Origin of the sequence: Rhodococcoides fascians NBRC 12155 = LMG 3623 (assembly GCF_001894785.1) — a bacterium.
Taxonomy (GTDB): Bacteria; Actinomycetota; Actinomycetes; order Mycobacteriales; family Mycobacteriaceae; genus Rhodococcoides; species Rhodococcoides fascians.
Genome location: NZ_BCWW01000007.1, coordinates 1 through 56,641 on the forward strand (window position 1 = coordinate 1; position 56,641 = coordinate 56,641).

Below are 56,641 nucleotides of genomic sequence, written 5' to 3' on the forward strand. Positions count from 1 at the left end.
GTCATCAAGACCGTCACCGGGGAGAACGTGACGATGGAAGAGCTCGGTGGCGCGCACACCCACATGGAGAAGTCCGGGGTCGCGCACTACGTCGCGTCCGGGGAGCAGGACGCCCTCGACTACGTCCGCGACCTCCTGTCCTACCTCCCGAGCAACAATCGGGCCGATGCCCCGCGGACGGCCGCGTCGGATCCGATCGTCGGATCCATCGAGGACAGTCTGACGGCGGAGGATCTCGAACTCGACACGTTGATTCCGGATTCGCCGAACACTCCGTACGACATGCACGAGGTGATCCGCCGGATCCTCGACGACGACGAATTCCTGGAAGTTCAGGAGGGGCGGGCCCGCAACATCATCGTCGGGTTCGGGCGGATCGACGGCCGGTCGGTGGGCATCGTGGCCAATCAGCCCACCCAGTTCGCGGGCACGTTGGATATCGATGCCTCGGAGAAAGCAGCCCGGTTCGTCCGCACGTGCGACTGTTTCAACGTTCCGATCATCACGTTGGTCGATGTGCCGGGGTTCCTGCCCGGGACGGGGCAGGAATACAACGGCATCATCCGGCGGGGGGCGAAGTTGTTGTACGCCTACGGGGAGGCGACGGTCGGGAAGATCACCGTCATCACCCGTAAAGCCTATGGCGGGGCGTACGACGTGATGGGGTCCAAGCACATGGGTGCCGACGTCAATTTGGCGTGGCCGACGGCGCAGATCGCGGTGATGGGGGCCTCGGGTGCGGTCGGGTTCGTCTACCGCAAGCAGTTGCTCGAGGCCGCGAAGAACGGTGAGGACGTCGATGCGTTGCGGCTGACGTTGCAGCAGCAGTACGAGGACACGTTGGTCAACCCGTACGTCGCTGCCGAGCGCGGGTATCTCGATGCGGTCATCCCGCCAAGTCACACCCGCGGACAGATCGTGACCGCGTTGCGACTGCTCGAACGCAAACAAGTGACCCTGCCCCCGAAGAAACACGGAAACATCCCACTATGAGCGAAGCGAATCATGACTCAGTGAGCGCAGCGAATCATGACGCAGTGAGCGAAGCGAGTCCTGACGCAGTGAGCGAAGCGAAATCTGCTGCTGCGTCGGATAGTTGGTCGTTTCGCGGAAGTCCGACGGACTCCGAGATCGCTGCTGTCGTTGCGGTTCTGACTGCCGCGCAGTCGTCGGTGGCCGAGGACGTGCCGGCCCCGATCGATCTGTGGGGTCGACCGGAAGATGTGCATCGTTACGGACTCGCCAGTGCCCCAGCTCTTTTCGTCAATGCCCGATTCGGCCAGTGAAGGACTTCGCACAGATGACCACCTCTACCTCCCATAAGAAGATTTCCAAGGTTCTTGTTGCCAATCGTGGTGAGATCGCGGTTCGGGTGATCCGGGCGGCCGCTGATGCCGGGCTGGCCAGTGTCGCTGTGTACGCCGAACCCGACGCCGATGCACCGTTCGTCCGCCTGGCCGACGAAGCATTCGCACTCGGCGGACAAACCTCCGCGGAGTCGTACCTGGTCATCGACAAAATCTTGGACGCCGCCGCCAAATCCGGAGCCGACTCCATCCACCCCGGCTACGGATTCCTCTCCGAGAACGCCGACTTCGCCCAAGCCGTCATCGATGCAGGCCTGATCTGGATCGGACCGTCCCCACAGTCCATCCGCGACCTCGGCGACAAGGTCACCGCCCGCCACATCGCCGCCCGCGCCAAAGCCCCCTCGGTCCCCGGCACCTCCGAACCGGTCGAAGATGCCGACGAGATTTTGGCGTTCGTCGACGAACACGGCCTCCCCATCGCCATCAAGGCCGCGTTCGGTGGCGGCGGCCGCGGCATGAAAGTGGCCCGCACCCGCGAGGAAATCCCCGAACTGTTCGACTCCGCCACCCGCGAAGCCGTCGCCGCATTCGGGCGCGGGGAATGCTTCGTCGAACGCTACCTCGACAAACCACGCCACGTCGAAGCCCAGGTCATCGCCGACCAACACGGCAACGTCATCGTCGCCGGCACCCGCGACTGCTCCCTGCAACGCCGCTTCCAGAAACTCGTCGAAGAAGCACCCGCCCCGTTCCTCACCGACGCCCAACGCAAAGAAATCCACTCCAGCGCCAAAGCCATCTGCCTCGAAGCCGGCTACTACGGTGCCGGGACCGTCGAGTACCTCGTCGGCCAAGACGGATTGGTCTCGTTCCTGGAGGTCAACACCCGGCTGCAGGTCGAGCACCCCGTCACCGAGGAAACCTCCGGCATCGACCTGGTGCTGCAGCAGTTCCGCATCGCCAACGGCGAAGAACTGACGATCACCGAAGACCCCGAACCGCGGGGGCATTCGTTCGAGTTCCGGATCAACGGTGAAGACGCCGGGCGTGGGTTCCTGCCCGCCCCCGGACCGGTCACCACCTTCACCGCCCCCTCCGGTCCGGGAGTCCGCGTCGATTCCGGTGTCGAATCCGGCAGTGTGATCGGCGGCCAGTTCGATTCGATGCTCGCCAAACTCATCGTCACCGGAGCCACCCGCGAAGAAGCCCTCGCCCGCTCCCGTCGGGCGTTGGCCGAATTCACCGTCGACGGGTTGGCGACGGTGATCCCGTTCCACGCGGCGGTGGTCTCCGATCCCGCGTTCATCGGCGACGGCGACTCCTTCTCCGTCCACACCCGGTGGATCGAAACCGAATGGGACAACCAGGTTCCCCCGTTCACCGCCGGGCAACCGATCGACGACGACGAGGCCCTGCCGCGGCAGTCCGTCATCGTCGAGGTCGGGGGCCGACGCGTCGAGGTCTCCCTCCCGGGCGAGCTCACCCTCGGCGGTGGCAGCGGCGGGAACGCCGGTGCGGTGCGGCGTAAGCCCAAGGCCCGCACCCGTGGCGGTGCCGGAGCCGGCGCAGCCTCCGGTGACTCGGTGACCGCACCGATGCAGGGCACCGTGGTCAAAGTCGCCGTCGACGAAGGCCAGGAAGTCGCCGCCGGGGACCTCGTCGCTGTCCTGGAAGCGATGAAAATGGAAAACCCCGTCACCGCCCACAAAGCAGGCACCATCACCGGCCTGAGCGTCACCGCAGGCGACGCCATCACACAAGGCACCGTCCTCGCAGAAATCAAGTAGGGGAGTACCTTTCGATGACTGCCCTCGCTGAATCGTTCGACGGCGACACCTCTCCGGCGCATTCCACCGAGTTCGAGATCGTGTCCACGGTATTGCGGATGGCCTCGGCCGCCCGGGTGCGGTTGGCGGAGGCGCTCGATGCCCAGGGACTGAGCTGGGCACGGTACGAGGTACTCGAATTGGTTTGTCGGAGAGGGCCGTTGTCGTACAGCGCGCTCTCACGTGAATTGGTGCGACACCGAACCAGCATCACTGCGACAACTGCCAGTCTCGTCGACGCGGGCCTGTTGGTGCGCAGTGTCAATCCGCGAAATCGACAGCAGTACTTGGTCGACGCCACCGACTCGGGGTATCGCGCGGTGACACGTGCCGAACGTGCGCTCGAACGGGCTCGGTCGCGGATGGCGGTCGATGCAGATTCCGAACAGACACTCGAAGTGCTGCGCGGCATCGAGAAGCAGTGGAACAGGCGGCGCTGACCGACACGTCCTGGTTGTGATCCGCCGACGTGATGCAAGTACCCCTGGGGTGATACCCCCAGGGGTACTTGCATACCCCCTTGGGTATGTGCAATGGTGGGCACGTTCGATGGCTCGGGGTTTCGTCCGCCTCGATCGATACCCCCACCCGTATAGGAGAACCATGTCGCTGCGCGATGCCGAAATTCTTCGCCCACCTGACGACCTGCCCGCGAGAGGGCCAGGACTACTCGGCCGTGCGGGTGCGTCGATGGTGACCCACCGTCGTTGGGTGTTCGGCGTATGGCTCATCGCGCTGATCGGCCTCGGTTCGTTCGCGCCCTCGGTCTTCACCGATCTGGCGGGAGCCGGGTGGCAGGCGAACGGATCCGAATCCGTACAGGTTCGAGAACTGGCGCAGCAGCACTTCGGTGGCAATTCGTCCGCAGCGGTGCAGGTGGTCGTTCACTCCGACGCAGCATCCATCACGGACCCCGCTGTTCGGGCAGTGATCGACGACGTGACCGAGGTGTTCTCCGGTGACTCCCGATTCGGAGACGTCGTTGCGCCGCAACCGAATATGACGATCAGCCCGGACGGCCGCACCGGCATCGTCATCGCCGGGGCGAACGGCACGACCGACGAGATGGTGAAGGCCGTCGACGATGTGAAGGAGCGGTTGACTGCGCTCTCGACCGACGGAATCGAGGTGTACCCCACCGGTTCGTCGGCCCTGTGGTCGGACTTCAACAAGGCGAACCACGACGCCATGATCCAAGCCGAACTGTTCTCGTGGCCGGTCACCTTGGCGATCATGGTGCTTGCCTTCGGTTCCCTCGTCGCGGCCGGTTTGCCGCTGCTGCTCACCGTCGCGGGGCTCGTTGCCTCCGCTGGTGGTCTCGTTCTGCTCAACGGTGTCACGCCGATCTCGGTGTGGGCCATGAACTTTGCAATGATGTTCGCCCTCGCGCTGGGAATCGACTACGCCCTGTTCATCGTCGCTCGATTCCGCGACGCGCTGCGGAACACCGACCCTCGGGCTGCCGTCGCCGCCACCATGGACACCGCAGGTAAGGCCGTCGTGTTGTCCGGGCTGACGGTGCTGGTGAGTCTGTCCGCAGTGCTGCTGGTCCCCGCGCCGGCGGTGCGCACGATGGCCGTCGGGATCATGCTGGCTGTCGCCTTCGTGTTGCTGGCAACGATGACTCTGCTGCCTGCGGCATTGGGTGCACTCGGACCCAATGTCAACGCCGCTTCGTTGCCGTACGCCAAGCGTCAAGTGCATCGATCCCCAAGGTTCGCGGCATGGGGGGAGTTGCTGCACAAGCACCCGTGGCCGTTCGCGGTCGTGTCGGTGGGGATTCTGATTGCGCTCGCCCTGCCGGTGCTCGGGCTGAAGGTGGCAATGCCGTCGATAGCAGTGGTGCCCGAGGATGCCCCCGTGCGGCAGGGTTACGAGCTCGTTCAGGACCGGTTCGGACCGGGCGCACCGGGTTCGCTGCAGATCGTGGTTCCCGAAGTGGATGCTGCCGAGACCGCAACCGTCGCTGCGCGGGTCGACGGGATCTCGATGGTGACGCCGCAGCAGAGTGCGGCTGACGATTCGGGATATGCACTGCTGCAGGCAATTCCGTCGGTGGATCCGTCCGACGAAGCGATGGGCTCCATTCTCGCCGAGCTGCGATCGACATTGCCCGATTCGGCACTCGTCGGCGGAGCACCGGCAGAGAACCTGGACCTGCAGCAGGCTTTGAACGACTACCTGCCGATAGTCGTCGGGATCATCCTGGTTCTCGGATTCGTGCTGCTGCTGGTGGCGCTTCAGGCTCCGCTCATCGCGTTGCTCGGTACCGCGGTGAGCCTGCTGTCCACCGCGGCGGCGTTCGGCGTCGCCAAGCTGATCTTCCAGGACGGACACGGATCCTCGCTGCTGGGCTTCACGCCGCAGGGATTTCTCGACGGTTGGGGTCCGGTGTTCTTCTTCGCGATGATCTTCGCGATCGCCATGGACTACACGGTGTTCCTCCTGGCTACCGCCAAGGAGCATTACGAGCGCTCCGGTGATTCCAAGGTTGCCCAGGTGGACGGGTTGGCCCACTCGGGACGAGTCATCTTTGCCGCATCAGCGGTGATGGTGGCAGTGTTCTTCGCATTCGCACTGTCGGATCCGTTGCCCCCGAAAGAGATGGGCATCATCCTGGGTGTTGCGGTACTGCTCGACGCGTTCCTCGTTCGACTCGTCCTGCTTCCGGTCCTGCTACGGCTGACCGGACACGGCGCGTGGTGGTCGCCGGCATGGCTACGTGCCGTCCTGCCCTCCATCCGCTTTTCACACTGAATCGACTGCTCTCACTGACACAACAATTTTCGAGGAGACATCATGAACATCGCACTGTCCACCACACTGACCGACACCGATTTCGCCGACGCGATCGAGAGCACGAGAAAGGCGTTGTCGGAGCAGGGATTCGGAGTTCTCACCGAAATCGACATGCAGGCCACGTTGAAGGCCAAGCTCGACGAGGACATGGAGCGCTACGTGATCCTGGGCGCGTGCAACCCGGGACTGGCTCACCGCGCAGTGGGGGTGATGAAGCAGATCGGACTGCTGTTGCCGTGCAATGTGGTCGTGCGTGAGAACCCGGCGGCGGCGCGGTCCGTCGTCGTCGAGGCCATGAACCCGGCCATCATGGTCGAGGTCACCGGTGAGCCGCGGTTGGGTGCGGTCGCCGCCGAGGCCACGGCGAAACTGCAGGCGGCAATCGCGGCCCTCGGCGGTACCGGTACCGCGCCGCAATGATGCCCCCGGGGGTACCCTCGAGTTCACTGCTACCACCATCGAAGGAATCGACATGATCGGCGACGAAGACAGCATTGCACTGGTACTCAACCGGCTCAAGCGTGCGCACGGCCAACTTGCGGGTGTCATCGGGATGATCGAGAACGGTCGTGATTGCAAGGATGTCGTCACCCAGCTCGCCGCCGTGTCGCGGGCGCTCGACCGTGCCGGGTTCAAGATCGTGGCAACCGGCCTACGGGAGTGCATGACGGGGGATGCTGCTGACGGTAGGGAACCGATGACCGAGGCCGAGCTCGAAAAGCTGTTTCTGGCTCTGGCCTGAGCCGCCGGCCGAACTCCGGACGAACGGCATGTGTCGGGTTGCCGTCGATACCGAGTTGCAGTCGACAAGCAGCGGATTCGACTGCATACTTGACTTGGTCCAGAAAACCGGAGGATACTGACGCTGTGATGCCGATCTCACCCTATGCGGAGCAATTACGCACCGCCGATTTGCGCGTGACCCGTCCGCGGGTCACCGTGCTCGAGGTCGTCGAAACCAATCCGCATGCGGACACCGACACGATTCTCGGACTCGTTCGATCGGTGCTCCCCGAGGTATCACGCCAGACGGTGTACGACGTTCTCAATGCCCTGACCGCTGCGCGCCTGGTGCGTCGCATCGAGCCCGCGGGATCTCCCGCTCGATACGAATCTCGGGTCGGGGACAACCATCACCACGCTGTGTGCCGCAACTGCGGCGTGATCGCAGACGTGGATTGCGCGGTGGGCGAGACGCCGTGTCTCACCGCATCGGACTCCGTCGGTTTCACGATCGACGAGGCAGAGGTCATCTACTGGGGCTTCTGCGCACAGTGTTCGGCTGCTCGCGAGCAGCCGGCAGTTCCCGTTCAGTTCCCTCCCCGGTCTCGAACACAGCAGAGTTCGTGACCACCGATCACAGCCCGATCGTCACACCTTGGAAGGAAGCACGTGTCTGAAGATCACGTAACACGCGAAAAAGAGATGAACGAGGATCAGCCGCAGGAGAGCGGTGGCAAGTGTCCGGTCATGCACGACGCGATGCCCACGCCTGTCGAAGGCGGCGGCAACCGCGAGTGGTGGCCCAAGGCGCTCAATCTCAAGATCCTCAAGAAGAACCCGGCCGTGGGCGATCCGATGGGTGCGGATTACGACTACGCCGCCGAGTTCAATTCTCTCGATCTCGCCGAGGTCAAGCGTGACATCGAAGCCGTGATGACGAACTCGCAGCCGTGGTGGCCCGCGGACTTCGGGCACTACGGTCCGTTCTTCATCCGCATGGCGTGGCACGCGGCCGGAACCTACCGCAAGCAGGACGGTCGCGGCGGTGCTGGAGCCGGCATGCAGCGATTCGCTCCCCTCAACAGCTGGCCCGACAACGCGAGCCTGGACAAGGCCCGCCGTCTCATCTGGCCGGTCAAGCAGAAGTACGGCCGCAAACTGTCCTGGGCCGACCTCATCGTGCTCACCGGCAACGTCGCTATCGAGTCCATGGGCCTGCCGACCTACGGCTACGCCGGCGGACGCGTCGACGCCTGGGAGCCGGACGAGGACGTCTACTGGGGCCCCGAGCAGACCTGGTTGGGCGACGAGCGCTACCACGGTGACCGCACGAGCCTCGAGAACCCGCTGGCCGCAGTGCAGATGGGCTTGATCTACGTCAATCCCGAAGGCCCCAACGGCAATCCGGATCCCGTGCAGTCCGCACTGGACATCCGCGAGACCTTCGGCCGCATGGCCATGAACGACATCGAGACTGCGGCACTCGCGGTCGGTGGACACACTTTCGGCAAGACCCACGGCGCAGCCGACCCCGATGCCCACATCGGACCGGAGCCCGAGGGCGCGCCCATCGAGCAGATGGGCCTGGGCTGGAAGAACAGCTTCGGCACCGGCTCGGGCGCCGACGCGATCACCAGCGGACTCGAGGTCATCTGGACTCCGACGCCGACCCAGTGGGACAACTCGTTCCTCGAGACCCTCTACGGCTTCGAGTGGGAGCTCTACAAGAGCCCGGGCGGCGCACACCAGTGGCGTCCGAAGAACGGAGAAGGCGCGGATCTCGTTCCCGACCCGGCGGATCCGTCCAAGCGTCGCCACCCATCGATGCTGACCTCCGACATCGCGATGCGCGTCGATCCGATCTACGAGCAGATCACCCGTCGTTGGCTCGATCATCCCGAGGAGCTCGCAGAAGAGTTCCAGAAGGCGTGGTTCAAGCTCACCCACCGCGACATGGGACCGGTCTCGCGTTACCTCGGCCCCGAGGTTCCGGCGGAGCCCCTGCTCTGGCAGGACCCGATTCCGGCCGTCGATCACGAGCTGATCGGTGACGCGCAGATCGCCGAGCTCAAGCAGACCATCCTCGGTTCCGAACTGAGCCAGGATCAGCTGATCTCGGCTGCGTGGGCGGCGGCATCGTCGTTCCGCGTCAGCGACAAGCGCGGCGGTGCCAACGGTGGCCGTCTGCGCCTGCAGCCGCAGGCCGGCTGGGAGGTCAACGAGCCCGACGAGATCGCACAGGTCATCCGCGTTCTCGAAGGCATTCAGCAGTCGTTCTCCGGAACGGTGTCGTTCGCGGACCTCGTCGTCCTCGGCGGTGTCGCAGCCGTCGAGCAGGCCGCCAAGAATGCAGGCGTCGACATCACGGTTCCGTTCACTCCGGGCCGCATGGATGCGACGCAGGAGAAGACGGACGTCGACTCGTTCTCCGATCTCGAGCCCAAGGTGGACGGCTTCCGCAACTTCCTGGGCAAGGGCCAGAAGCTGCCCGCCGAGTTCAACCTGGTCGATCGGGCCAACCTGCTCTCGCTCAGTGCACCGGAGATGACCGTGCTGGTCGGCGGTCTGCGTGTACTCGGCGCGAACTACAAGGGGTCGACGCACGGCGTCCTCACCGACAAGGTCGGCACGCTCACCAACGACTTCTTCGTCAACCTCCTCGACATGGGCACCGAATGGGTTCCCACCGCGGAGGACGGCATCTACGAGGCCAAGGACGCCGCTACCGGCGAGAAGAAGTGGACCGGAACACGTAACGATCTGGTCTTCGGCTCGAACTCCGAATTGCGCGCTCTCGCAGAGGTTTACGCTTGCGATGACGCCAAGGAGAAGTTCGTCCGGGACTTCGTCGCAGCCTGGGACAAGGTCATGATGCTCGATCGCTTCGAGCTCGCCTAGTACTCACCGGCGCTGATGCGCCACCCGAACTCGAAGTTGTGGATGGAAAACGAGCTGGATCCATCCACAGCTTCGAGTTCGTCGTTACCGGGCTGTTATCTTTCGATGCCGATTCGTGACTTTGCACCTGGATTTGTCGCAATGTCCGATTGTCATGCTGGTTGCATGACACAACAGGACGTATCCGCAGGCTCTGCGGACAACAACAGAGACGAAACACGTCAGGGTGCATCCGGTTTCGGGTCGTTCCTCGAGATGTTCCAGGACGCGTCGACCGACAAGTCGGACACCGAGCGCGGAATCCGATAGGACTCAGCGAGCACCGATGGTGTTGGTGACGGAGCCGATTCGTTCGATATCGAGTTCGACGCGGTCGCCCGGAGCGATCCACCGGTCGAGTTCGAGCCCGCAACCGCGAGGCAGCGTGCCCGACGTCAGGAGCTCGCCGGGGTGGATGCTCTCACCGCGACTCGCATATGCCAGAGATTCACCCATGGAATAGCGCATCCCGGCAGTGCTGGTGGTCGACCAGAGCTCGCCGTTGACCCGGACGGTCGCGGCCAGCGAATCTACATGCGCCGCAACCTCATCGGGGGTGACGATGTCGGCGCCCATCGAACTGGCGAACGTCTTGGTCTTGACGACCGGACCGAACGGCGTCCGGCGCTGCTCCTCCCACTGGGTGTCCCGCGCGCTGATGTCGTCGAAGACGACGTAACCGCCTATCGAAGCCTCGGCCTCCCGCTCGGACGCATCTCGGATCGGTCGGGTGACGAGGGCACCGAATTCGAGCTCGAAATCGAGAACTCGGCTGTACGACGGCCAGTCGACATCGGCCCCGTCGGCTACGACGGTCAGGTGGTTACCGGTGTAGTAGATCGGATGGTCGTCGAACCCCGGACCGGGACGCAGGGCCGGGAAAGTCCGACGCGTCAGCATCTCGAATCCACGGATGAACGGGACGGCACGCGGTAGATTTCGCCGAACGAGGTTGTGTGCGGCCAGGTCCCAGTGCTCGTCCCAACCCAGGAAGCAGCGCAGGGACGCCGGAACGACCGGAAGGGTCGGTGCCGGTCGGTCCATCGTCGCGATGCCCTCGTCGGCCGCCCGCCGCACCACCGTCGTTGCGGCTTCACGTGCAGGTTCACCTGCATCGAGGAACCGAACCATGGACCCGGTGAGCGGGTGCAGGATCTCGGGGGCACCCAGAGTCGAGACCGCAGCCTCGAGATCGATCCACGTGGTCGTGTCGGGCACGTGGACGGCGAGGCGGTCGGCGGAATCGGTGGAGGTCAAGCGTCGCAATCGCACGGGCGCGTCCGATCTGTGCGGAGCGATGCTCCACAACGGTTGAGGAACCCGGAGTGTAAACGGTGCCACGGTCGGCGTGTCAAGACCCGACGGTTAGCGTGGGGTGATGAGATCACCGGTGCCCGAGTATCTTCAGTCCGTCCTGACGGAGTGCCGACACCTCGACGATGGGGAAATGTCGAGCGGCAACCCGGAATTGGCGGCGGCCGATCCCGACACGTTCGCGGTTGCGCTCGCCACCGTCGGCGGGTCGCACTACGGGGCGGGCGATACCGACACCGAATTCTCCATCCAGTCGATCGCCAAAGCGGTGGCCTATGCGCTGGCCATCGAGGACAACGGGCTCGCAGCGGTGCTCGAGGCCGTCGACGTCGAACCGTCGGGTGATTCGTTCAACGAGATCTCGTTGGAAGCGCGGACGGGTCGACCTCGCAACCCTCTGATCAATGCCGGTGCGCTGGCGGTACATTCGATGATCGCGGGCCGTGACGGCGAAGAACGAGCGGGGCGGCTCATCGAGCTACTCGGAGCCATGGCCGGCCGTGAACTCCACATCGATCGGGCGGTGTACGAGGCCGAACTGGAATCCGACGATCGAAACACCGCGATCGCGCACCTGCTGAAGTCGGTCGGCCACCTCGGTGCGGAACCCGCGGTCGTCGTCGACGGGTATGCGCGCCAGTGCGCGGTGACGGTGACGTGCAACGATCTGGCCGTGATCGCCTCGGTGATGGCGAACGGCGGAACCGATCCGGCCACCGGCCGACAGGTCGTCGACCCCGCGGTCAACCGTCACGTTCTCGCTGTCATGGCAACCTGTGGGATGTACGACGGCAGCGGCAGTTGGATTGCGACAGTGGGCATTCCGGCCAAGAGTGGAGTCGCGGGAGCCATCATGGGCGTGCTCCCCGGTCAGGTGGGTGTTGCCGTGATCTCGCCCCGGTTGAACGAGCATGGAAACAGCGTCCGCGGGGTTGCGGTGTTCGAGAGGCTGTCACGCGACCTCGGTCTGCACATGATGCACGTCCCTCCCAGCGGCGAATCCGCCATTCGCACGCTGAGCGAATCCGACGGCGTCACGACCGTCGAACTGCAGGGCGAGCTGAGGTTCGCCGGTGCGGAATCCGTCGTCGCCCGTCTTGCTGCCGGCGTCCCGGACTGCGAGGAGATAGTCGTCGATTTCACCGAAGTGCGCGCCGTCGACGGCGCTGCACAGCGCCTCCTTCGAGAGGCTGTGAGCGGACTGGAAGACGACGGCTACCGCGTCGTCGTCGAGGATCCCGACGGGCTGATGAACGCCTCCCGCGACAGCTGACACACCTCGAACCAGACGGTCGGTATCACAGTCTCCCGGCGAGAATCATGTGCCAGTAGGACTGCGGTAGGCCGTATCGATCGAACGCCCACGCGGACCGTCTGGGTTTCAGGGGATCGAGAAACGAGGGTAGCGACGAGGCCAGTGCACCGGTGCGGTCGAACTCGGCAGCAATCAGAGTGTGTGCTTCGACAGCGATGGGTGCGACGGTGTACCCGTCGTAACTCGACATCGCTCCGCCGCTCCTGGATGCGACGAGATTGTCGACGAGAACCGAAATCTGTTTGCGTAGTGCTCCACCCGACGAGTCGGTGTCGATCGCTGCACCGTCGCCCGCAGCCCACACCTCGGGGTGGCGTCGGTGCCGCATCGTGCGGGAGTCGATGTCGACGACACCGTGCGGCTGCTCTCCTGCCAGACCGGACTCCTGCACCCACAGTGGTCCGCGATACGGCGGGACCAGGTGCAGCATGTCGTAGTCGATGCGCTCGTCGACCCCGGCGTGATCGGTGACGGTGATGCGCTTGCTCTCCGGCTCGAGCGCCGCGACCGCCGTATCCATCAGGACGCGCACACCCAGGTCTCGGAGGTGGCCGGCGAGCCGGGGGTCCAGGTCAGGGACACCGAGCAGACTCTCACGATCGACGACCAACGTGATGTCGACGGTCGGTAGTCGTCCTGTGCGCTTCCAGTGGGCCGCCGCGAGAAACAGTGGCTTGACGGTGGTCCCGGTACACCCGACGGGCGGGCGCGGCACGGTGAACACGGCATGACTGTGTGCAGGCAGGTCACGGACCAGCCGCCATGTGCGCTCGGCCCGGTCGAGGTAGTTGCTGGCGACATCGGGAAAACGAAGTGCCGCATGCACACCCGGCAGAGCGGCTTCGTCGGCGATCAGGCCTTGCCCCAGCACGAGATCGCGGTAGCCGTACTCCATTCCCGACGCGCAGCGAACCGATCGTTCTGCCGGATCCACCGACACGACCGAATCTTCGAGCCACACACAGCCCTCGGGGGTCACCGAGCGTTGGGTCCGTTCGGCCTCGGTCAGCGGTGCCTGACCGGCACCGACGTACGACAACAGGGGCTTGTACGTGTGCACCTGCTTGGGCTCGATCACGGCGACGTCGGACACGCCCTTCTTCAGCAGTCGTGCGGCCGCGCTGATCCCGGCATTGCCTCCACCGATGATCAGCACGTCGTACATGGTGCGGCTCACCGTGAATCGGCCGCCTGCGCTGTGACGTCGGTGCGGGCATCGGTTTCGGTGCGGGCTTCGGCGAGCGTGCGGTAGACGAACACGCGGTCCGAGACGCCGTTCAGGTCTGCGCCGTCGGGAAGCACGACGGAGAGTTTCTGCTGCCAGCGACCCTGGCGAATAGCGGTGGCGTCGAGCACGGAGCGAACTCCCGCCGCGACGAACGTGACGCGAGACAGATCGAGAATCAGAGCCCGGCCGCGCTCGGCGGCTTCCCCCAACGTCTCTGCCAGCACCGGAACGTCCACGTCGGTGATGATGCCGGCAATGCGCACCTCGATGTCGTCGCCTGCGCTCTCGTCGACCGACACCGTCATCTCGGCCTCCGGGAGCGAGGAACGGGTACTCGAGGCACGGCCGTCGGCGGTGGAGAGCGATGGAACCACACCGGCGAGCGGAGTTCGAATGGACGGAACGACGATCATGGACAACTCCTCTGGAGCCGAACTCCTGAACCCGTGCAGGGGGAGTGCGGCAGTCGACTGCCGAGACTGCGGGCTGCTCCTCAACCACACACGTCCTAGCACTACCCCGAAGTGCGTGTCGGTAAGCCTGTTCCGAACAACCGGTTTGCGGGGCTTGGACGCGGGAATACGAATCCGACAATCCACGCTGGGAGGAATGTCCATGACGACAGCCGAATTCGATTCCGTCCGTTCGCTGGCACGAGTGCACGCCGATCCCGGAGTGTACGAGCCTCAGGAGGATTCACTTCTGCTGTGCGACGTCGCCGCAGATTCGGGGCTCGTGCCCGGAGCCCGTGTACTCGACATGTGTACCGGTAGCGGCGCAGTAGCCATCACCGCAGCACTGCTCGGTGCCCGCGAGGTGGTGGCCTTCGATATCTCTCCGCGTGCGGTTGCCTGTGCGCAGCGCAATGCCCGGTCGGTCGGAGTCGATGTGGATGTGCGGCTGGGGTCGTTCTCGGAGGCAGCCGAGCTGGAGCCGTTCGACATTCTGCTGTGCAACCCTCCGTACGTTCCGTCGGAGACCGCGCCCACCGGCATGGGTTTGCACCGCGCCTGGGATGCGGGTGAGGACGGGCGAGTGGTGCTCGACCCTCTGTGCACGCGAGGCGCGGAACTGCTGGCACCCGGTGGTGTGCTGCTGGTGGTCCACTCGGAATTCTCGGGTCCGCAGCGAACACGGGAGATGCTGAATACTCACGGTTTCGGTGCATCGGAGGCGGCGTGCCGCACAATCGACTTCGGGCCCGTCATGACGGCTCGTGCCGAGTGGCTCGAGGCCAAGGGCGTGCTCGAATCGGGCCGCAGAACGGAAGAATTGGTGGTGTTGCGTGGCGACAAGCGATGAGCCGACGGGTGGTGACGCTGCACCTGCGCGCACTCGGGTGAGACTGGTCCGGGGCGGACCGATACTGATCGACGGGCCGGTCGAGATCGAACTCGACGACGGCTCCGTCGTCACCTCAAATCGTTTCGTCGTCGCGCTGTGCACGTGCAAGCGCAGCAAGACGTACCCACTGTGCGACACGAGCCATCGCGCGAAGCGACGAGCGAGTCAGTCCAGCGACGACTGACCGGCGGACCACCGCTGCATCAGGTGGTCCGCGAGCGCGTTCTCGACGAAATCCAGTGCGCGCATGCCGAAGACGATGTCGGCTTCGATGTGCGGTTCCTGTCCGATCAGGTTCTCCACCACGTCGTGGCGCAGGACCTGCTCGTGGACGGCGTCGGCCTCGACGTGCTCCGCGTAGAACGCGATGCATGCAGCCGGCGCTGACAGCCTGCGAAGGCCCTGCACGAACCGCTGTGAACCCGGCGAGGACGTGATCTCCGTGGCGGCGAAATGGCCCACGGTGGCACCTCGGCGGCTACGGTGCAATCCGAACAACGACATGAGGTTGACCCACGCGAGTGTCTGGGCGGGGACGCGATCCACGTACCCGAGGTAGGACGCATCGAGGTCTGCTGCCGTCATGGATTCGGCCCACAGATGCTGGTGGACACGCTCACCCCTGCCACCGCCGTACTCGTCGAATTCGACGGCGACATACGAGGCCTTGACCTGGCCGACCAGCCTCGGGATCGCCCACGCATGGGGATCCGCTTCCTTGAGGTGGTAGATGGACCGATGTACGAAGTACTCGCGCATCTGCTCCCACGATCCTTCGTCCCGCAGGAACCACGACGGGCCGGTACCGGACGACGCCTCGACCGACAGTCGCTTCATTTCGGCGACGACGTCGTCGCCGGGTTCGACATTCGAGCGCACGTAGTTCAGAAACGCGGATTCGAGTGCTGCTCTGAACTGCAGCAGTGCTGGATCCCACTCCAGTTCGTCGTCCACGCCCTCGAACCCGCGGTAGTGCAGTTCGTAGCTGACGAGCAACGCCAGTTGCATGTCACGCGACGTCGGATCGGCATCCGACGCGCTGGGCAGTGCGGCACCGCCGCCGGTGGAGAGATACCGGATCACGGCGTCCGAGAGTGGACCACACGGCACCGGCAACCGAGGCGACACGAGGGTGGGGGCGATGGAAGGGGTCACAACACTCATTGTTCACGCCTACCCGCTGCCGGTCACGGTCAATCGTGTGGGTCCGATGCGTTTGCACGCATACGAAGCAGGTAATCCGCTTCGTGCGATTCCGAGTTTCGGGGTCGAGTAACAGAGAGGAGCCTCCATGCGCGCAGTGACATGGCAGGGCAAGAGGAACGTCAGCGTCGATTCGGTGCCCGATCCCCGCATCGAAGCGCCGACGGACGCAATTGTGAAGATCACGACCACCAATATCTGCGGATCGGACCTACACCTGTACGAGACGCTCGGTGCCTTCATGGACCAGGGCGATATTCTGGGTCACGAGCCCATGGGCATCGTGGAGGAAGTCGGTTCGGAGACAGGCGATCTCGCCGTCGGAGACCGTGTGGTCATCCCGTTCCAGATTTCGTGTGGACATTGCTACATGTGCAATTCGAGTCTGTACACCCAGTGCGAGACCACCCAGGTTCGTGAGCAGGGCATGGGTGCCGCGTTGTTCGGCTTCTCCAAGCTGTACGGCCAAGTGCCCGGTGGGCAAGCGGAGTACCTCCGTGTTCCGCAGGCGCAGTTCACGCACATCAAGGTCCCCGAGGCCGGACCCGATTCGCGATTCGTCTACCTCTCCGACGTATTGCCTACCGCGTGGCAGTCGGTGGAGTACGCGTCGATACCTGCAGGCGGGTCGGTGACGGTGCTCGGACTCGGTCCCATCGGAGACATGGCCGCCCGCATCGCCCAGCACAAGGGTGCTCGGGTCATTGCTGTCGACCTCGTACCCGAGCGCCTGGCGCGAGCTGCGGCACGGGGAATCGAAACGGTGAATCTGGCCGAACACAGCGGGGGCGTCGGCGACGTCATTCGTGACATGACCGACGGCCGAGGAACAGACGCGGTGATCGATGCCGTCGGAATGGAGGCGCACGGCTCACCGGTCGGCAAGCTGGCCCAGCAGATCGTCGGAATGCTGCCCGACGCCGTGGCCGCACCGATGATGCAGAAGGCCGGCGTGGACCGGCTGGGTGCGCTGTACTCGGCAATCGACATCGTTCGACGCGGCGGAACCATCTCGATCATCGGTGTGTACGGAGGTATGGCCGATCCGCTACCGTTGATGACCTTGTTCGACAAGCAAATTCAGCTGCGGATGGGCCAGGCGAACGTCAAGCGATGGGTCGACGACATCATGCCGCTTCTCGGCGACGACGATCCGTTGGGCGTCGATTCGTTCGCCACTCACGAGCTTTCGCTCGAAGAAGCGCCGCATGCGTACGACATCTTCCAGAAGAAGCAGGACGGTGCGATCAAGGTTCTGTTGAAGCCCTGAACCTTTCGAATACAGCGATGCGGCCCGGAACTTCACGGGCCGCATCGGTATTCGCAGAAGGACCGATCGATCGTCGTCAGTCGACGGAGATAACGTCCTTGGCGATTGCTGCCAGGCGAGTCTGTCCTGCGGACACGACTCCGTGGCGGTTCTTGTGTGCCTCTTCGTACGCCACGACAGTGCGTACGTCGGCGGGTGTGGTCAGTTCCTTGATGGCGGCCACCGCGTCCGAGACGTTGAGGTCGTCGTAGTCGGCTACGGGAAGCTCGTCGGCACCGAGAGTTCCACCGGCGGACCGAGCGGTGTGAATGGCGTCGGCGACAGAATCGACACCTTCGCTACGGGTGACATCCTCGGCGGCTTCGAGTGCTGCATCGCGGCTGGCGGTCAACGTTCTGACGGCGACGTCGCCTGCGTGTGCACCGCGGCCCAGCAGAGCGCTCAGTCGATCCGGGGTGGCGCGAGCGGCGTCCAGTGCGCGGTCGAGACCGCGGGCCGACCAGTTGGCCGGTGCGTTGACGATCTTGACTGCGGTGCCGGCAGCTGCCTGGAAAGGCGTCCGGCGCAGTGCGGCGGGTCCACCCAGGGCGTCTTCGGCGAGGACGGTCTCGAGCCAGTCGACCGTGGCGGCGTGCGCGGTGGCCAAGCGGCCGGCCAGTGCCACGACGGACGGTTCCTCGGCTGCTGTCGCCAGAGCCTTGATGTACTTGGCTCGACCCAACAGTTGCTGCTCGAGGGCGAGATCGCCCAGCAGTGCCTCGTCGAACGGCTGCGCCTGCTCGGCGACTGCCTTCACCGCTGCGAACGTGCGCCCGATGAACGGTGCAACTACCTCGGGTAGCCCGCCGAGATTGCGCAGTGCTTCCTCGATGGCGGCGGCGCGGTCACGTCCGTTGGCGGCGTTCTGCGTCAGTTCCCGACGAACCGCTTCGGTGCGCGCCTGCACGACGCGGGTTTCCGCGACCTGAATTTCGGTGTGTGTCAGCTGCAGTGCAATCCGCAACTGAGCGATCAAAGTCGATGTGCTCATGGTGCTCCCCTTTCGGTGGGTGGGTACATTGATCCGGCCGATGCCTGTGGGTCACAGCGTGATGCTCGGCCCTGTTCGGGTGTTACCCGCCGGTAAGTTTTGCCAAACGGCTGTACCGCAGGTGTGAACAGCGACACGTCCGAACCGCTACTCGTGTCGGCGGGATTCGACGGTTTCGATCGGCAGCGGAATGGACATCCGACACCGATGACTACCGAGCTGTACACAGCAACCGTCTCTGCAACTGCGACCGGCGTGACCTCCGACGACGGAGTGCTGTCGTTGAGTGTGCGAGAACCGGCCGAACTCGGTGGCCCGGGCGAGGCCACCAACCCCGAGCAGTTGATGGCCGCAGCGCTGTCGAGTTGCTTGGTGGAGTCACTGCGAATCGCACTGGGGACCGTCGGCGGCAGTGTCGACGAACTCGCGGTCAAGGGCACCGTCGTGCTGACCGATTCCGACGCATCCGGTTACGACGCGAAATTCGCACTGTCGGTGTCGCTACCGGGCACCGACAACCCGGAGGCCGTACTCGCGCAGGCCACGTCGATCTGCCCGTTCCTCAAAGTGATCGACGCCGTGGACGTCACCCTTGAATAACCGCTCGATCGTTCGGCGGACCCGCTCCGAACGCGCGCGATGACATCCGTTCGCGTTCGGGCGGTTCGCGGAGTGCAGGCGATCAAAGCCGGCTTCGCGCGTGAGGACACCACGCTGATCGCGGGCGGACTGACGTTCTACGCGGTGATCGCCGTCGTCCCACTGTTGCTTCTGACGATCCGGGCGACCGTGTTGTTGGTGTCGGCGCAGTGGGTACAAGGCGGATTCGACGCCATGTCTGCGTTACTGCCCGATGCGTTGGGTGCCCGCGCGGCGCTCGACGGTCTGGCCGATGCCGGAATACACCTGGGACCGCTGGGGGTCGTGATCTCGATATTCCCCGCATTGTTCTACGGAGAGGGTCTGCGGAGGGCGATCGTGCGTTTCGCCCCGACCCGTGAAACGTTCACCGGGTGGCGAGGCAGAGCTGCCATGGTTCCCTTCTTCGTCGCCGCCCCGGTGCTGCTCATCGGGGTGCTGACCGTCGCACGCGTCCTGCAGGCGACCACGGGCGGCGGAGGTGCCGGTGCGCTGGCTCTACGAATATTTCTGGGGTTCAACTGCCTGTGGCTGATCCTGGCCGTTCCGCTCGCCTGGACCTACCGGGTCATCGCGCCGCGGGCGGTGGGGTGGCGGGCACTCGTGGCCGGCTCCTTGGTCACGTCGTCGATCGTCACCGGATTCGTGCACGGCTTCATCCTGTTCCTGGCCATTCCGGTCGACCTCGGTGCACCGTTCGGCGGTCTCACCGACATCGGCGGCGGTGTGGCAATCATGCTGTGGATGTTCGTCTTTCACGTGCTGGCGCTCGCCGGCTGGCTGATCACCGCCGAGTTCGATCGGCCCGTCGGTACAGCCCGAACATCAGCTGGGTGAACCCGAGAACTGCCAGACCACACGTCACCGATATTCCGATCGTCGCGGACGTCTGAGCGCTACCGGGGCCCGCGCCCGCAACGGTCGCGGTCACGACGGCGGCAACGACTCGGGACGGCCGCTCCCACACCGTCAGAAAGCCGACGTCGGAGATCCCGGCTCCGACGGCACGCGCGCGGGCCGTCTCGTGCAGCAATGTCGTCACACCGACGGCAACGACGATGGGCATCGGAGCGCCCAGCGCGAGACTGCCCGCGAGGAACAGCAGATCGCTGCACCGATCCGACACCGTGTCCAGTAGATAGCCCCACTGCGATTGGGAACGGCCGATCATGGCCACGCCGCCGTCGATACCGTCGAGCAGCCCGGAGAACACGATGAGCACCGCCGCCAGGAGGGGCAGCGAGGTGCCCGGCCGGGACAACGCCACCGAGCCTGCAGCCGCAACCACCGCGGCGACGGTGACGACGTGGGCCGAGACGGATGCGCGCACGAGCGGGGCGCTCAGGAAGTACACCAGACGAAGCCACGTCGACACGAGCACCGACGACGATGGATCGATGTTGCTGTGCAGACCCGACCATGTCGACAGATATTCCTGGCGGGTCGCCGGAAGTTCGGACGAAGTGCGCCGGCTCGGTGTGCTGCGCTGGTTGACCATCGACGATCCTTGCTCGGCAAATCGAAAGACCGACTCTACGAAAGATTCGCCGGTGTATACCCGCCTATTCGAAACCCACACCCGAGCGGCTCGAACAGTTACTGCTCGTCGGAGTTGCTCTGTCTCCTGCGGGCTTTGAGCCGCGATATTTTGATCCCGACGGCCGCGAACAGAATCAGCCATCCCGCGATCAACACTCCGCCTCCGACGAATGCCGCTCGCTGCAGAGGATGGGTGTCTGCGTACACGTAACCGACTGTGCCCCACAGCAAAGCGACGAAGAAGATAATCGCCATCATCCACATCATCGAATACAGCGTTCTGTTCATCATTCGCCCGATCTCGCCGTTGCTTTTGTCTGCCGCCGATTTACATTCTCCCACTGGCCGTACCCGATTCGGTCGAGTCGACACCGGAACCACCCCACATTCACCACGCGAGTTTCGGTTGAACCTCGCCCGCGAAGAGCCCGAACTCCGCGCCTGTCCGATGCATGTGCCCGAACAGGGCCTCCGCGAGGTCCTCGGAAGCCGTTCCCATCGTCGACGACCACCGTCGAGCGCGAGCGCTCGACCGAGACGTGCGCAGTTCGACCGTGCCCGAGTTGCCCACGTCGACCGTCAGCCGATCCGCTCCTGTCTCCACGAGACGACGAAGTGCGCCGGCACCGAACAGGACGAGGCCGCGCACCTCGAGCACCGCGTGAGAACGTGCGGTGTCTCCCGGAAGACCCACCTGGATGCGGCAGTCGGCGTCGCCCCACTGCCGCCGTAATTCTTCGGCACCGGGTCCGTGAATCCACACTCGACAATCAGGATGCCTCAGGACCGAGCCGACGGTCTCGAGGAGGGACGCAGCGCTGTGCCCGGTGGTATCGACAACCGCGACGATCTCCGGCAGCGCGAAGGTCAGACCCTGGGTCCGCGCCGCAGGGTCGGTGATGCGGGAGGCCAGCATCAACGCTTCGGCATTCTTCCGCTCTCGGTCTCCGCCCGTGCGTTCGGCCCAGTCGGGCCCGTCGTGCCAGGCGACTGCTCGCGGCCGATGGGCCAGGACGACACCTGCGGCGTAGGCCCGATGCGCGAATTCCCAGTCTTCTCCGCCGTACCCGACGAACGTCGGGTCGAACCCGCCGAGTTCCTCGAACAACGTTCGGCTGCAGGACATCACGGCACTGATGACGTATCGGTACGAACGACGGTCCGCGTCCAGAAGATCTCGCGAGCCGGCGTAGCCGTCACGAAGCCATGGGGGCTCGGTGAACTCCGTGGGGCCCGCAGATCGGCCGTCGAACCAGGTGCCGATGTCCGCGGGCGTCCACCCGCCGAAATCGGCATGTCGACGCCTACCCACCGTCACCGCATCGGGAAGGGCCACGATCAGGCGTACCGATTCCTCGATGTAATCGGGTTCGGGCACGGTGTCGGCGTCGAGGAAGCAGAGGATGTCTCCGCGCGCTGCGGACGCACCGAGATTGCGTGCGGCGGCGGCCCGGAATCCGAGATCCGGTTGGCGCACGACGGTGATGTCGAGAGCCGAGCCGAATTCCTCCACGTTCGGTTCCTCGGGAGATCCGTCGTCGGCGACGATCACCTGGATGCGGGACGCGGGCCAGGTCTGCGCGGTCAACGCTGTCAGAACCAGGTCGAGCTGGTGCTGCTGCCGGAAGTAGGGAATCACGACCGACACTCGGGGCGTGTCGGATGCGGTCGGTGCCAGATCCCACCGATTGTGCGGAACCACCGAGCGGCCATCGGGCAGCGCGATGGACGGTAGGGCCATGCCTTCTCGGAACAGGGAGCTGTACAGGTCGGCCGCCTGCGCCGGCGATGGATACGGTGCCGAGTCGGCGGCCTGCCATGTCTTCTCGGGTCGGCGTAACGCTTCTGCCATGGCCTCGGCCAGGCCCTCCACTGTGTCCTCGTGAATCCACAACGCATCGGGCGAATTGACGGCCATCTCGTCGACGTATCGACCACGAGGGACCAGAGGGCGACGGCCCGCCGCGATCCAGGTGTTGATAGAACCGGATGCCGATACATGCCGGTGGAAAGCAACCGGGACAGCAATGGACCGCAATCGGCCGCCCAGTTCGGCATCGGGCACGAAGCCGGTCGTCGAAAACGGCCTGCCCAGATGCCGGGCAGTGGCGCGTAGTTCGTCGAGCACGTCCTCGTGTCCGGCCGACGCGGCCCCGACGATGTCGAACCCGACGTCGGCGTCCAGTGCAGACATGGCACCGAGTACCTCGCTGTGTCCCTTTCCCGGATAGACGAACCCGAGAATTCCGACGACTCGCCGGGGGACGACGTCGTCGGATCGTAGTGCCGGGCGGTCTATCGGTAGGGGAATGACCCGGATGTCGGGTCGGCTGTCGAGTATGTCCTCGAGAAGCAGTCGCTCGTGCACACTCGACACCACGACCGTTGCAGCGCAGTCGATCACTCGGCGGTAGCAGTCGGTGCGTGCCGCAAACGCGGAGCCGTCCGAGATCTGGGGTACGTCGTGCAGCGTAACGGTGATGCGGGCTCGATGCTGCTGTGCCAGTGCGACAATGGCATCGGCTGCCTCGTGCGCGGTACGTCCGAACAGCCGGTCGGTGAAGTGAATGTGGACGGGAGTGTCGGGCGGTAGTCGGTCGGGAGCGGTCACCACGGGACTCGCTGTGGCGGCAGCCATGTCGCGGGCGCACCGGACGACTCCGTGGTCCGGTGGGCCGACCACGAGATGATGCACGGGTGCGATCACGGCGTCGTCTGCAGGATTCGCAGGAGCTCGGAGTGGCGGGCGAGTGCGGCGTCGACGAACTGGGGATGTGCCGCATACCAATCGAGGTGTGCGCGGTGCACGACATCGCTGGACACCTCGGAACCGTCGACCGTCCAGTCTGGGCGAGCATCACCGGGGAAGCCGAGGGCGTCCAGTACCCGGCGTTCGACGGGCGCTCGCACACCGCCGAGCAGTTCTCTCCCTGGATCACCCACAGTGCAGGCGGTGTCGAGGTGGTCCAGGATCCGCTGCGCGAGTGCAGTCAACACCACGTTGGTCGGATGGTTGATCGTATGAGTGGCACGGCTTCCCGCACTCTGGAACAGGTCGGACGCAGCGATGTCGGTGTCGCGGCTCTCGCGTCGTCGTAGCTCGTCCAGGCTCGCCTGCGCGGCGTCACGAAAGCCGGCGTCGGATACCGGGAGGTCCCAGTTCTCGCCGGACCGCGCGCCACGCTCGAAGGCCACGATCGTCCGCAGATCGTGGTACGGAACGAGATCCGGAACGGCAGCTGGATCGCTCGGATGCCGAACGATGACCTGAAAAGGATGCAGCGCGGCGTATCTCAGCACGGGCCAACGAAGTACCACGGCGTGCGGCGGGAGTGCTCGTGTCAGATCGGGGACCCCGAGTGGCAAATCCCGATAGCCCTCCCGCACAGGTTGAGTCAGCAGTACCGAGGTCTGCCGGACCAATCGATCGACGTGCGGCAGATCGGCGGATTCGAGTTCGTGTACCGGCGGGATTCGTACCGTCCGAAACGGCATCGCCGCATCCGAGCTCAGCAGAATGCGCATCGCCTCGGCCTGGCAGTTACCCCAGACGAGCAACAGGGGGCGATCGTCGACGGGTGTACGTGGCGCGGCCTCGAGCCCCGATATTCCGTAGAAATCGCCGTAGTGGCGAGTACGCCCGTCCATGTCTGCCCCGACGTCGTGTGAGTGCGTGTGTTCGACCATTCTTCTGGTCAACGTAGCCCCGCCGAACCTGCGACGCCAACCGCGATTGAACTCGGTACGAAGTGGGTACAGAGCCCATGCGCGTGTCGGGAACAGGCACGATTCGTCTGACCTGTACCCGAAGGAATTCATGATTCGTATTGCGTCCGTACCCTCCTCTCACGTGTACGTACAGCACGTGCAGCCGGTGCCCGACGGCTCCGGTAACTCGGTGGTGCTGTTGCCCGATCCGACGCCGGTTCGCGTCGATGTGCCGGGCCAGTGGTGGCCGCCTCGTCTCCTCGACGCCGGGTGGTTGGCCGAGCAGCCCGATTCGAGCTTCGACGTTCTGCACGTGCACTTCGGCTTCGAGTCCTTCTCGCCGGAAGAACTGACCCGCACGGTCGAGTACCTGAGGGCCCATCGCAAGCCCCTGGTGCTCACGGTCCACGACGCGCACAATCCCCATTTCGCGGACAACACCGGTCATCTGGAGCAACTGGACGTGTTGATACGTGGTGCCGATGCCGTGATCACCCTCACCGAGGGAGCGGCTACATGGATAGCCGATCGGTGGAATGTGCATGCGACGGTGATCGAGCACCCACACGTGGTGCCTCTCGAGAGAATGAACGTCCCACGCCCGGTGTCGGACTCGTTCGTCATCGGAGTCCACGCCAAGAACCTGCGAGCGAACATCGACCCGCTTGCGGTGATGGACGCCGTCGTCGAGGCGGCTCGATCGCTACCGGCTGCGACGGTGCGGTTGGACATCGACGAGGACGTGTTCGACACGGCCGGCCACTGGTACGACCCGACCGTCGGCGCGAAGTTGCTGGACTACAACAGTTTCCCCGACGTCGATGTGCGGGTGCACGCCCGATTCGACGACGAGCAACTGTGGGACTACCTGTCTTCGATCGACGTCTCGGTGTTGCCGTATCGGTTCGGAACACATTCGGGTTGGCTCGAGGCATGTCGGGATTTGGGAACGGCCGTCGTCGCGTCCGATTGCGGCTTCTATGCAGACCAAGCGCCGATTCACAGTTTCGTCATGAACACCGACTCGTTCGATCCCGCCACGTTGGTGGCAGCCGTGCAGGCGGCCCACGCCGATCGGACCACAGCGCTCGACGCCGCAACCCGGGCCGAGCAGAGACAACGAATCGCAGCGACCCACGCTGGGATCTACGCAGCAGTGACAAAGGAGATGCGTTGAACGAGAAGCCACTTCGCATCGCGGTGCTGGCGTCATCGAGTTTTCCGGTGGCACAGCCTTTCGCGGGCGGTCTGGAGGCACACGTCTACAATCTGGTGCGGGCGCTGACCGAGCGTGGGCACCACGTCAGTCTGTTCGCCGCAGACGGATCGAGCGTCGATCTGGATGCCACGATGTTGCCGGTCCGAACGCTGGATCTGACACCGATTGCCCTCGCCGATCTCGCGGTCACCCCCACTGCGGTTCGCGAGCACCACGCATACCTCGCCGTGATGATGGAACTGGCCGGTGCGCTGTCGAACTCGTTCGACATCGTGCACAACCACAGCCTGCACTACCTGCCGTTGGCGATGTCCGCCACACTGCCGGTGCCGATGGTGACCACTCTGCACACGCCGCCGTTCGCGTGGCTGGAGTCGGCTGTTGCCCTGGCTCCGTTCGGTGCCAACACTTTTGCTGCTGTCAGTGCGTTCGCAGCCGAACAATGGGCCGACGTCGCGACCGGGACGATCGTCATCCGGAACGGGATCTCGCTGCAGGACTGGCCGTTCGGTGCGGGCGGCGACTATGTGGTGTGGTCCGGACGGTTGGTTCCCGAGAAGGGATTGCACCTGGCCATCGCCGCCGCGAAGCTCGCCGGCCGGTCGCTACGCATCGCCGGACCCATCAGCAACCTCGAATACTTCCACGGTGTCGTCGAACCCCTGCTCGACGATCGAGTCCGATACGTCGGGCACCTCGATCAGCCGGCCCTCGCCGCGCTGGTGGCCGGTGCCGAGGTCGCGCTGGTGTCGCCGGTGTGGTCCGAGCCGTACGGTCTGGTGGTCGCCGAAGCCCTGGCCTGCGGTACCCCGGTGGCAGCATTCGCCCGCGGAGGGATACCCGAGATCATCGACGCCTCGTCCGGAGTGTTGGTACCCGCCGACGACGTGGCCGGGCTCGCCGCCGCCATTCCCGCCGCGGCAGCGTTGAACAGGCACGACGCGCGGGCGCGCGCCGAGCAGGTGTGTTCGGTGGACCGGATGGTCGACGAGTACGAGGAGCTGTACCGATCGACCCTCGAGTCCGCATCGGCACCGGAGTCCGCCCACGGTCTCGCGATTGCATGATCGGCTACTACGCACACCACCACGGGGTAGGCCACGTCACTCGGTCCGACGCGATTGCGCGCCGCCTGGGTGAGCCGATCACGGTGCTGTCCTCGCGGGCGCGGCCTCCGGAACATGCTGCAGCGGAATGGATCGCACTCCCGCTGGATGTGAACGACACCGTGGGCGAGGCAGCCGCCGACGACATCTCGGCGGGGGGAGTGGTGCACTGGGCACCCCACGACGTCGACGGACTGACGGCACGGATGGCGATCATTGCCGACTGGGTTGCGCGTGAGCGACCGCGGGCAGTGGTCGTCGATGTGTCCGTGGAAGTGGCGATGTTTCTGCGGCTGATGGGTGTCCGGGTGATCGTCATGGCGATTCCGGGACACCGGGCCGATCCCGTCCACGCGATGGCCTACCGCGCGGCGACGCACATTCTCGCACCGTGGTCACGCAGTGTGTACGACCCGGCATGGTTGCATCCGTACGCCGCAAAGACGACGTACTCGGGCTCGATCAGCCGGTTCGCCGGACGAGCCCGAACGGAGGGCTCGAACACTGCGGCCACCGAAGGCCCGGTTGTCGTACTGGGCGCGGCGGGTGGCACCTCGTTGACCCGTGAACTGGTGGACTCGTGGTCCGCCGCGGACGACCGGTTCGACTTCCGCACACTCGGAGTGGCGGGCGGCGACTGGGTGGACGACGTGTGGCCGGTGCTGTGCTCAGCGGCCCTCGTGGTGACCAACGCCGGGCAGAACGCCGTGGCCGACGTCGCCGCGTCGGGCACACCGGCCATCGTGGTTCCGCAAGCCCGGCCGTTCGACGAGCAGGCTGCCACCGCGCACGCACTGGCGGCCGGATCCATCGCCGCGGTGCTCGACGAGTGGCCCTCGGTCGATCGGTGGCGACGCGCTGCCGACTGCGCCCTGGGCATCGGCGGACGGACATGGTCGCTGCTCGGTACCGACGGCGCACCCGATCGGGCGGCTCGCGCGATCGAGCAGGCTGCGTCCGGGACGGCTCGACGATGAAAGTGGTTGTCGTGACCGTGGTCTCGGGCCGTCACGCTCATCTCGCCGCGCAGATTCGCGGGTTGGCCGAGTCCACCGACCGGCCCGTCGAGCACATCGTGGTCGCCATGGGCGATGACGACATTGCAGACGTGGTCGCCCGATCCGGCTCTGCAGCAAAGGTTCTCGACATGGATGCACAGACCCCGCTGCCGGTGGCGCGGGCGCGTAACCTCGGGGCAGCCGCTGCCCTCGGTCGGGGTGCCGAGCTGGTGGTGTTCCTCGACGTGGATTGCATACCCGCCCCGGAGATGCTCGACAGGTATCGCCGCGCCGCACTGCGCCCCGACAGTCGGCGAACTCTGTTGTGCGGACCGGTGACCTACCTGAAACCCGACAGCGTCGGGCTCGAAGGTGACGCTCTGATCCCGCTCACCGCGCCGCATCCGGCTCGACCGAATCCGCCTGCGGGCGCAGTGGAACCCGGACACGATTTCGACCTGTTCTGGTCGTTGTCCTTCGCCGTGCACGCCGACACGTGGACCGAGATCGGCGGCTTCTGCGAGGACTACACCGGGTACGGGGGCGAGGACACGGATTTCGCGGCCACGGCCCGCGCGTCGGGCATCGGGTTGCGGTGGGTGGGCGGCGCTCACGCGTACCACCAGTTCCATCCCGTGTCCGATCCTCCGGTGGAACATCTCGACGACATCGTCGTCAACGCTCGGATCTTCTTCCGCCGGTGGGGCCGGTGGCCGATGGTCGGATGGCTCGAAGCGTTCGCGTCGCTCGGATTGCTCGAGTACGGCGGCACCGAGATTCGCCGTCTCACCGCCGCTGTTCACGACACTGACGACGGTGTGAATTAGGCTGGCCGGACTTTCACGAAACGAGGTCCAGACGTGCCCGAACCATCCAGGCCCCTGCGTTCGCTCGGATTTCTGACCATCGGGCTCTTCGACGAGAACGCACCCGAGGTCGGCCACGAATCGACGCTGCGCATCATCGAACTCGGGGAGCGGCTGGGATTCGACAGTGCGTGGCTTCGTCATCGTCACCTGCAGTTCGGTATCTCGTCTCCCATCGCGGTCATGGCCGCCGCGTCGCAACGTACCGACCGCATCATGCTCGGCACTGCGGTGACGCCGTTGGGTTGGGAGAACCCGTTGCGTCTCGCCGAGGACCTGGCCACGGTGGATGTGCTGTCCGGTGGGCGCGTCAACGCGGGAATCAGTGTGGGACAACCGATGCACTTCGATCGCGTCGCACACTCGTTGTATCCCGACACCGCCGAGGACGAGGACTTCGGCTACGACCGAGTCTCGCGGCTGCTTCGGTTCGTAGCCGGTGAACCTGCGTCCACGTGGTCGGGGACCGAGGGAATCGAAGCGTATTCCGAACGGGTACAACCGCATTCGCGTGGTCTACGGGACCGAATGTGGTACGGCGGGGCCAGTCTCCGTTCTGCTCAGTGGGCAGGGGAGAACGCGATGAATCTTCTGGTGAGCAGTGTGGTGCGCGCTGAGGACTCGACGGATTTCGATGCGATCCAGCGCGCGCACATCGCGCGGTTCCGCGAGGCTCACCCGGCCGGGGCCGACGCGCGGGTCTCCCAGGGGCTGGTGGTCATCCCCACCGACAGTGCTTCCGCCGCGCAGAAGCGCAAGTACGAGGACTACGTTCACGCGCGTACTGCACGGACCGGAGCACCGCAGGGGCCGGCTCGGATGATGTTCGCACCGGACCTCGTGGGTACCTCGGACGAGATCGCGGAGCAGTTGTACGCCAATCGATCTTTTCGTGAGGTCGACGAGGTGGCGTTCGCGCTGCCGTTCAGCTTCGACCACGAGGACTACGTGCAGATCCTGACCGACACGGCGCAGAAGCTCGGCCCGGCGCTGGGGTGGACACCGGCACAAAACTGACCCGGACTTCCGCCGAGGGCGATCGGCTCGATCGGCCGATCGCCCTCGGTGGAACGGAGGTACCGGTGTACTACTGGCCCGTGATGGGCGAGTTGTAGGCACACGGGATCGACTTCGCGGGGGAGCCCTTCGGATCCAGTGCGTTCTTGACGATGCCGATCGCGCGCGGTGAGACGGAGATCGACAGGTGGTCCGACAGGTCGATGCCGCAGCCGTCCTGCAGGGTGACGTTGTTGACGGTGGCACCGGGGCCTGCGGTGAGGAACGTCGTCTTGTACGGGGTGACGACCTCGTCGTACTTGGTGCCGATCACGGTGTACTTGATGCCGGGGTCGGTGTCACCGCCGACGGCCAGTCCCTTGACGAGTGGCGAGTCGATCACCTGGTCCGAGGCTGCCGGCCCGGCGATGGCACCGACGACTCCCAGGACGTTGAGTCCCAGGTTGTTGATGGTGCGCCCCAGAGTTCCGATGCCGACGAGGGTGGTGCCGTGATTCGATCCGGCGACGCTGACGACCGTGTTCACTTTGTTCTTGGTCGGGTCGGTCGGATTGGCACCGCCCTCGAAACGGAGGTACTGACGGGTGACGAGCCCACCCTGGGAGTGGCCGACGATGTCGACCTGCGCAGAGCCCGTGGCCGTCCGCACAGCGTCGACGTAGGTGGCGATCTCCTTTGCGTTGGACGCGACCGATGCGGTACCGCGAAGCGACGGGAGATTGCCGACGACACTGGAGTCCCCGTCTCCGTAGTTGAGCGCGAAGATGCAGTAGCCCTCCTTCTTCAGGGCAGGCGACATGCGCGCGAAGTTGTTGTACGCGTTCTCCCAGGTGCCGTGCAGGAGGACGACCGGGCGGGGGTGCGCGGCGGTGGGCTTGCAGTTCCAATCGTTGGCACCTTGGGGTGCGACGTTGGGGTTGACGATGCTGTAGAGGAATCCGGCCAGGAAGTTCTTCTGATCGGGCCCGTATCCGGTGGTCTCGGTCCGTGGGTCGTACGTCGCGGTGGCGGGGGCAGCCGAATCGATGCTCGGTGCCGTGATGCCCTGATCCGAGGCCTTCGGGTATGCGCCGGTCGGCCCCGGCGGAACAACGGTGTTGCCCTGCACGGTTGCGGGCGGTGCCGGTACCGGGACGGGTGCCGGCTGAGCCTGTGCTGCGAAACCGGAACCGAGGGCAACGGAGCATGCCATTGCAGCAATCATCGCAGCGCGGACTGTGGTGGCCTTCCTCGTTGCACGGAAGGTGGACCGAGAAGTGGTCATGGAGCCTGACTTTCGACGAGGGTCAAGTGGACAAGTCGGAACTGTAGGCCCGGATTCCGGCCCGGAACGTGCGCCGCATCACGTTTGGAAACCGCCCGCACGTGACCGTTCATTCGTGATGGGGCGTCACAAATGACGACGAACCGGACGCTAATGCGGATTTGTTGCCGGGTTCACGGTCCAAAACAATCCCCAGGTTTTATTTGTGCACTATGGTTCGAGTGTCTTCACCCCGGCCGACGGTTCGGCCGGGGAAGGACGGTTCGATACCGAGGCAGGGGCGTTGTGGGCAGACATCGGCCGCCTGAAGGACATGACCTGACGCGGGTTTCGAGTACGAGGGGTGGGGTTCGGTGACTGCAACAGACAGTGTGGACACGGCGCAGGAGGAGTACGCAGGTGGTCGACGTGCATCGGACCGCTTGCGGACGCCCCGGGAGACTGCCGCGCGAATGCTGAACCGGTATTTCGTCGATCCGGAGGACGTACCGCCGCCGCGCGACTGTGCACGGGGCGAGCTCGACGACATGGCGACCACCTGCAGCGAACTGGCTGCAGGGGTCCTCGATTCCGGTCGACTACCGGTCGCGGGGGCCATGGACACCTTCCGGGACGCCGCAACGCGGTGGGCCCGCGACGGAGTGCCACTCGGCCGAATTCAGCACGCGATCAACGAGGGCTGCGCGCTGGGTCTACGGGCTGCCGAGTCAGCGGTGAACCGGGAGGCAGGCGCGGCGGTTGATGACCGGACGATCCTGATCATGGAGCTTCTGAACGTCGTCACCGAGGCGGTGTCCGACGCTTATCTCACCGAGTTCCGCACGTTGGCGCAGAACGGTCCACGGCACGACGTCGAATTGCTCGACGCTCTGTTGACCGGCGACGGCACTGCCCGCAGGATCGCCGATCGGATGGGTGCGCTGCTCGCCGAGGAGTATCACGTCGTGGCCCTGCACTTTCCGGCGCATGCCGACGAAGGGGGTAGGCGCGGCGATGCGGCGATGATGGCCGCACGGAAGCTGCGGAGAATTCACGCGGCCCTGGCAGCGCACAACGGAGACATCGCCCCCATCGCATCCATCAGTGCGACGGGCGGAACGGTACTGCTGCCCGACGTTCCGGGTGCCGACGTCGACGAACTGGTCGAGCGGCTTGCCGACGCCGGCCAGGTCGCAGTGACGGCGACGACCGGGTCGGCAGCGATCGACGACATCTCGGTGACGGCGCCGCACCTGTACGAGCTCTTGAGCCTGGTCCGCAGGTTGCACTACACGCCGGGCACCTACCGCATCTCGGATCTGGTGTTCGAGTACCAGGTGAGCCGGCCCGGACTCGGTCGAAAGCACCTCTTGACTCTGATCGATCCACTCCGTGACTCGGTCGACCTTCTTCCGACGCTGCAAGCCTTCGTGGACTCCGATTCCAACAGGAAGAAGACAGCCACGTGGCTGACGGTGCATCCCAACACCGTCGACTACCGCCTCAAGCGGGTGGATCAACTCACCGGTCTCGATCCGATGAAACCGTCGGGGTTGCGGCGACTGCACGCAGCACTGATCGCCGATCGCCTCGAGGCACGCCGAACCCCGGTGGACGAGCGATCACTGTGACCGTCTCGGACGGCGCGGTGCTGGCAGCGTCCGCGGCGCTCGAGTCGGTGGATTCGGTGGCGGCGCTGTTTCAGCCGGTTGTCGAACTGTCGACGGGACATGTCGTCGGCTACGAAGCCCTCGCTCGGTGGCCGTCGCCGAGCAGCGCACTTCCCGAGGACGTCTTTGCTCTGGCCCGTGAACGGGGACTCGTCGGCCGAGTGGATGTGGCCTGCCGCGCGGCAGCTCTGCGGGCGGCGAGGGAACGTGCCTACTCCCGCAGGGTGCGGTTCTTCCTCAACATCGAACCGGGTTGCTTCCGTGACGAGCAGGACGTCGACATGCACCTCGACGCCATCGGCGACGATCTCGACGTGGTCCTCGAGATCACCGAGCGTGATCTGGATCGGAACGTTCCGTTGCTGATGGCCCTCGTCCGCGGCGCGCGCGCACGCGGGATGGGGGTGGCCATGGACGACGTCGGAGCGACACCGGCAACCCTGGATCTACTGGCGCTGGTGGCACCGGACATCGTCAAGCTCGACGCGTCGATCGTGCGAGCTCCGCTGCGGTCCCGACCGGCGATGCGACAGGTTCACGCCTACGTTCGGTCGAGCAATGCGATCGTGCTGGCGGAAGGCATCGAGACGCGTCGGCATCTGCGACGTGCGAAAGCGCTCGGTGCCAGCTTGGGGCAGGGATGGATGTTCGGGCGGCCGTTGCCGCTGCCGAATCCGACAGAAGGCCTGTGACGGAGAAGAACCCCGCACCCGAGCCGTGAAGGCTGGGTGCGGGGTTCTGCTGCATCGATGGATCAGTTCGTGAACTTGTCCTTGATGTTGCCGGCTGCGTCGGAAACGTCGTCGCCGACCTGCTTGGTCTTGCCCGACGCCTGGTCCTTTGCGCCTTCGGCAGCAAGGTCGTCGTTGTCGGTCTTGTGGCCGATCTTTTCCTTGGCTTCGCCCACGAGCTCTTCTGCCTTGTGCTTTGCCTTGTCGATGAAATCAGCCATGTGAACTCCTCGAAATCGATTGTGCTGCTCGTGCATGGGAGCTATACCCGAGATCGCGGTCGGTAATCATCGGACTCACGGCCGTGTTGCCGGCACGGGATGCGGGTACGTGCCGTTCATGACTGCACAGACGAACGACCCACATTCGCATGAGACGCCGGCACCGGAGCACCGCCGCCCCGACGGAGTGGACGACGATACCGTGGCGGCCACGGGCAAACTGTCCGAGGCACTCGAATACGTCGAGCGCGCTCGCGGCCACCTGTACTCGTTCCATCAGCTGATGGGACACGCGGATCTGCTGCTCGGGGAGGCCTCCGACGCGTTGTCGGACGCCGGGCACGACGCGTTGGCACAGCGACTCGAGACCGACATGATCGGCCGCAACATCGCTCAGGGGCGGTGGACGTTCCAGCTCGTCGAGGAGTTCGACGACGGGTATTGGACGGTACTTCGTGATCACGAGCGGGCGGTCCGGAACGAGCTGCTCGACGGACGTCGGCACGTCTTCGAAGCCGAGATGAAAGAACAGCGACGAACGCACGGTCGCAGCGGCCACGAGGCGCGTCCGACGGAGTGATCTGGTTCTGTCACAACGAAAAGCACCGGCCTCGCCGTGATCGGCGAGACCGGTGGCTTCGGGTGGAAATGTTTGTCAGCCGGCTTGCTTCGCAGCGTCGACTTCGCTGGTCGCGCTCGCGGTGGAGAGCTGACCACCGGAGTTCTCCAGGTGCGCGCGGACGAACCAGTGGAACAGTTCGAGCTGGGCGCTCTGGCCGATGAGCATGTCCTCGGTGATCGGATCGATCTCGCCGACCTCTTCGATGTTCTTACGGGTGGTCTCGATGACCCCGGTGTACACCAGATCGAGAGCGCCGAGGTGCTCGATCGCCGTCGCCCGGCCGATCGAGTAATCGTCCCAGGAACGTTCCTTGACGATGGTGCCCGGCGTTCCCTTCGCAGAGGAGCCGAGGGTCGCGATGCGCTCGGCGACCTCGTCGGCGAAGCCGCGCACGGCCTCGACCTGAGGATCGAGCATTTCGTGGACAGAGATGAAGTTCGGTCCGACCACATTCCAGTGAATGTGCTTGAGCGTGAGATGGAGGTCGTTGTAGGCGTTCAGGCGATCCTGCAGGATCGCTGCGACGCGCGCGCCCACGTCCGACGAGAGTCCGGGAACGGTGTACGAGTTCTTGTCAGCCATGACGACGGTTTGCCCCATCACGGCGAAGTACAAACATGCCCCGCCGGATCGATTCCGGCGGGGCATGTGTCGTGCGGAACTACTTGTCGAGTCGAGGCGAATCGGTACCTGACGTACCCGTCGACGAGGTGCCGGCGGTGGAGGTTCCGTCCGTCGGATCGACGATCGGACTGTCGGCTGCAGCCTTGTCGACCGCGTCGGCGCTGTCTTCCTCCGGGGGATTCTTCAGGCTCAGGACGATCGAGCCTGCCAGGACCACGACGATGACCACCAGGCTGACGAAGGACGGGATCTCGGGGATCGACGTGCTGATCACCTTGTGCCCGGCCTGCAGGATCAGCTTGACGCCGATGAAGGCGAGGATGATCGCCAGTCCCTTGGACAGGTAGTGGAACTTCTCGAGCAACCCTGCGAGCAGGAAGTACAGGGCACGCAGGCCGAGGATCGCGAACGCGTTCGAGGAATACACGATGAACGGGTCGTCGGTCACTGCCAGAACGGCAGGAACACTGTCGACCGCGAAGACCAGGTCGGCGGCCTCGATCGCCACCACGACGGCGAGCAGTGGCGTGGCCACCCGCTTGCCTGCTTCCTTGACGAAGAACTTGGTACCGGAGTACTCGTCCTGAACGGGGACGATCTTCTTGAGCAAGCGCACTGCAATGGAGGTGCCGGGGTCGTACGAGTCGTCCTCGTCCTTCATCAGCTTGTACGCGCTGTAGAGCAGGATGGCGGCGAAGACGAACAGAACCGCGGCGAACTTGCTGACGATGGCCACACCGGCGGCCAGGAAGATGGCACGGAAGACCAGGGCACCGATGACACCGAAGAACAACACGCGGTGCTGGTACTCACGGGGGACCTTGAAGTAGCCGAAGATCAGCGCGAAGACGAAGAGGTTGTCGACCGACAGACTCTTCTCCAGCAACCACGCCGTCGTGTACTCGACTCCGGCCGTTGTTCCCAGCGTGAAGAACACCACGATGCCGAAGATGATGGCGACGCCTACCCACAGTGCGCTCCACCACGCGGCCTCCTTGAAGCCGATGATGTGCGCGCCGCGGTGCGCCAACAGGTCGATGGCCAGCAGGATCAGGACGACGGCACCGAATGCGGCCCACGCCCACCATGGGACGACGTTCATGAACGGCCACCCTTACCGGTGAACTTCGTGCCCAATTGCTTCAACTTCGCCTGATTCTCGGGCTTGGTTGCATATCGGCGCGCTCGGTCGATCATCTGTTTGCCCTGAGGGCTGCGAGCGAACGCGGTCAACTTCTGTGTCAACGACGACATCTGTCCTGCTCCTTACGTTCTCGTTCGATCGGTATGTGGGGCGGTTCGACCGCAACTACTCCAGTCTGACTGTTTGCTTTGCTGCAGGCAGGGTTGTTTTGCGGACATGTTTCGGCGGACTTTCTTGCCGACTTCCGGCAATCTCGGCCTCAGGTGCGATTCAGGAGTGCAGGCCGGATCGCGGCCAGTCGAGCAACATCGCGCCGAGTACTGCCGTGTGCAGCGCAAATGCCTCGACCGGATTGCCCACATCTTGCCCGGTCAAATCTCTTATTCGCGACAATCTGTACGTGACCGCGCGCACTGACAGATGCATCCGGCGTGCGGTGGACGCCGAGTTCGCGCCGGTCTCGAAGTACACCTGCAATGTTTCCAGCAGTGGGCCTGCTCCGCCCCGAGCGCTCGTCAACGGGGTCAGCAACGTCTCGACCAGATCGGCGATCGCGGCGCGATCACTGATCAGAACGCGATAGACGAGCAGATCACGGGCGTCGACGACGGGTGTGTCGAGCCCCAGCGACGACGCGAGGTCGAGCGCGTCCAGGGCGTCTCGGTACGACGCCGCCACGCCGACTGCGCCGCTGCGTGGGCGACCGACTCCGAGCTGTATCCGTCCGTATTCGCCGCGACGGCGCAGGTCGACCGTATCGCTCGGGCCGGCTGCAGACGCACCGAGGACTCGTCCCACACGGGTGAGCACGTGGTCGACGGCCTCGCGATCGGGTGCCGGAAACACCACGATCAGCCGACCCTGCTTGGTGGCGACGAGGAGATCGGCGTCCCCTTTGCTGCCCTGCACGCTGCGTTCGACCAGCCCGATGGCCGACGTCGCGTCGGTGAACGGAGTCGTGGACGTGACCACGGCGACTGCGTGCGGACTCGACAGATCCAGCCCGAACGTCTGCGCACGTCCCAGGACACCGGCGACATCGGCCGTTCCGGAGAGCAGATCGTCCACGAACTCGCGGCGTGCCAATACCTCCACGCGAACCAGGGTCCGCCGGGCGAGCTGAAAGCCTTCGGCGAGTTCGGCCGCGGCGTCGTCGACGGCTCGAAGCATGACCTCGCCCGCGGTGACGACCCCGGCCGGGTCTGCTGCGGCGGCCTGCACGGCGGGCAACTCGCGCCACAATCGCCACGCCGCCGACAGGTAGAGGTCGAGCAACGCGCGCAGAGCCACACCCGCTCGGGCTGCTTCGTCGCCGTGTACGCGGCACTCCCGCAGTTGCTTGCGGGTGAGCGGAACACCTGCGTCCACCGCATCGGTCACGACGTCGAGAAAGTTCCCCAGGAACGCGACGTCCAGGCCGCCTGCGTCCGAGGCCGCTTGCGCGGCCACCGCGTCGAGCGGTGTCGCGTCCGGCTGTGTGGCCATGTGTTCGAGGGTCTCCCATCCGAGTCGAGGTCAATGGTAGGCGGCGCTCACACCGACACCGGCTCGACAACGAGCTCGTGGACCGCGCGGCGTGTTCGGTGTGCGACCGGGTGGCTCGGGGAGCAGAATCACCGAAATCGCCTCGCGTCGGCTGCTGTACCGCCCGCGGCACGGTTCGGTCCGCACCGTTCGTCTTCACGTTGGGAGTCTCGACCATGACATCGTCGAACGGACCCGCATCGGGTCTGCGCTCGCAGTTGTTCCGCAAGAAACCGATCGCAGAACCGGACCAGCAGCCCGGTGGTCTGGAACGCACCATCGGGACGTTCCAACTGACGATGTTCGGAGTGGGAGCGACCATCGGCACCGGCATCTTCTTCGTGCTCTCGCTCGCCGTTCCCGAAGCCGGTCCAGCCGTGGTCCTGTCGTTCCTGGCCGCCGGAATTGCCGCCGGGCTCGCCGCTATCTGTTACGCCGAAATGGCCTCGGCGGTGCCGGTCTCGGGATCGACGTACTCATACGCATACGTGACGATGGGGGAGGTGGTCGCGATGGGTGTTGCGGCCTGCCTGCTGCTGGAGTACGGGGTGTCGAGTGCCGCGGTGGCGGTCGGCTGGAGCGGATACCTCAACGAACTTCTCGGCAATCTCTTCGGCTTCACCATCCCGCACGCGTTGTCCGCGGCACCGGGTGACGCCGATCCGGGAATACTGAACTTGCCCGCCGTCGTGCTGATCGTTCTGTGCGCCGTCTTGCTCATTCGCGGTGCGAGCGAGTCCGCAGCGGTGAACGCAGTCATGGTCGTCATCAAGCTGGGCGTGCTCGCGCTGTTCGCCGTCGTCGGATTCACCGCCTTCGATTCCGGCAACTTCTCGGACTTCATGCCGCTCGGAGCGGCAGGTGTCACCGCGGCGGCCGGCACCATCTTCTTCTCGTTCATCGGTCTCGACGCCGTCTCGACAGCCGGGGACGAGGTGAAGAATCCACAGAAAACCATGCCGCGAGCCATCATTGCCGCACTCGTCGTGGTGATCGTCTTCTACCTCGTCGTTGCGGTCGCGGCGTTGGGCACACAGCCGTGGACAGCATTCGCCGGGCAGGAAGAAGCCGGGTTGGCCGAGATTCTCCGAAATGTGACCGGACGGGCATGGCCGGCCACGATTCTGGCGGCGGGCGCGGTGATCTCGATCTTCTCGGTGACTCTGGTGACGATGTACGGGCAGACGCGCATTCTGTTCGCCATGGGCCGAGACGGGATGCTGCCCAAGGCGTTCGCGAAGGTCAGTCCCCGGACTCACACCCCCGTCAACAACACGATCGTCGTCGCGGTGATCATCTCGATCCTCGCCGCGTTCGTTCCGCTGGACAAGTTGGCCGATCTGGTGTCGATCGGAACGCTCGTCGCGTTCATCGTCGTGGCGATCGGCGTGATCGTCCTGCGCCGGACGATGCCCGACCTCGAGCGTCCGTTCAAGGTGCCGGGCTACCCGGTGACACCGATCCTGTCCATCGCCGCGTGCATCTACATCCTGTCCGGCTTGCGGTGGACCACGTGGTTCTGGTTCGGGCTCTGGCTCGCCGTGGTTCTCGCGTTCTACTTCCTGTGGGGTCGGCATCATTCGGCGCTTCGATCGGTCGGAAAGGTCGCGGAATGAGCGTGCTGATCGCCTTCGCGCCCGGCAAGGGAAGTGTCGGTGCCCTCGATCTCGGTGCGCAACTGGCCCGATCCCTGACCACGAACATCGACGTGGCAACCGTGGTTCCCAAGCCGTGGTCGACGCCGTCGATGGCCCGGGTCGACGCCGAGTTCGCCGACTGGGCCGCGTCGACGGCCACCGAGTCGGAGGCGAAAGCCCGCCACTACTTGGAGGAACGCGCACCCGATGTCGAGGCGTCGTTCCATCGGATGTCGCACCGCTCGGTATCCACCGCATTGACCGAGGCCGCGGAGACCACCGGGGCGTCGATCCTGGTTCTGGGTTCCTGGGGGGACGGTGCTCTCGGGCAAGTCGTCGTCGGTTCCACCGCGGACAAGTTGCTCCATTCCTCGCCGGTCACCGTCGCGTTGGCCCCGCGCGGCTACCGCATTCGAGATCGGGCCGTCCTGACGCGGATCACCTGCGCGTTCTCGGGCGACAGCGAGGCCACCCGCGTCGTCGGGCCCACAGCGGAGTTGGCCCGCGACACCGGTGTGCCACTTCGCTTGGCCTCGTTCGTCGTTCGCGGGGCAACGATGTATCCGCCCGAGATCGGGCTGCGAGCCGAGGACGACGTAGCAGCGGAGCTCGCCCGAGGACTGAGCGAGGCGCTGACCGCTGCGGTGGACGACGCTGTCGCGGTGGGGTTACCGGCCGACCGCGTCGACACCGAGTTGGCGACCGCGGGCAGTTGGCGAGAAGCACTCGACGAACTGCACTGGCAGGACGGCGAAGTGCTGACCATCGGATCGTCCGGGCCGTTGGGTCCGATCGCTCGGGTGTTCCTCGGTTCACGGGCAACGAAGATCATTCGGCACTCGCCCGTACCGATTCTGGTGTTGCCGCGACGGTGAGTGCCCGCTACCGGTTCAGCGCCAGCACCGACAGCAACTCGTACGCGACATGGGCCGCCGCGATGCCGGTGATCTCGGCGTGGTCGTATGCGGGTGCGACTTCCACGATGTCGGCACCGACCACGTTGAGCCCCACGAGACCGCGCAGCGTGTTGAGCAACTCGCGTGAGGTCATCCCGCCGGCCTCGGGTGTGCCGGTGCCCGGAGCATGCGCGGGATCGAGAACGTCGATGTCGACCGAGACGTAGACCGGTCCACCGTCGAGGCGACGACGCATACGCTCGACGATGCTGGCCACGCCGTCGACCTCGTAGTCGTCGGAGCGAATCACCTGGAAGCCGAGAACCCGGTCGTCCTCGAGGTCCTGCTCACTGTAGAGAGGGCCGCGGATACCGATGTGCTGGGAGCGTTCGAGGTCGATGAGCCCTTCCTCGCTGGCTCGTCGGAACGGCGTCCCGTGTGTGTACGGCGCACCGAAATACGTATCCCAGGTATCGAGGTGGGCGTCGAAGTGCAACACCGCAATCGGCCCGTGATCACGCGCGAGCGAACGCAGGATCGGGAGCGCGATGGTGTGGTCGCCGCCGAGAGTCAGCACCGAAGAGCCGTCGGCACGCAGGTTCGTCACGGCATCGTGCACGGTCTGCAGCGCTTCGGTGATGTCGAACGGATTGACCCCGATGTCGCCGAAGTCGGCTACCTGTTGGCGTGCGAACGGCGAGACCTGCAGGGCAGGGTTGTACGGCCGCAACAGTTTCGACGCCGCACGAATGTGGCCGGGTCCGAAGCGCGCACCCGGCCGGTAGCTCACCCCCGAATCGAACGGCACGCCGAGAATCGTCACGTCTGCCCGCGACACCTCGTCGAGCCGGGGGAGTCGCGCGAATGTCGTCGGTTCGGCGTAGCGGGGGACCTTGGTGGCGTCGAGTGGGCCGACCGGGGTGTGTTCCGGGTTGTTCGCATTCATCGAGATGTCCCTCCGCAGTCGAGCGCTCGGCCGTCGAAAGGTCGACCATGTCGCTCGGCAAGCGTTACTCTGATGCTCGGTCTTGTCAACACAAGTTTCCTGAAAGGCGAAAAGGGTGTCTTCAGCCGCGCAGGTCGACGTCGATGCGCCACGGATCGGTGCGCGCCTGAAGGAGGCGCGCCTGAAGAAGCGGCTCACGCTCGACGCGCTGGCCTACACCTGCGGGGTCACCAAGGGGTATCTGTCCAAGCTCGAGCGCGATCAGGTGAACGCATCGGTTGCGTCCCTGGTTCGAGTGTGCGCCGCGCTCGACGTACCGGTCGGCTCGCTGTTCGACGACGCACCCGTCGGCGAAGTGGTACGCGCACAGTCGTTGCCGCGCATCATGTTCGGTGGAGAACAGATGACCGAGTATCTGCTGACGCCGGTAGGGGAGCGTCGCGTGCAGGTGTTGTTGGGGCATATCGAACACGGCGGCGGAAGTGGGTCCGAGGCGTACACGCTGCCGCTCGACGTGAGCTTCGTGTACGTGATCGACGGCGAGCTACGGGTGATCTTCGAAGCCGATGCCGGCGCGGACTTCGGCGGGGACGACATCTCTCTCGGGGCGGGGGACGCCTTCACGTTCTCGCCGCGCCGTCGGCACAGTTTCCGCAGCGACAGCAGCGGTGGGGCGCGAGTGTTGTGGGTACTGGCACCGGCACTGCCCGAAGAACTACCGATCGGAAAGCCGGGGTTGCATCGGTGACGAACACCGTCTCGCTCTATCAGGGGCCGGAGGACTCCGGCGATGTCGAGGCCAACCTGACGGCACTCGATGCTGCGGCTGCGGCTGCCGCGGCGGCAGGTGCATCGATCCTGGTCACTCCGGAGATGTCGGTCAGCGGTTACGACATCGGTGAACTCGTCGTCGATCGTGCCGAACCGTTCGACGGGCCGATCTTCGGGAGGGTCGCACAGATCGCCCGTGCTCACGGCGTCGCGATCGTGTACGGATATCCCGAACGCAGCGGCGAGTCGGTGTACAACGCCGTTCAGGTGGTCGACGCGACCGGTACGTCACTGGCGCGTTACCGCAAGACGCACCTGTTCGGTGAGCTCGATCGTGCGCACTTCACCCCAGGCCAGGAGTTGGTGGTGCAGTTCGACTTCGAAGATCTGCGCTGCGGTCTGCTCACCTGTTACGACGTCGAATTTCCGGAGACCGTCCGCGCGCACGCCGACGCGGGTACGCAGTGGTTGATCGTCCCGACCGGTCTGATGTCGCCGTTCGAGATCATCGCAACCCACGTGGTTCCCACGCGGGCCTACGAGAGTCAGGTGTTCGTCACCTACGTCAACCGCTGCGGCACCGAGTCGAGCCTGACCTATTGCGGCCTGACGTGCGCCGTTTCTCCCGATGGCACCGACATCGCCAGAGCCGGTGTGCACGAGCAACTGTTGACGGTGCACTTGGACCCCGCCGACCTCGACAGGTCCCGAGCGATCAACACCCACCTTTCCGACCGACGTCCGGATCTGTATCGGACGGCACCTCGTCCCGCAGGGACCGCAGGCCCGGTACGAGCCGAGCAGGAGAACGACAGATGACCACACCCGTCACCCCGGACAGCGCGATCGAGTTCGAGGACGAACAACCGCTCACCATGTTCGGGCCGGACTTTCCGTTCGCTTACGACGATTACCTCGCCCACCCGGCCGGCCTGGGTAGCGTTCCCGACGCCGCACTCGGTACCCGAGTCGCGGTGGTCGGCGGCGGACTCGCAGGAATGGTCGTGGCCCGCGAGTTGCTTCGGCTCGGCCTGGAACCGGTTGTCTACGAATCGGATCGAATCGGCGGCCGCATGCGATCGGTGCCGTTCGAGGGGCATCCGGGTGTGGTGGCCGAGATGGGCGCGATGCGGTTTCCGCCGTCCTCGACCGCGTTGTTCCACTACCTCGACTCCGTCGGGCTCGAGACGACACCGTTTCCGAACCCGTTGGCCGAGGCGACCCCCAGTACGGTGATCGATCTCAAGGGCACCAGCCACTACGCCCGCAAGCTCGAGGATCTCCCGCCGATCTTCGCCGAGGTCGCCGACGCATGGAACAGAACGCTCGAGGAGCACGCCGAACTGATTCCGTTGCAGCGCGCCATCCGCAGGCGGGACGCGGCCGAGATCAAGCGCATCTGGAACGAACTGATCGTGAAATTCGACGATCAGACCTTCTACGGATTTCTCGCTGCGTCCGAGCATTTTTCGTCGTTTCGCATGCGAGAGTTGTTCGGCCAGGTCGGTTTCGGAACAGGAGGTTGGGACACCGACTATCCCAACTCCATTCTCGAGATCCTTCGTGTCGTCATCACCGCAGCCGACGATCACCACCGCGGCATAGTCGGCGGGTCACAGCAGCTGCCGATGCGGTTGTGGACCGACACACCCGCGGACCTGGCGCACTGGCCCGCGGGTACGTCGGTGTCCTCGGTGAACGGCGGCACCACGATGCCGCGCGTCACCGAGATCAGGCGCACCGGGGGCGGCACCACGATCCACGACGACCGAGGAAACATTCGGACGTACGCGGCTGCGGTCGTGACCGCGCAGAGTTGGATGTTGCTCAGCAACATCAGATGCGACGACGATCTGTTCCCGATCGACCACTGGACCGCCATCGAACGTACCCATTACATGGGGTCGACGAAGGTCTTCGCACTCGTCGATCGGCCGTTCTGGAAAGACAAGGACCCGGTGACCGGGCGTGATCTGGTCAGCATGACACTGACCGACCGGATGAGTCGCGGCACATACCTTCTCGATCAAGGCGAAGGAAAGCCGGGGCTGATCTGCCTGTCCTACACGTGGTCCGACGACTCGCTCAAACTGCTGGCTCTCGATCCCACCGAACGCATGAACATCATGCTGCGATCCCTCGAGGAGATCTACCCGGGCGTCGACTTCCGCAGCCACATCATCTCGACTCCGGTGACGCTGTCCTGGGAGACCGAGCGCGACTTCATGGGTGCGTTCAAGGCCAACCTGCCGGGGCACTACCGCTATCAGGAAAGACTGTTCACCCACTTCGTGCAGGACGAACTCGAACCCCGACACCGTGGCATCTTCCTTGCCGGCGACGACATCTCGTGGACCGCCGGTTGGGCGGAGGGCGCGATTCACACAGCACTGAACGCGGTATGGGGCGTCGTACATCACCTGGGTGGCATCTCGGCACCGGACAACCCGGGCCCAGGGGACGTCTTCGACACCATCGCGCCGCTTCGACTGGGCGACTAACGCTTCGCTGCAGCCGATCGAGGTGGGCGTTCGTCGAACACGAACAGTGCCAGCGCGACGATCAGCATGACGGCCACCACCCAGATCGCGCGCAGAGCGAACAGCTCCACCGACACTGCGCCGAGTACAGCGCCGCCGAGAAATCCGGCGATGACCGTGCCGAACCGCCGAGCCCTGATCCCCGCCTCCCGATCGTGCTCGACCACACGATGAAACGCCGCCATGGCCATGGTGCGGAGGTTGCCGGTCGTCATCGTCGTGTTGAACGGCGAATCCACCAACACCCGAAAGGTCGTCACCTGCACGCCCGCGACATGCGCGAGGATGACCGACACCACCGCATCGGGAACCGTTGCCGGCAGAAACCCGACGATCACCAGAACCAGGATCTCGTAGCAGAGCACAGCCCGCACCGGCCTGCGCACGATCCTCTCGATCGCAGGCAACGCGATGAACTCCGCCGTCATGACACCGAGAACGAACGCCGTCAACGGCGGCAGGAACACCAGCGCCTCCACCCAACGCCCGCCCGCCACGTCCACGCCGAGCAGCACCACGTTGCCGGTCTGGGCACCGGCGAACACACCGCCGCGAGTGACGTAGGTGTACGCATCCAGAAATCCGCCGACTGCCGCCAGCAGCACTCCGAGCCGAACCGACTTCGCGGTGGCGACGGAGATCTGGGGTTCAGGACGAGGGGTGGTCATCGCGAAATCCTGACACAGAGGGGCGCTCTCATGCCGCGAGTAGGGAGAGCAACAATTCCGCTCGCACCCGCGCCGACGTCAGATCCACCCCCAGCAATTCCTCGCATCGTGTGATGCGGTTACGCAAGGTGTGACGATGCACCGACAGGTGGGCAGCGGCGGTTTCCCAGTGCCCGTTGGCTTCCAGGAATGCCCGAAGCGAACCCACCAGATCCGCGGTGTGAGTGCGGTCGTACTCGGCCAGTACGGCGATGGTGACGGCAGCCATGGCACGCAACGACTCCCGAACCGGTTCCGACGCCAGCAGCATCGACCCGGTGAAATGGACGACCCGATCACCGGGACCGGCCGCCGCGCACGCGAGCCGCGCTTGTCTCAGCGCGGTGGGGGCCTCGGTGATGTGCATGTCGGTGCCGACCCCCGCACACACCGAACGGGGGAGCGAATTCATCAGCTGCGCAACGAAAGTCGCGTCGTCGCCGGGTAGCAGCATCTCGGCACCGTCGTCGGTGGACCTGACGAACGTCGGCCGAGCGTGGGCGCGGAACTGAGCATCGACGGCATCGGCGATGGAACCCGTCCGCCCCGTCGCGCCGCGGAGAACCACCACGGTGATGCGTGAGTCGTCGTCGGCCGCATCGGCGAGATAGCTCGGTACCTGCGTGTCACCGGGGGACAGGAGATGCCCGTCGAGGAGAAGTCCGAGCGCACGCGAGTTGAGGGCCGTCTGCTCCGCGCGCAGCCGCGCGGGCTTTTCCAGTTCGAGGGTTATCAGCGACACCGCATGCCCCAGCAATATCTGCTCGACTCCCGTCACGGGTCCCTTCGTGCGAATCGCGAGAAAGCTCGGCGCACTGGCGGTGATCGGTACCGAGTGCAGGCTCACGGTGCGGCCCGGCTCGCTCACCGACACCGTCGCGGGCGACGACGACGGACGGATACTGGCGGCGATCTCGCGGGCCTGCGCGATCAGATCCGCCGCGTCGACCGGATGGAACGACTCGGTGCGATGTCCGATGAGCGCGACGGAGGTGGAGGTGGCGACCGCCAATTCGCGCACGATCGCGTCGACGCCGCCGTGCAGTGCGGCGCGGGTGATGCGGCTCTGTACCGACGCCGCCCGCAGGACTTCCTCGTACTCCTGCTCGGCGATGCGTGTGGTGACCGCCCGAATGACCGCGGCGAAGGGAGTGTCGTAGGGAACCTCGACGACGGGTAGCCCGACCTCGTCTGCCGCGTCGAGAAGTTCTCGTGGAATCACGCTGTGCGAGAGACCGGTTCCGAATCCGAGGCAGGCAACCCCTGCCGTTCGGAGGGTGCGGACGTACTGCGCGAGTGCGGGGCCGCCGGAGTCGAAGCCGAGACCTGTCGTGAGGATCAGCTCGCCGCCGGACAACCACGGACTCGGATCGGTGAGCTCGGTCGCCTGCGCGAAGGTGATGGCGGCACCGCTGCGTTCGGGCCCGCCGCGATGACTCAGCCGGAGGTCGCGTTGTCTCAACAACCAGGAAATCTGCACACTCACCTGTCGCACTGTAATCGTGCCTGACGAAATGGCGTGTGCTTCTGCACCTGAATGTACGTATCGGCAGTCTCCGGTCGCCCCTCGCGGTCGCATACTTGCTGCACAGAGACCAACCCGAAAGGTGCGACCATGGCTTCGATCGAATACCGACTTCCGCAGGAGCGCAGGATCGTCACCGCGTTCCCCGGCCCGAAATCGTCGGCTCTGGCCGAGCGCCGCAAGGCCGTCGTCGGTGCAGGCGTCGCATCGACGCTGCCGGTGTACGTGGCCGACGCAGACGGCGGCGTCGTGGTCGACGTCGACGGCAATTCGTTGATCGACCTCGGTGCCGGTATCGCCGTGACGACCGTCGGTGCGTCGAATCCGGCTGTCGTTGCCGCCGTGCAGGATCAGGTCGCTCACTTCACCCACACCTGCTTCATGATCGCGCCCTACGAGGGATACATCGCGGTCGCCGAGAAGTTGGCCGAACTCACCCCGGGAGATCACGACAAGCGCACCGTCCTGTTCAACAGTGGTGCCGAGGCCGTCGAGAACGCAGTCAAGATCGCCCGGCACGCCACCGGCCGCTCGGCCGTGGTCGTGTTCGACCACGCGTATCACGGCCGCACGAACCTGACGATGGCTCTGACCTCGAAGTCGATGCCGTACAAGAGTGGATTCGGGCCGTTCGCTCCCGAGGTCTATCGAGTTCCGATGTCGTACCCGTTCCGTGAAGGACTCGGTGCCGACGGATCGGCCGTCACCGGTGCACAGGCCGCCGCCCGTGCGATCTCCATGATCGAAAAGCAGGTCGGCGCAGACAATCTCGCGGCCATCCTGATCGAGCCGATCCAGGGTGAGGGCGGCTTCGTCGTGCCGGCGGACGGCTTCCTGCCTGCGCTGACCGAGTGGGCGCGCAAGCACGATGTCGTGTTCATCGCCGACGAGGTGCAGTCCGGATTCACCCGCACCGGTGCCTGGTTCGCCAGCGAGCACGAGGGCATCGTGCCGGACCTGATCACCATGGCCAAGGGCATCGCGGGCGGTATGCCACTGGCCGCGGTGACGGGCCGGGCCGATCTGATCGACGCCGTGCATCCCGGTGGGCTCGGCGGCACCTACGGAGGCAATCCCGTCGCATGCGCCGCTGCGCTGGCATCGATCGAACAGATGGAGACCCTCGACCTCAACGCCCGCGCTCGCGACATCGAACGCATCGTCGTCGATCGGCTCACGGCGTTGATGCCGGAGGTCGCGATCATGGGTGAGGTCCGAGGCCGCGGGGCCATGCTTGCCGTCGAACTCGTCGTACCGGGTGGACGTGAGCCGAACCCCGAGGCCACCAAAGCCGTTGCCGCTGCGGCACTCGCGGCAGGCGTGATCGTGTTGACGTGCGGAACCTACGGCAACGTCATCCGCCTGCTTCCGCCGCTGGTGATCTCCGACGAGTTGCTCGACGACGCACTCACGGTCCTCGAGAACGCACTGCGCGACGCTTCTAAGGGACTCTGACATGGCCGTCGAGCAACTGCTGTCCTCGCTGCCCACCGACCTGTGGCTCGGTGGAAAGCAGACCCCCGCGCAGTCGGGCGCGCGATTCGCCGTCCTGAATCCCGCCACCGGTGAGGAACTGACCACCGTCGCCGACGCAGGCGCAGCCGACGGCATCGCGGCCCTCGATCTCGCTGCCGCGGCGCAACCGGAGTGGGCGGCAACGCCTGCTCGGGAGCGAGCCGAGATTCTGCGGCGCGCCTTCGTCCTGTTGCAGGAACGTGCAGCCGATTTCGCTCTGCTGATGACCCTGGAAATGGGAAAGTCTTTGGCGGAGAGTCGCGGTGAAGTCAACTACGGCGGTGAATTCCTGCGCTGGTTCAGCGAGGAAGCGGTCCGGATCGGCGGCCGGTACACCCCTGCGCCCGCCGGTAACGGCCGCATCCTTGTCACCAAGATGCCGGTCGGCCCGGTACTCGCGATCACTCCGTGGAATTTCCCGCTGGCCATGGGAACTCGCAAGATCGGTCCCGCGCTCGCAGCGGGTTGCACCGTCATCGTCAAGCCGGCCGAGGACACCCCACTGACGATGCTCCTGCTCGGTCAGGTGTTCGCCGACGCCGGATTGCCCAGCGGTGTGCTGTCGGTGCTCCCGGCCTCGGACGCTGCATCCGTCACCGGTCCGCTGATGGACGACCCCAGACTGCGGAAGGTCACCTTCACCGGATCGACCGGAGTGGGAAAGCTGTTGGTGCGCAATGCAGCCGACCGACTGCTCCGGACATCGATGGAGCTCGGCGGCAATGCGCCGTTCATCGTCTTCGAAGACGCGAACATCGATGCCGCCGTCGACGGAGCGATGCTGGCCAAGATGCGCAACGGTGGTGAGGCGTGCACTGCAGCAAACCGTCTGTACGTGGCCGAGCCCGTTCGCGAGGAATTCACCGAGAAGCTGACCGCGAGAATCGCAGCACTGACGGTCGGCCCCGGTGATCGCGAGGGTACCGACATCGGACCACTCATCAACGACAAGCAGCGACGGACGGTGTCGGCACTCGTCGACGATGCCGTTGCCAAGGGCGCCCGCATCCGCACCGGCGGATCGGCACCCGACGGTCCCGGGTTCTTCTTCACGCCCACTGTGCTCGACCGCATCCCGGCCGACGCAAACCTGTTGCGCGACGAGATCTTCGGGCCGGTTGCCGCCATCGTCGGATTCGAGACCGAGGACGAGGCCGTCGCCGCGGCCAACGACACCCGGTACGGATTGGTGGCCTATTTCTACACCGAGAGCCTCGATCGGGCTCTGCGGGTCTCGGCTGCTCTCGACACCGGCATGGTGGGGGTCAACCGGGGTGCCATCTCCGACGCCGCGGCCCCCTTCGGCGGTGTGAAGGAGTCGGGCTTCGGACGAGAGGGCGGCTCGGAAGGGATCGAGGAATACCTCGAGACCAAGTACATTGCGCTGCAGTAGACGGGCGCTGCAGTAGATCGCAGCGGTGCGCTCCACTCCTGAGCCCAGCGCGGGACATGCGCTGCCGGGTGGAGCGCACCGGGCGTGCGGTCCCTATTCTCGGGCGGCCGCAATTCGCTTCTCGGCCAGTCGGTCCGCGGCTGCTCCGAGCAGGATCCCTTCACTGCGTGCCATGGTGAATATGCCGGCGACGGTAGTACGGATCTGTCCGATCGTTGCCATCACCTCGGCCGAATTTCGTCCGCGCAGTTCACCTTCCACCTGAATCAAGCCGCCGGCGTTGGCCACGTAGTCCGGTACCCAGACGATGCCCCGGGCGGCCAGCAGCGATTCGACGTCGGGCGTGAGCAGTTGATTGTTCGCGGCACCGCACACGATGGACGCCGACAGCCGGTCCACCGAGGACGCGTCGAGCGTTGCTCCCAAGGCGCACGGGGCGTACACATCGATGTCGGCCCCGATGATGTCGGTTCCGATCGTGACGCCGGGGAAGTCCTGGGCGATCCGTTCGAGGGCGGGTTCGTAGGAGTCGCTCACGAGCACGTCGGCACCCGCTCCGCGCAGGAGCGCCACCAGGTTGTAACCCACCTTGCCTGCGCCTTCGACACCTACTCGTCTGCCGGTCAGATCGTCGGAGCCCCAGGTCGATTCGGCTGCTGCCAGCAGGGAGAGATAGACCCCCAGGGCCGTCTGTGGACCGCTGTCGCCGGTGCCGCCCGCAGTGGTGTTCTTACCGACGACGTAGGCCGTTTCTTCGGCGACGATATCGAGGTCGTCGCTGTTGGTGCCGACGTCGCCTGCCGTGACGTACGTGCCGCCGAGCGATTCGACGAACCGGCCGTAGGCCTCGAGCAATGTCGGGGTCTTGATGACGGTCGGGTCGCCGATGATGACTGCCTTCCCGCCGCCCAAATCCACCCCTGCGACAGCCGCCTTGTAGGTCATCCCGCGGGAGAGTCTCAATACGTCGGTAACGGCGTCCTGCTCGGTTGCGTATGGGTAGAAGCGAGTTCCGCCGAGTGCCGGTCCCAGCACGGTCGAGTGAATCGCGACGATCGCGCGCAGACCGGTGTCTCGATCGTGGCAGAACACCACGCGCTCGTGCGCGGAGTCGGATGGCATGTCGGGCCGGTCGAAGACACCGGGTGCGGCCGGTGCCGAAGCCGAATTCGCGGTCTGGGCAACAGAAGAGCGATGTCGAGTGGGTGTGACGGCAGAGTGGTCGGCAACGACGGACACAGTCGGTCTCTTTCGGTCAGGGGATGGGAGCAGATGCAGCGGCTACCCGGATGTCTTGTCCGTCACAGGGTGTCGTGCACGACGCAGACCGGTCAACCGGCATCTCTCGGACCGTGCAGATTGCGTGATGCGGTCGGTATGGGCCCGACGGGGATGGTCGGGGTGCTCAGCGGCGGCCGTCGTCGGCGAGCTGTTCGAGCAACGGCTTGGTTCGGTACTGAATCAGCTCGGACATGGCAATCGACATGTTGGTCCGCTCGACGCCAGGAATGTCGAGGATCAGGCCTGCTATGCGGTACAGGTCGTCGGCGTCGACCGCCGCAATGCGGATGTGCATGTCCGCGGCGCCGGACAGACCGAACACCTCGAGTACTTCGGGGATCGTGCGGAGGTGTTCGGTGACCGCTGCCAACGTGTGCTGATTGACCTGAGCGGTCACGAAGGCCTGCAACGGACGTCCCAGCGACTTCGGCGGAATACGGTGATCGATGGGGGTGAGAGACCCCTTGTCGTCCCACCGCCCGAGGCGTGCCTGGACGGTGTTGCGGGACAGGCCCAACGTGGTGGCGAGTTCGACGCCGGTGGCTCGAGGCTTGGCGCAGAGGGCGAGGAGGAGTCGGGCGTCGGTCTTGTCGAGATCGGTCATTGCGCACTTCCTGTAGCTCGGTCGTTACCCGATATTGTGCACACTGCGTAATTCTGAAGTCATCACTTGTGCACGCTGGGCGTCGGTGGTGTCCTTGTGAAGGACATCACATCACGACGGAGAGTGCCACGGACATGAACACCACCTCGCTGATACAGCTGATCAAGGAATCCGGAACGGTGGTCCGCAACGAGGCGTATTCACCTCTGGTCGCGGACATCGACACGGCTGCGATGAAGGAGATCTATCGCGATCTCGTGGTCGTCCGGCGCATCGACGCCGAGGCCACCGCGCTGCAGCGGCAAGGCGAGTTGGGGCTGTGGGCTCCGTTGCTCGGACAGGAAGCGGCGCAGGTCGGCTCGGCCCGCGCACTAGACTCCGAGGACTTCGTGTTCGCCAGCTACCGCGAGCACGGGGTGGCTTACTGCCGCGGAGTCGATCCCACTCGGATGCTCCGTTTCTGGCGGGGATCGACCCTGTCGGGATGGGACCCGTACGAATATCGAATGACGACGCCGGCGATCATCGTCGGTTCGCAGGGTCTGCACGCGACCGGATACGCGATCGGCATGCAGCTCGAGGGTGCCGACGGCGCGGCCATCACCTACTTCGGAGACGGAGCGACCAGCCAGGGCGATATCTCGGAGGCTCTCGGGTTCGCGGCCAGTTTCCATGCACCGGTGGTGTTCTTCTGCCAGAACAACCAGTGGGCGATCTCCGAACCGGTCACCGTGCAGACCAAGTCCACGATCGCGGCACGCGGTGAGGGATTCGGCATCCCATCGGTACGGGTCGACGGAAACGACGTCCTCGCGGTGCTGGCCGTGACCAGAGCAGCGCTCGCCCGCGCCCGTGAGGGCAGCGGCCCGACGCTCATCGAAGCCGTCACCTACCGCATGGGGCCGCACACCACGTCCGACGATCCGACGAGGTATCGATCCGGGGCCATGGACGACGAGTGGCGTGCCAAGGATCCGATCGACCGAATCGAGAAGCTGCTCAGACGAATCGGCGTGTTCGACGACGAGTTCGTGGCATCGGTCCAGCGGACGGCGGACGACGTCGCCGCCGATCTGCGACGTGGATGCCTCGAGACCGTCGAACCCGCGGCGATGACGGTGTTCGACAACGTCTACGCCGACCCACACTCTCTGCTCGACGACGAGCGTGCCCAATTCGCCTCCTACCAAGCTGGATTCGAAGGAGTCACGTCATGACCACCCTGGAACGGCCCACCAGCCTGCCGCTCGGCAAAGCCATCAATGCCGGCCTGCGTCGCGCTATGGAGAACGACCCCAAGGTGTTGCTGATGGGCGAGGACATCGGCAAGCTCGGTGGCGTCTTCCGCATCACCGACGGCCTGCAGAAGGACTTCGGGCCCGGACGAGTACTGGACATGCCGCTGGCCGAATCGGGCATCATTGGTACCGCTGTGGGCCTGGCGATGCGCGGATTCCGTCCCGTGTGCGAGATCCAGTTCGACGGCTTCATCTACCCGGCGTTCGATCAGATCGTGTCGCAGGTGGCCAAGCTGCACTATCGCACGAGCGGAAATGTCAAGATCCCCATGACCATCCGGGTGCCCTACGGCGGCGGAATCGGTGCAGTGGAACATCATTCGGAATCGCCGGAGGGCTACTTCGCCCAGACCGCCGGACTGCGCGTGGTGACCTGCAGCAACGCCGCCGACGGCTACTCGATGATCCAGCAGGCCATTGCCAGCGACGATCCCGTGCTGTTCTTCGAACCCAAACGTCGATACTGGGAGAAGAGTCCGATCGACCTCGGCTTAGACGATCTCGACACCGCCTTCCCGCTGCACCGGGCGCGGGTGGTCACCGAGGGCACCGACATCACACTGGTGGCCTACGGACCGTTGGTGTCCACTGCCCGTAAGGCGGCCGAAGTTGCTGCACACGAGGGTATCTCGATCGAGGTCATCGATCTGCGGTCGCTGTCGCCGATCGACTTCGAGACCGTCGAAGCGTCGGTGCGCAAGACCGGACGGCTCGTCGTCACACACGAGGCACCGGTCTTCATGGGCCTCGGCTCGGAGATAGCCGCTCGCATCTCCGAGCGGTGTTTCTACAACCTCGAAGCTCCGGTGCTACGGGTCGGTGGATTCGGAACGCCGTACCCGGCGTCGAAGCTCGAGAAGTTCTATCTTCCCGACGTCGACCGGATCCTCGACGCAGTGGACCGCTGCCGTTCCCACTGAGCTGCCGTTTCGCCCCGATCACATCCTCCGCCGATACCGACCGAACAGGATTCGACGATGTCCACCATCAAGAGTTTTCCGCTGCCCGACCTGGGGGAGGGCCTCACCGAGGCCGACCTGTTGACCTGGCTCGTCGCGGTCGGTGACACCATCGAACTCAACCAGAACATCGCCGAAGTCGAGACGGCCAAGGCGGCGGTCGAGTTGCCTTCCCCGTTCGCCGGTGTGGTTGCTGCTCTGCATGTTTCCGAGGGCGACACGGTGGAGGTGGGAGTGCCGATCATCGACATCAGAGTCGGCGGTGAGGACGAACCGGTCGCTACCGATCCAGAGCAGTCCGTTTCCCCGATTCAGAACACGTCGTCCGGGGAGGACGAGGACGAGCGCGTCCCGGTGCTCGTGGGTTACGGCGTCGCGAAGGAAGGCTCGAGCCGACGCGGTGGCCGCGTCGACCCACCCGCGGCGTCCGCGCCGAACGATCGGAACGGAAAGCCGCTTGCGGCCCCACCGGTACGAAAGATGGCCAAGGACAACGGCATCGATCTGAACGAGTTGCCCGCGAGTGGACGCCACGGCGACGTCACCCGTCAGGACGTGGAGTCGTACCTGCAGGGCGGGTCGGCTGGGCAGATTGACACCGATGTGCAGAGTGACACCGACGTGCAGCTCGAGACCGAGGCGCAGCAGTCGGTATCCGGGCGGACCGGTCGGGAGGAGCGCACTCCGATCAAGGGTGTACGCAAGCACACCGCCGAGGCCATGGTGCGAAGTGCGTTCACTGCACCTCACGTCACCGAATTCGTGACCGTCGACGTGACCGAGACGCTCGAACTCCTCGAGTCGCTGCGGTCCTCCACACATTTCCGGGACGTGCGTCTGACGCCGTTGGCTCTGGTGTGCAAAGCCGTTCTCGTTGCCCTGAAATCGAATCCGTCGCTGAACTCGAGCTGGGACGAGGTTGCGCAGGAAATCGTGACCAAGTACTACGTCAACCTCGGCATCGCGGCGGCGACACCCCGCGGATTGATGGTGCCAAACATCAAGAACGCACACGAGCTCTCTCTGGTGGACATCGCGCGTGCCCTGGCCGACCTGACGCGTATCGCGAAGGAGGGCAAGAGCAGTCCGGCCGATCTGGCCGACGGCACCATCACCATCACCAACGTGGGGGTGTTCGGAGTCGACGCAGGCACCCCGATCCTCAACCCCGGCGAGGCGGCCATCCTGTGCTTCGGGTCCATCCGTCGAACGCCGTGGGAACACAACGGCGAGATCGCTTTACGGTCGGTGACGACACTGTCGCTCTCGTTCGATCATCGACTGGTCGACGGCCAACAGGGGTCGGAATTCCTCGCCCTCGTCGGTCGTCTGCTGACTCACCCGATCGATCTGATCGCGCTCGGCTGACCGCGGCGGCGCGGTGTGAATGCCGCCGGCGTTCAGTGCACCGGTTGCGCCGACACGGCCTCGTCTCGATCACTGCTTGCCTGTGCTCGAATGAAGAACGACGCAGCCACCGCGACCAGTGACACCGCCCCACCGCACAGGAATGCGGTGTGGATGCCTGCCTCGGAACCACCCACCTGCGTTGCCCCGTCGGAGATTCGGGCTGCCGCGGTGTTCGACATGACGGTGACGAACAACGCGGTTCCTGCGGCTCCGGCCAGCTGCTGCACGGTGTTGAAGATTGCGCTGCCGTGCGAGTACAGGCGGCTGGGAAGGGATCCGAGCGAGGAGGTCATCAGCGGAGTCATGATGAGCGCGAGCCCCGCCGAGAGCAGCATGTGGATACCGACGACCAGCGGTAGTGCCGACTGTGCGTCCAGCACCGTCATCGACCACAACGCGGCGCTCACCACCATGGCTCCGGGAATGACCAACGGGCGCGGCCCGATTCGGTCGAAGATGCGGCCGACGAAGGGTGCGAGCAGACCCATCAGCAACCCGCCGGGCAGGAGCATCAGGCCGGTTGCGAGGGTGTCGAGTCCGCGCACGTTCTGCAGATACATCGGCAGGAGGATCAGGGCACCGAACAGGGCCATCATCGAGATCGCGATCATGCCGAGTCCGATGCTGAAGGTGGGGGTGCGGAACGGACGCATGTCCAGCAGCGCGCCGCCGCGTTCCTGGCGGGCGATCTGCCGCAGCACGAAGACGACGAGTGCGATCACTCCCACCACCAACGGCAACCAGACCGGTACGACGGACTCCTCGGCAGAATGGCCGAGGCTGCTCAGGCCGTAGACGATGCCGCCGAACGCCAAAGCGGACAACACGACCGACGTGGGATCGAACGAGGGCCGTCCCGTCTCGGTCACGTTCTTCACCAGTGTGGTTCCGATGCCGAACGCGACGAGCGCGATGGGAAGCACCAGCCAGAACATCCAACGCCAATTCAGCGAGTCGAGAATGACTCCGGAGATGGTGGGGCCGACGGCAGGTGCGACGGCGATGACGATGGAGATCACACCCATCATCGCGCCGCGCTTGTGGGCCGGGACGACGGTGAGCACTGTGGTCATGAGCAGCGGCAGCATGATCGCCGTCCCGCTGGCCTGCGTGATGCGGCCGAGCAGAAGCAGCTCGAAACCGGGTGCCGAGGCCGCGAGCAGGGTGCCGACGGTGAACAGGGTCATCGCTGTCACGAACACCTGACGCAGCGTGAAGCGTTGGAACAGGTAGCCGGTGACGGGAATGACCACCGCCATGGTCAGTAGGAATCCGGTGGTGAGCCACTGGGCCGTCGTTGCCGTGATCTCGAGGTCGACCATCAGGGTCGGGAGCGCCACGCTCATGATCGTCTCGTTCAGGATCATGACGAAGGCCGCGATGACCAATATGCCGATCAGTAGCTTGCTGCCCGGCGCGAGTTGCTCGTCGGGGGTGCGGTCGGTCTCGGGTGAACTCATGTGTCTACAAACTTTCGCGTATGGGATCGAAGCGTGCAATCGTATGTAGATAGCTTCAATCATTATGACAGTGACTGTCAACTTGACGATTGCTGGTAAGTTGACAGCGGATGACGACCGCAGTCGACGGATGGACGAGGATGAGCGAACGAGTGCCGGACCTGCGAGAGCGACGTCGCCGAGACACTCGGCTCGAGATCACTCGCGCCGCACTCGAGCTGTTCGAGAAGCAGGGCTGCGCCGCGACCACGGTGGACGAGATCGCGCGCCGAGCGGGGGTGTCACCGAGTACGTTCTTTCGCAGCTTCGCCTCGAAGGAGGAGTCCGTTCTCGGCATCGACCCTGACTTCGAGGTCGACTTCGACCAGTGGCTCGCCGCTACCGCGCCCGAGCACATCTCGCTGCCTGGAATCGAAGCGTTGTACGAGCAGTCCGTCGAGCGACTGTCGACAGCGTCCGAGGAGGAGCGCGACCGACTCCTACGCACTCGGCGACTGATCGGTATCGACGCGCATCTGCGGGCCGCAGC

General features: G+C 65.0%; 56 protein-coding genes (1 of these 56 cut by a window edge). 35 read left to right on the top strand and 21 right to left on the bottom strand.

Annotation, left to right across the window (positions count from 1 at the left end):
- The 10 genes from RFA01S_RS15375 to RFA01S_RS27770 all read left to right on the top strand — a co-directional run.
- On the top strand, positions 1-993 hold a 993-nt coding region (locus RFA01S_RS15375; RefSeq protein ID WP_303741020.1), incomplete at its 5' end, for an acyl-CoA carboxylase subunit beta.
- Positions 994-1,037: 44 nt separating this feature from the next.
- Positions 1,038-1,286, top strand: coding sequence for an acyl-CoA carboxylase epsilon subunit (locus RFA01S_RS15380; RefSeq protein WP_174557270.1), 249 nt, complete (start codon positions 1,038-1,040; stop codon positions 1,284-1,286).
- A 14-nt stretch (positions 1,287-1,300) separates the two neighbouring features.
- Positions 1,301-3,097 (top strand): acetyl/propionyl/methylcrotonyl-CoA carboxylase subunit alpha, encoded by a 1,797-nt coding sequence (locus tag RFA01S_RS15385; protein ID WP_072692121.1) that lies wholly within the window; start codon positions 1,301-1,303, stop codon positions 3,095-3,097.
- Between the two features lie 14 nt (positions 3,098-3,111).
- Entirely contained in the window at positions 3,112-3,576 is a 465-nt protein-coding gene (locus RFA01S_RS15390) for a MarR family winged helix-turn-helix transcriptional regulator (RefSeq protein ID WP_051365075.1), read from the top strand.
- 163 nt (positions 3,577-3,739) lie between these two features.
- Entirely contained in the window at positions 3,740-5,893 is a 2,154-nt protein-coding gene (locus tag RFA01S_RS15395; protein WP_032408067.1) for an MMPL family transporter, read from the top strand.
- A 42-nt stretch (positions 5,894-5,935) separates the two neighbouring features.
- Positions 5,936-6,355 carry a DUF302 domain-containing protein gene (locus tag RFA01S_RS15400; RefSeq protein WP_032383505.1) on the top strand — a complete coding sequence of 140 codons (420 nt, stop codon included), beginning with the start codon at positions 5,936-5,938 and terminating at the stop codon, positions 6,353-6,355.
- Positions 6,356-6,407: 52 nt separating this feature from the next.
- Positions 6,408-6,677, top strand: a complete 270-nt coding sequence (locus RFA01S_RS15405; protein ID WP_032366273.1) for a metal-sensitive transcriptional regulator — start codon at positions 6,408-6,410, stop codon at positions 6,675-6,677.
- A gap of 128 nt (positions 6,678-6,805) precedes the next feature.
- The gene (locus RFA01S_RS15410) at positions 6,806-7,285 is read left to right on the top strand and encodes a Fur family transcriptional regulator (protein WP_032366272.1); all 480 of its coding nucleotides are present in this window, start codon (positions 6,806-6,808) and stop codon (positions 7,283-7,285) included.
- A gap of 75 nt (positions 7,286-7,360) precedes the next feature.
- Positions 7,361-9,556, top strand: a complete 2,196-nt coding sequence (gene katG, locus RFA01S_RS15415) for a catalase/peroxidase HPI (RefSeq protein WP_072692110.1) — start codon at positions 7,361-7,363, stop codon at positions 9,554-9,556.
- A 165-nt stretch (positions 9,557-9,721) separates the two neighbouring features.
- The gene (locus tag RFA01S_RS27770; protein WP_155288963.1) at positions 9,722-9,865 is read left to right on the top strand and encodes a hypothetical protein; all 144 of its coding nucleotides are present in this window, start codon (positions 9,722-9,724) and stop codon (positions 9,863-9,865) included.
- Positions 9,866-9,868: 3 nt separating this feature from the next.
- Here the strand turns inward: RFA01S_RS27770 and RFA01S_RS15420 are convergent, their stop codons facing one another.
- Positions 9,869-10,867 (bottom strand): fumarylacetoacetate hydrolase family protein, encoded by a 999-nt coding sequence (locus tag RFA01S_RS15420; RefSeq protein WP_052060853.1) that lies wholly within the window; start codon positions 10,865-10,867, stop codon positions 9,869-9,871.
- Between the two features lie 106 nt (positions 10,868-10,973).
- Here RFA01S_RS15420 and glsA point away from each other — a divergent pair, with 106 nt between their 5' ends.
- Positions 10,974-12,182 (top strand): glutaminase A, encoded by a 1,209-nt coding sequence (gene glsA, locus RFA01S_RS15425; RefSeq protein WP_032408066.1) that lies wholly within the window; start codon positions 10,974-10,976, stop codon positions 12,180-12,182.
- A 25-nt stretch (positions 12,183-12,207) separates the two neighbouring features.
- Here glsA and RFA01S_RS15430 read toward each other — a convergent pair whose 3' ends face one another.
- Together RFA01S_RS15430 and RFA01S_RS15435 are read right to left on the bottom strand one after the other, a co-directional pair.
- Entirely contained in the window at positions 12,208-13,389 is a 1,182-nt protein-coding gene (locus RFA01S_RS15430) for an NAD(P)/FAD-dependent oxidoreductase (RefSeq protein ID WP_032391156.1), read from the bottom strand.
- Between the two features lie 8 nt (positions 13,390-13,397).
- Positions 13,398-13,865, bottom strand: coding sequence for a hypothetical protein (locus tag RFA01S_RS15435; RefSeq protein WP_032408065.1), 468 nt, complete (start codon positions 13,863-13,865; stop codon positions 13,398-13,400).
- A 202-nt stretch (positions 13,866-14,067) separates the two neighbouring features.
- Between RFA01S_RS15435 and RFA01S_RS15440 the strand changes: the two genes are divergently transcribed.
- Together RFA01S_RS15440 and RFA01S_RS15445 are read left to right on the top strand one after the other, a co-directional pair.
- A complete protein-coding gene (locus tag RFA01S_RS15440) occupies positions 14,068-14,754 on the top strand; it encodes a HemK2/MTQ2 family protein methyltransferase (RefSeq protein WP_094666344.1) in 687 nt (228 codons plus the stop codon).
- Positions 14,738-14,980, top strand: a complete 243-nt coding sequence (locus RFA01S_RS15445; protein WP_052060852.1) for a CDGSH iron-sulfur domain-containing protein — start codon at positions 14,738-14,740, stop codon at positions 14,978-14,980. The genes RFA01S_RS15440 and RFA01S_RS15445 overlap by 17 nt, the downstream gene beginning before the upstream one ends.
- On the opposite strand, the gene RFA01S_RS15450 is transcribed toward RFA01S_RS15445, so the two are convergent.
- Positions 14,962-15,960, bottom strand: coding sequence for an iron-containing redox enzyme family protein (locus RFA01S_RS15450; RefSeq protein WP_052060851.1), 999 nt, complete (start codon positions 15,958-15,960; stop codon positions 14,962-14,964). The genes RFA01S_RS15445 and RFA01S_RS15450 overlap by 19 nt on opposite strands.
- Before the next feature lie 127 nt (positions 15,961-16,087).
- On the opposite strand from RFA01S_RS15450, the gene RFA01S_RS15455 reads away from it, so the two are divergent.
- Positions 16,088-17,269 (top strand): zinc-dependent alcohol dehydrogenase, encoded by a 1,182-nt coding sequence (locus tag RFA01S_RS15455; RefSeq protein ID WP_032366266.1) that lies wholly within the window; start codon positions 16,088-16,090, stop codon positions 17,267-17,269.
- Between the two features lie 76 nt (positions 17,270-17,345).
- Here RFA01S_RS15455 and RFA01S_RS15460 read toward each other — a convergent pair whose 3' ends face one another.
- Positions 17,346-18,299 (bottom strand): hypothetical protein, encoded by a 954-nt coding sequence (locus tag RFA01S_RS15460; RefSeq protein WP_032408064.1) that lies wholly within the window; start codon positions 18,297-18,299, stop codon positions 17,346-17,348.
- A gap of 207 nt (positions 18,300-18,506) precedes the next feature.
- Between RFA01S_RS15460 and RFA01S_RS15465 the strand changes: the two genes are divergently transcribed.
- Positions 18,507-18,899: an OsmC family protein gene (locus RFA01S_RS15465; protein ID WP_027496209.1), complete on the top strand. Its 393-nt coding sequence runs from the start codon at positions 18,507-18,509 to the stop codon at positions 18,897-18,899.
- Positions 18,900-18,938: 39 nt separating this feature from the next.
- A complete protein-coding gene (locus RFA01S_RS15470; RefSeq protein WP_052060850.1) occupies positions 18,939-19,775 on the top strand; it encodes a YihY/virulence factor BrkB family protein in 837 nt (278 codons plus the stop codon).
- On the opposite strand, the gene RFA01S_RS15475 is transcribed toward RFA01S_RS15470, so the two are convergent.
- The 4 genes from RFA01S_RS15475 to RFA01S_RS15490 form a co-directional block, all read right to left on the bottom strand.
- Positions 19,723-20,436 (bottom strand): CDP-alcohol phosphatidyltransferase family protein, encoded by a 714-nt coding sequence (locus RFA01S_RS15475; protein ID WP_051365079.1) that lies wholly within the window; start codon positions 20,434-20,436, stop codon positions 19,723-19,725. The two genes, RFA01S_RS15470 and RFA01S_RS15475, sit on opposite strands and share 53 nt — an antisense overlap.
- Positions 20,437-20,534: 98 nt before the next feature.
- Positions 20,535-20,768, bottom strand: coding sequence for a hypothetical protein (locus RFA01S_RS15480; RefSeq protein WP_094622014.1), 234 nt, complete (start codon positions 20,766-20,768; stop codon positions 20,535-20,537).
- A 97-nt stretch (positions 20,769-20,865) separates the two neighbouring features.
- Positions 20,866-23,184, bottom strand: a complete 2,319-nt coding sequence (locus tag RFA01S_RS28180) for a glycosyltransferase (protein ID WP_238325160.1) — start codon at positions 23,182-23,184, stop codon at positions 20,866-20,868.
- Entirely contained in the window at positions 23,181-24,125 is a 945-nt protein-coding gene (locus RFA01S_RS15490) for a WcbI family polysaccharide biosynthesis putative acetyltransferase (protein ID WP_032366531.1), read from the bottom strand. Before RFA01S_RS15490 ends, RFA01S_RS28180 begins: the two co-directional genes overlap by 4 nt.
- Positions 24,126-24,327: 202 nt before the next feature.
- Here RFA01S_RS15490 and RFA01S_RS15495 point away from each other — a divergent pair, with 202 nt between their 5' ends.
- The 5 genes from RFA01S_RS15495 to RFA01S_RS15515 are packed head-to-tail and all read left to right on the top strand — an operon-like array spanning position 24,328 to position 29,391.
- The gene (locus RFA01S_RS15495) at positions 24,328-25,362 is read left to right on the top strand and encodes a glycosyltransferase family protein (RefSeq protein WP_238325159.1); all 1,035 of its coding nucleotides are present in this window, start codon (positions 24,328-24,330) and stop codon (positions 25,360-25,362) included.
- A complete protein-coding gene (locus tag RFA01S_RS15500) occupies positions 25,359-26,471 on the top strand; it encodes a glycosyltransferase (protein WP_027496215.1) in 1,113 nt (370 codons plus the stop codon). The genes RFA01S_RS15495 and RFA01S_RS15500 overlap by 4 nt, the downstream gene beginning before the upstream one ends.
- Entirely contained in the window at positions 26,468-27,487 is a 1,020-nt protein-coding gene (locus tag RFA01S_RS15505; protein WP_027496216.1) for a glycosyltransferase, read from the top strand. The genes RFA01S_RS15500 and RFA01S_RS15505 overlap by 4 nt, the downstream gene beginning before the upstream one ends.
- On the top strand, positions 27,484-28,335 hold the full coding sequence (locus tag RFA01S_RS15510; RefSeq protein WP_052060848.1) for a glycosyltransferase family 2 protein: 852 nt from the start codon (positions 27,484-27,486) through the stop codon (positions 28,333-28,335). Before RFA01S_RS15505 ends, RFA01S_RS15510 begins: the two co-directional genes overlap by 4 nt.
- Before the next feature lie 33 nt (positions 28,336-28,368).
- Entirely contained in the window at positions 28,369-29,391 is a 1,023-nt protein-coding gene (locus tag RFA01S_RS15515) for an LLM class flavin-dependent oxidoreductase (RefSeq protein WP_032408062.1), read from the top strand.
- Between the two features lie 70 nt (positions 29,392-29,461).
- Here the strand turns inward: RFA01S_RS15515 and RFA01S_RS15520 are convergent, their stop codons facing one another.
- Entirely contained in the window at positions 29,462-30,655 is a 1,194-nt protein-coding gene (locus RFA01S_RS15520) for an esterase/lipase family protein (RefSeq protein WP_032408061.1), read from the bottom strand.
- 353 nt (positions 30,656-31,008) lie between these two features.
- Between RFA01S_RS15520 and RFA01S_RS15525 the strand changes: the two genes are divergently transcribed.
- Together RFA01S_RS15525 and RFA01S_RS15530 are read left to right on the top strand one after the other, a co-directional pair.
- Positions 31,009-32,265, top strand: coding sequence for a PucR family transcriptional regulator (locus RFA01S_RS15525; protein WP_032408060.1), 1,257 nt, complete (start codon positions 31,009-31,011; stop codon positions 32,263-32,265).
- Positions 32,262-32,996, top strand: a complete 735-nt coding sequence (locus RFA01S_RS15530) for an EAL domain-containing protein (protein WP_230597469.1) — start codon at positions 32,262-32,264, stop codon at positions 32,994-32,996. The genes RFA01S_RS15525 and RFA01S_RS15530 overlap by 4 nt, the downstream gene beginning before the upstream one ends.
- 62 nt (positions 32,997-33,058) lie before the next feature.
- Here RFA01S_RS15530 and RFA01S_RS15535 read toward each other — a convergent pair whose 3' ends face one another.
- Positions 33,059-33,256, bottom strand: coding sequence for a CsbD family protein (locus RFA01S_RS15535; RefSeq protein WP_027496220.1), 198 nt, complete (start codon positions 33,254-33,256; stop codon positions 33,059-33,061).
- Between the two features lie 118 nt (positions 33,257-33,374).
- On the opposite strand from RFA01S_RS15535, the gene RFA01S_RS15540 reads away from it, so the two are divergent.
- Positions 33,375-33,836 (top strand): hypothetical protein, encoded by a 462-nt coding sequence (locus tag RFA01S_RS15540; RefSeq protein WP_027496221.1) that lies wholly within the window; start codon positions 33,375-33,377, stop codon positions 33,834-33,836.
- Between the two features lie 75 nt (positions 33,837-33,911).
- Here RFA01S_RS15540 and RFA01S_RS15545 read toward each other — a convergent pair whose 3' ends face one another.
- The 4 genes from RFA01S_RS15545 to RFA01S_RS15555 form a co-directional block, all read right to left on the bottom strand.
- Positions 33,912-34,460, bottom strand: a complete 549-nt coding sequence (locus tag RFA01S_RS15545; protein WP_027496222.1) for a Dps family protein — start codon at positions 34,458-34,460, stop codon at positions 33,912-33,914.
- A gap of 79 nt (positions 34,461-34,539) precedes the next feature.
- Positions 34,540-35,604 (bottom strand): TerC family protein, encoded by a 1,065-nt coding sequence (locus tag RFA01S_RS15550; RefSeq protein WP_032408059.1) that lies wholly within the window; start codon positions 35,602-35,604, stop codon positions 34,540-34,542.
- The gene (locus RFA01S_RS27775; RefSeq protein WP_167326732.1) at positions 35,601-35,756 is read right to left on the bottom strand and encodes a hypothetical protein; all 156 of its coding nucleotides are present in this window, start codon (positions 35,754-35,756) and stop codon (positions 35,601-35,603) included. Before RFA01S_RS27775 ends, RFA01S_RS15550 begins: the two co-directional genes overlap by 4 nt.
- Before the next feature lie 160 nt (positions 35,757-35,916).
- Entirely contained in the window at positions 35,917-37,131 is a 1,215-nt protein-coding gene (locus RFA01S_RS15555) for a PucR family transcriptional regulator (RefSeq protein ID WP_032366258.1), read from the bottom strand.
- A 215-nt stretch (positions 37,132-37,346) separates the two neighbouring features.
- Between RFA01S_RS15555 and RFA01S_RS15560 the strand changes: the two genes are divergently transcribed.
- Complete coding sequence (locus RFA01S_RS15560; RefSeq protein ID WP_032383632.1) at positions 37,347-38,786, top strand: amino acid permease; 1,440 nt, start codon at positions 37,347-37,349, stop codon at positions 38,784-38,786.
- Complete coding sequence (locus RFA01S_RS15565) at positions 38,783-39,682, top strand: universal stress protein (protein ID WP_032408058.1); 900 nt, start codon at positions 38,783-38,785, stop codon at positions 39,680-39,682. Before RFA01S_RS15560 ends, RFA01S_RS15565 begins: the two co-directional genes overlap by 4 nt.
- Positions 39,683-39,689: 7 nt before the next feature.
- Here RFA01S_RS15565 and speB read toward each other — a convergent pair whose 3' ends face one another.
- Complete coding sequence (gene speB, locus RFA01S_RS15570; protein WP_032408057.1) at positions 39,690-40,649, bottom strand: agmatinase; 960 nt, start codon at positions 40,647-40,649, stop codon at positions 39,690-39,692.
- A 115-nt stretch (positions 40,650-40,764) separates the two neighbouring features.
- Between speB and RFA01S_RS15575 the strand changes: the two genes are divergently transcribed.
- From RFA01S_RS15575 to RFA01S_RS15585, 3 genes are read left to right on the top strand one after another with little or no spacing between them, the layout of a single operon-like run.
- On the top strand, positions 40,765-41,397 hold the full coding sequence (locus RFA01S_RS15575; RefSeq protein WP_032408056.1) for a helix-turn-helix domain-containing protein: 633 nt from the start codon (positions 40,765-40,767) through the stop codon (positions 41,395-41,397).
- The gene (locus tag RFA01S_RS15580; RefSeq protein ID WP_032408055.1) at positions 41,394-42,239 is read left to right on the top strand and encodes a carbon-nitrogen hydrolase family protein; all 846 of its coding nucleotides are present in this window, start codon (positions 41,394-41,396) and stop codon (positions 42,237-42,239) included. The genes RFA01S_RS15575 and RFA01S_RS15580 overlap by 4 nt, the downstream gene beginning before the upstream one ends.
- Positions 42,236-43,921 carry a flavin monoamine oxidase family protein gene (locus RFA01S_RS15585; RefSeq protein ID WP_032408054.1) on the top strand — a complete coding sequence of 562 codons (1,686 nt, stop codon included), beginning with the start codon at positions 42,236-42,238 and terminating at the stop codon, positions 43,919-43,921. The genes RFA01S_RS15580 and RFA01S_RS15585 overlap by 4 nt, the downstream gene beginning before the upstream one ends.
- Here the strand turns inward: RFA01S_RS15585 and RFA01S_RS15590 are convergent.
- Both RFA01S_RS15590 and RFA01S_RS15595 read right to left on the bottom strand, forming a co-directional pair.
- Positions 43,918-44,628, bottom strand: a complete 711-nt coding sequence (locus tag RFA01S_RS15590) for a YoaK family protein (RefSeq protein ID WP_032366254.1) — start codon at positions 44,626-44,628, stop codon at positions 43,918-43,920. The two genes, RFA01S_RS15585 and RFA01S_RS15590, sit on opposite strands and share 4 nt — an antisense overlap.
- A 28-nt stretch (positions 44,629-44,656) precedes the next feature.
- Positions 44,657-46,153, bottom strand: coding sequence for a PucR family transcriptional regulator (locus tag RFA01S_RS15595; protein WP_032408053.1), 1,497 nt, complete (start codon positions 46,151-46,153; stop codon positions 44,657-44,659).
- Positions 46,154-46,282: 129 nt separating this feature from the next.
- Here RFA01S_RS15595 and gabT point away from each other — a divergent pair, with 129 nt between their 5' ends.
- Both gabT and RFA01S_RS15605 read left to right on the top strand, forming a co-directional pair.
- Positions 46,283-47,647 carry a 4-aminobutyrate--2-oxoglutarate transaminase gene (gene gabT / locus RFA01S_RS15600; RefSeq protein WP_027496232.1) on the top strand — a complete coding sequence of 455 codons (1,365 nt, stop codon included), beginning with the start codon at positions 46,283-46,285 and terminating at the stop codon, positions 47,645-47,647.
- A gap of 1 nt (position 47,648) precedes the next feature.
- Positions 47,649-49,100 carry an NAD-dependent succinate-semialdehyde dehydrogenase gene (locus tag RFA01S_RS15605; RefSeq protein WP_032408052.1) on the top strand — a complete coding sequence of 484 codons (1,452 nt, stop codon included), beginning with the start codon at positions 47,649-47,651 and terminating at the stop codon, positions 49,098-49,100.
- 93 nt (positions 49,101-49,193) lie between these two features.
- Here the strand turns inward: RFA01S_RS15605 and RFA01S_RS15610 are convergent, their stop codons facing one another.
- Both RFA01S_RS15610 and RFA01S_RS15615 read right to left on the bottom strand, forming a co-directional pair.
- Positions 49,194-50,222 carry a Glu/Leu/Phe/Val family dehydrogenase gene (locus RFA01S_RS15610; RefSeq protein WP_052060872.1) on the bottom strand — a complete coding sequence of 343 codons (1,029 nt, stop codon included), beginning with the start codon at positions 50,220-50,222 and terminating at the stop codon, positions 49,194-49,196.
- A gap of 283 nt (positions 50,223-50,505) precedes the next feature.
- On the bottom strand, positions 50,506-50,985 hold the full coding sequence (locus tag RFA01S_RS15615) for an Lrp/AsnC family transcriptional regulator (RefSeq protein ID WP_027496234.1): 480 nt from the start codon (positions 50,983-50,985) through the stop codon (positions 50,506-50,508).
- A gap of 134 nt (positions 50,986-51,119) precedes the next feature.
- Here RFA01S_RS15615 and pdhA point away from each other — a divergent pair, with 134 nt between their 5' ends.
- Genes pdhA through RFA01S_RS15630 form a run of 3 tightly spaced genes read left to right on the top strand, consistent with a single transcriptional unit; the run spans position 51,120 to position 54,610 of the window.
- The gene (pdhA, locus tag RFA01S_RS15620) at positions 51,120-52,202 is read left to right on the top strand and encodes a pyruvate dehydrogenase (acetyl-transferring) E1 component subunit alpha (protein ID WP_032408050.1); all 1,083 of its coding nucleotides are present in this window, start codon (positions 51,120-51,122) and stop codon (positions 52,200-52,202) included.
- On the top strand, positions 52,199-53,203 hold the full coding sequence (locus RFA01S_RS15625; protein ID WP_032408049.1) for an alpha-ketoacid dehydrogenase subunit beta: 1,005 nt from the start codon (positions 52,199-52,201) through the stop codon (positions 53,201-53,203). Before pdhA ends, RFA01S_RS15625 begins: the two co-directional genes overlap by 4 nt.
- A 57-nt stretch (positions 53,204-53,260) precedes the next feature.
- Positions 53,261-54,610 carry a dihydrolipoamide acetyltransferase family protein gene (locus RFA01S_RS15630; protein ID WP_032408048.1) on the top strand — a complete coding sequence of 450 codons (1,350 nt, stop codon included), beginning with the start codon at positions 53,261-53,263 and terminating at the stop codon, positions 54,608-54,610.
- A 32-nt stretch (positions 54,611-54,642) separates the two neighbouring features.
- On the opposite strand, the gene RFA01S_RS15635 is transcribed toward RFA01S_RS15630, so the two are convergent.
- Positions 54,643-56,112 carry an MDR family MFS transporter gene (locus tag RFA01S_RS15635; protein WP_032408047.1) on the bottom strand — a complete coding sequence of 490 codons (1,470 nt, stop codon included), beginning with the start codon at positions 56,110-56,112 and terminating at the stop codon, positions 54,643-54,645.
- A 110-nt stretch (positions 56,113-56,222) separates the two neighbouring features.
- Between RFA01S_RS15635 and RFA01S_RS15640 the strand changes: the two genes are divergently transcribed.
- Positions 56,223-56,641 carry the 5' portion of a TetR/AcrR family transcriptional regulator gene (locus RFA01S_RS15640; protein ID WP_052060846.1) on the top strand. It continues 229 nt past the right edge of the window, so only the first 419 of its 648 coding nucleotides appear in the window; it begins with the start codon at positions 56,223-56,225; its stop codon lies beyond the right edge, outside the window.

Coding starts and splice junctions, on each gene's coding strand:
- RFA01S_RS15465 (WP_027496209.1), top strand. CDS start 18,507: ATGACTACCGAGCTGTACACAGCAACCGTCTCTGCAACTGCGACCGGC.
- RFA01S_RS15540 (WP_027496221.1), top strand. CDS start 33,375: ATGACTGCACAGACGAACGACCCACATTCGCATGAGACGCCGGCACCG.
- RFA01S_RS15480 (WP_094622014.1), bottom strand. CDS start 20,768: ATGATGAACAGAACGCTGTATTCGATGATGTGGATGATGGCGATTATC.
- speB (WP_032408057.1), bottom strand. CDS start 40,649: ATGAATGCGAACAACCCGGAACACACCCCGGTCGGCCCACTCGACGCC.
- RFA01S_RS15385 (WP_072692121.1), top strand. CDS start 1,301: ATGACCACCTCTACCTCCCATAAGAAGATTTCCAAGGTTCTTGTTGCC.
- RFA01S_RS15440 (WP_094666344.1), top strand. CDS start 14,068: ATGACGACAGCCGAATTCGATTCCGTCCGTTCGCTGGCACGAGTGCAC.
- pdhA (WP_032408050.1), top strand. CDS start 51,120: ATGAACACCACCTCGCTGATACAGCTGATCAAGGAATCCGGAACGGTG.
- RFA01S_RS15590 (WP_032366254.1), bottom strand. CDS start 44,628: ATGACCACCCCTCGTCCTGAACCCCAGATCTCCGTCGCCACCGCGAAG.
- RFA01S_RS15625 (WP_032408049.1), top strand. CDS start 52,199: ATGACCACCCTGGAACGGCCCACCAGCCTGCCGCTCGGCAAAGCCATC.
- RFA01S_RS15395 (WP_032408067.1), top strand. CDS start 3,740: ATGTCGCTGCGCGATGCCGAAATTCTTCGCCCACCTGACGACCTGCCC.
- RFA01S_RS15405 (WP_032366273.1), top strand. CDS start 6,408: ATGATCGGCGACGAAGACAGCATTGCACTGGTACTCAACCGGCTCAAG.
- RFA01S_RS15550 (WP_032408059.1), bottom strand. CDS start 35,604: ATGAACGTCGTCCCATGGTGGGCGTGGGCCGCATTCGGTGCCGTCGTC.
- RFA01S_RS15450 (WP_052060851.1), bottom strand. CDS start 15,960: ATGAGTGTTGTGACCCCTTCCATCGCCCCCACCCTCGTGTCGCCTCGG.
- RFA01S_RS15535 (WP_027496220.1), bottom strand. CDS start 33,256: ATGGCTGATTTCATCGACAAGGCAAAGCACAAGGCAGAAGAGCTCGTG.
- RFA01S_RS15635 (WP_032408047.1), bottom strand. CDS start 56,112: ATGAGTTCACCCGAGACCGACCGCACCCCCGACGAGCAACTCGCGCCG.
- RFA01S_RS15615 (WP_027496234.1), bottom strand. CDS start 50,985: ATGACCGATCTCGACAAGACCGACGCCCGACTCCTCCTCGCCCTCTGC.
- glsA (WP_032408066.1), top strand. CDS start 10,974: ATGAGATCACCGGTGCCCGAGTATCTTCAGTCCGTCCTGACGGAGTGC.
- RFA01S_RS15545 (WP_027496222.1), bottom strand. CDS start 34,460: ATGGCTGACAAGAACTCGTACACCGTTCCCGGACTCTCGTCGGACGTG.
- RFA01S_RS15455 (WP_032366266.1), top strand. CDS start 16,088: ATGCGCGCAGTGACATGGCAGGGCAAGAGGAACGTCAGCGTCGATTCG.
- RFA01S_RS15630 (WP_032408048.1), top strand. CDS start 53,261: ATGTCCACCATCAAGAGTTTTCCGCTGCCCGACCTGGGGGAGGGCCTC.
- RFA01S_RS15510 (WP_052060848.1), top strand. CDS start 27,484: ATGAAAGTGGTTGTCGTGACCGTGGTCTCGGGCCGTCACGCTCATCTC.
- RFA01S_RS15585 (WP_032408054.1), top strand. CDS start 42,236: ATGACCACACCCGTCACCCCGGACAGCGCGATCGAGTTCGAGGACGAA.
- RFA01S_RS27770 (WP_155288963.1), top strand. CDS start 9,722: ATGACACAACAGGACGTATCCGCAGGCTCTGCGGACAACAACAGAGAC.
- RFA01S_RS15410 (WP_032366272.1), top strand. CDS start 6,806: ATGCCGATCTCACCCTATGCGGAGCAATTACGCACCGCCGATTTGCGC.
- RFA01S_RS15520 (WP_032408061.1), bottom strand. CDS start 30,655: ATGACCACTTCTCGGTCCACCTTCCGTGCAACGAGGAAGGCCACCACA.
- RFA01S_RS15430 (WP_032391156.1), bottom strand. CDS start 13,389: ATGTACGACGTGCTGATCATCGGTGGAGGCAATGCCGGGATCAGCGCG.
- RFA01S_RS15565 (WP_032408058.1), top strand. CDS start 38,783: ATGAGCGTGCTGATCGCCTTCGCGCCCGGCAAGGGAAGTGTCGGTGCC.
- RFA01S_RS15505 (WP_027496216.1), top strand. CDS start 26,468: ATGATCGGCTACTACGCACACCACCACGGGGTAGGCCACGTCACTCGG.
- RFA01S_RS15435 (WP_032408065.1), bottom strand. CDS start 13,865: ATGATCGTCGTTCCGTCCATTCGAACTCCGCTCGCCGGTGTGGTTCCA.
- RFA01S_RS15475 (WP_051365079.1), bottom strand. CDS start 20,436: ATGGTCAACCAGCGCAGCACACCGAGCCGGCGCACTTCGTCCGAACTT.
- RFA01S_RS15470 (WP_052060850.1), top strand. CDS start 18,939: ATGACATCCGTTCGCGTTCGGGCGGTTCGCGGAGTGCAGGCGATCAAA.
- RFA01S_RS15400 (WP_032383505.1), top strand. CDS start 5,936: ATGAACATCGCACTGTCCACCACACTGACCGACACCGATTTCGCCGAC.
- RFA01S_RS15490 (WP_032366531.1), bottom strand. CDS start 24,125: ATGGACGGGCGTACTCGCCACTACGGCGATTTCTACGGAATATCGGGG.
- RFA01S_RS15610 (WP_052060872.1), bottom strand. CDS start 50,222: ATGCCATCCGACTCCGCGCACGAGCGCGTGGTGTTCTGCCACGATCGA.
- RFA01S_RS15555 (WP_032366258.1), bottom strand. CDS start 37,131: ATGGCCACACAGCCGGACGCGACACCGCTCGACGCGGTGGCCGCGCAA.
- RFA01S_RS15460 (WP_032408064.1), bottom strand. CDS start 18,299: ATGAGCACATCGACTTTGATCGCTCAGTTGCGGATTGCACTGCAGCTG.
- gabT (WP_027496232.1), top strand. CDS start 46,283: ATGGCTTCGATCGAATACCGACTTCCGCAGGAGCGCAGGATCGTCACC.
- RFA01S_RS15390 (WP_051365075.1), top strand. CDS start 3,112: ATGACTGCCCTCGCTGAATCGTTCGACGGCGACACCTCTCCGGCGCAT.
- RFA01S_RS15605 (WP_032408052.1), top strand. CDS start 47,649: ATGGCCGTCGAGCAACTGCTGTCCTCGCTGCCCACCGACCTGTGGCTC.
- katG (WP_072692110.1), top strand. CDS start 7,361: ATGAACGAGGATCAGCCGCAGGAGAGCGGTGGCAAGTGTCCGGTCATG.
- RFA01S_RS27775 (WP_167326732.1), bottom strand. CDS start 35,756: ATGTCGTCGTTGACACAGAAGTTGACCGCGTTCGCTCGCAGCCCTCAG.
- RFA01S_RS15560 (WP_032383632.1), top strand. CDS start 37,347: ATGACATCGTCGAACGGACCCGCATCGGGTCTGCGCTCGCAGTTGTTC.